We start from the raw sequence: 56,323 nt of genomic DNA on the forward strand, positions 1-56,323 counted from the left end.
CCGTCGATCGCCGCGGCGTGCTCGCGCGCCCGCTCCCGGACCGCGTCGGCATCGACGTGCGGGAAGTCGCCCCGATCGTAGCGCACGCGCCCGTCGACCATCGTGAAGGCGACGTCGTCGCCGTGCGCGGCGTAGACGAGGTGCGAGCACACGTCGTGGATCGGCGTCGCGCGCGTTAGATCCGTGTCGATGCCGACGACGTCCGCCTTCCATCCCTCCCGGAGTTTTCCCACCTTCTCGAAGCCCGCGGCACGCGCGCCGTTGCGCGTCGCCATCTCGAACACCGTCGTTGCGGGGAGCGCGGTCGGATCGAGGTCGTCGACCTTCCCGAGCAGACTCGCCTGTCGCATCTCCGTGAAGGCGTCGAGCGTATTGTTACAGGGCGGCCCGTCGTTGCCGAGCGCGACGTTGATCCCCCGATCCACGTAGTCGCGGATCGGCGCGATCCCGGAGGCGAGCTTCATGTTCGAGGACGGACAGTGCGTGACGTGCGTCCCCGTCTCCGCGAGGAGTTCGCGCTCCGACTCGTCCGTCCAGACGCAGTGCGCGAGCACGACGTCCTCGCCCGTCAGTCCGACCTCGTCGAGCCAGTGGAGGTTGCGCATCCCGGTGTCCTCCTCGACCGTCTCGATCTCGCCGCGGTTCTCGCTCGCGTGCGTGTGGATGCGGACGCCGTCGTGGCGATCAGCGAGGTGGCGTGCGCCGCGAAGACATTCTTCCGTGCAGGAGACGGCGAAACGTGGCGTCACCGCGTAACGGATCCGGTCGTCGTACGCGCCGTGATAGCGCTCGATGAGGCGCTCGGACTCGGCGAGTGCGGCCGTCGCGTCCTCCTCCAAGGCCGCGGGCGAGCGCTGATCCATCAACACCTTCCCGAGGCGCGCGCGGATCCCCGTCTCGCCCGCGGCCGCGATGGCCCGCTCGGCGTGGTTGACCGAAAGGTGATCGATCACGGTCGTCGTCCCGCTCTCCAGACACTCGAGATAGCCCAACTGGGCGGCGACCGCCATACCGTCCGCGTCGAGAGCCGCCTCCATCGGGAGGACGGACTCGAAGAGCCAGTCGAGCAGTTCGGTGTCGTCCGCGATCCCGCGACCCAAACTCTGGACGGAATGGACGTGCCCGCCGACGAGGCCGGGCGCGACGATACCGAACTCGCGGTGCTCGTGGTCAGGGTAGGCCTCCGCGAGGTCGGCCCGTTCCCCGACCGCGGTGATCCGGTCTCCCTCGACTACGACGCCGCCGTCGTCGACGACCGTCTCGGCGTCCGCCACGACGGTTCCTGTGAGTAGCATCCGCACAGTCGTCCGACCGCCAGCACCACCTGTCTTTCCCTCCCACCCGCTCGCGCGACCGCCGACACCGGCGACGCCGGCGGCGAGCCGAACCGTTATCGGACGCGGTCCCCGAACGACGGCATGGAGCTCTCCATCGTCGACCTCTCGCCCGTCCCCGACGGGGGCACGGCGACGGACGCGTACGCCAACACCGTCGAGACGGCCCGGCAGGCCGAGCGTCTCGGCTACGAGCGCGTCTGGACGGCCGAACATCACGGCATGGCCGACCGGCTCGCCGGCACGACACCCGAAGTCCTGCTGGGTCGCCTCGCGGGCGCGACCGAGGAGATCCGCCTCGGTACCGGCGCGATGTTGCTCAACCACTACAGCCCGCTCAAGGCCGCGGAGACCTTCGGCGCGCTCGACGCGCTCGCCCCCGGGCGGATCGACGCCGGGCTCGGGCGCGCGAGCAACTCCCCCGCGGTCGATCGCGCGCTCGGGACGAAGCGCCGCGTGCAGAACCCCGACGAGGATCACCGCGAGAAGATCGAAGCCGTCGTGAGCCACCTCTACGACGGCTATCCCTCCGGCCACCCGTACGCGGACATCGAGCTCCCGCGTTCCGACGCCGCCGCGCCCGTCCCGTGGGTGCTCGGTTCCGATCCGTCGAGCGCCGCCATCGCGGGCGAGATCGGCCTGCGCTACTGCTTCGCGGCGTTCATCCGTCCCGCGAACGCCGTTCGCCTCCTTCGAGACGTACCGCGAGCACTTCGATGCCGGCGCGCTCCCGGGCGGCCCCGACGAGCCCGAGGGGATGGTCGCCGTGAACGCCGTCGCCGGTGAGACGGACGAGGCGGCCGCACGGCGCCGCGCGGTCGCGGAAGCCTCCTTCCAGCGCCTCGCCCGCGGCGAGGCCGGGACGACGCCCGACGTCGAGGAGGCCATCGACGAGCTCGGCGGCGTTCCCGAGCCGACGCCCGAGACCCTCGACCCCGACGAGTGGCCCCGCGCGATCTCCGGGAGCCCCGACACGCTCGCGGGCCTCCTCGACCAGCTCGCGGATCGCGTCGGCGTCGAGGAAGTGATGATCCAGCACGTCGTTCCCGACCACGAGACGGCGCTCGACTCCCACGCGCGCATCGCGGCCGGCGTCGGTCTCGACGGTCGAGCGTAGGCGGCGCTGGGGAGCAGATCCTGCGAAAAGGCGGCGAGAGACCGAAGCTCAACCGTCCGCGACCCGAGTGGTTCGATAGAACCCGGCGTGAGGCGAGAACCGCGTTCTCGCTGAGTCACGCAAGGCCCGCACGGGCCGAGAGTGACGGTCGCGGTTCAGCACGCGAGCGAAGCGAGCGTGGACCGACGAACCCCCCGTAGGGGGTGAGGACGGTTTCCGTGGAGGTTTTACCAGCGCGGCCGGAGGCCGCGCACGGTAAGAGGTCCATTAGTAGTGGCGTTCCTTCGGCTCGTAGGTCTGGTTCTCGCCCTCGAGGAGCGCGGGGCGGTACCAGAGTTCCGGCGTGCCGTCGTTCCACGAGATCATCGTGTGCTTGAGCCACTCGTCGTCGCGGCGTTCCTGGTGTTCCTTGCGCCAGTGCGCACCGCGGAACTCCTCGCGGGCGAGCGCGCCCATGGCGATCGTCTCCGCGGCGTCGATGACGTTCCGCGTCTCGATGGTGTGCTGGAGGTCGGTGTTGAACGTCCGGGACGTGTCGGCGACGTAGACGTCCTGGTACTCCTCGCGGGCCTCACGGATGGTTTCGAGGGCGTCCTCGATGGCGCTCTCCTCCCGGAAGACGTTGACGTTGGCGGTCATGCTCTTCTGGATCTTCGAGCGGACCTCCGCGTGGTTGACGCCCTCCTCCTTCTCCAGGAGACGCTCGATGCGCTCGGTCTCGGCTTCGCGAGCGGTCTCGACGATCTCCTCGGGGGAGTCGCCGGAGACGGCGGCAGACGAGGCGGCGAGCGCGCCGGGTTCGACGGGGAAGTCGACGTCGCTCTCTTCGATCCCCTCGGCGTCGGCCGTCTTGCCGACCGGAATCTCGGGTTCGCCGAGGTCCTCGCCGGCGGCGTGTTTGCCGGCGCGCGCGCCGAACACGAGGAGCTCGGGCAGGGCGTTGCCGCCGAGGCGGTTGGAGCCGTGGACGGAGACGCAGGCGACCTCGCCGACGGCGTACAGGCCGTCGATGCAGGTCTGCCCGTGTTCGTTCGTCTCGACGCCACCCATCTCGTAGTGGTGACCGGGCTTGACGGGCATCGGGTTCTCGAGGCCGTCGACGCCCTCGAAGTCCTCGGCGAGGTGGAGGATGTTCTCCAGGCGGTCCATGATGCGCTCCTCGCCGAGGTGGCGCATGTCGAGGTGGACGTACTCGTCGTCGACGCCGCGACCCTCGTTGATCTCGGTGAGCTCGCCGCGGGAGACGACGTCGCGCGAGGCGAGCTCGCCGTCGTTGGTCGCGTAGCCGTACTCGAACATGAGGCGTTCGCCCTCGGAGTTGTAGAGGATACCGCCCTCCCCGCGCGTCCCCTCGGAGATGAGGACGCCGGTGGAGGGGAGCGTCGTCGGGTGGAACTGGACGAACTCCATGTCCTCGATGGGGACGCCGGCGCGATACGCCATGGCGATGCCGTCCGCCGTGTTAGCGACGGCGTTCGTCGTGTGGTCGAAGACCTGGCCGTCGCCACCGGTGGCGAGGATGGTGCCTTCGCGCCCGCGGAAGCCCGCGATCTCGCCCGTCTGGATGTCCCAGGCGACGCAGCCGTAACACTCCCGGTCGTTGGGGTCGTCCTCGTCGCTGACGGCGACGCGGGTGACGTACCACTCGTCGTAGACCGTGATGCCGCGCTTGACGACCTGCTCGTAGAGCGTGTGCAGGAGGTGGTGACCGGTCTCGGCGCCCGCGTACGTGGTACGCGGGAAGGAGAGCCCTCCGAAGGGGCGCTGGCTCATCCGGCCGTCCTCCTCGCGGGAGAAGGGCATCCCCCAGTTCTCCAGTTGGACGACGTTGTCGGGTGCGTCCTGCGCGAGCGTCTCCGCCGCGGGGGCGTCCGTGATGTAGTCGCCGCCCTTGACGGTGTCGTAGGCGTGCAGTTCCCAGTCGTCGCCCTCGCGGAGCGCCGCGTTGATGCCGCCCTCGGCGGCGCCCGTGTGCGAGCGGACCGGGTGGAGTTTCGTGACGATGGCCACGTCCGCGCCGGCTTCGTGTGCGCCGATGGCCGCGCGGAGTCCCGCGCCGCCGCCACCGACGACGATGACGTCGTGTTCGTACATAGCTATCTCACCAGAATTTGAGGTTCGACTTCACGGCTTCGCGTTTGAGCTCCTGAATGTGCTCGGTGAGCGGGATGTCCTTCGGACAGACCGTCGTACAGGAGAACTGGGTCTGACAGCGCCAGACGCCGTGCTCCTGTTCGATGATCTGCAGGCGCTCCTCTTGGCGCTCGTCGTCCTCGCGCTCGTCGAAGTAGAAGCGGTAGGCCTTGTTGATCGCCGCGGGGCCGAGGTACTGGTTGTCCCCGGCGGCGACGTTACAGGAGGACATGCAGGCGCCACACCAGATACAGCGCGTGCTCATCTTGATCTTCTCGCGGTTCTCCCGGGACTGGAGCTGCTCGCCGTCGGGCTCCTCGGTGGGACTGAAGTAGGGCTCGACGGCGTCCATCTGGTCGTAGAAGTGGTCCATGTCCACGACGAGGTCCTTGACGACCTCTCGGTGCGGGAGCGGTTCGACGCGGACGGTGTCCGAATCGTTGAGGTCCGCGACCTGGGTCTGACAGCCGAGGCGCTGCGATCCGTTGATGAACAGCGCGTCGCTCCCGCAGACGGCCTGCCGGCAGGAGTGCCGGAAGGTGAGACTGGAGTCGTAGGTGTCGCGGGCGTAGATCAGCGCGTCGAGGACGGTGATCCCGGGTTCGCGCGGGACGTGGAACGTGTCGAAGCGCGGCTCCTGCTTGTCGGCCACCTCGGGGTCGTAGCGGAAGACCTTGAGGGTGATCGCGTCGTCGCCGACGTCCGGCTTCGAGGACGCCTCGTCGCGCTCCGCGGCGCGTTCTTCCTTGCGAGCCATCCGTTCGGCCTGCGGGTCCGTCTCGTCGGTGTCCGGTGTCTGAGTACTCATTGTTATGCACTGGCCCCCATGAGAGTGAGAGCGATGCGGATTCCCTGCACGAAGACGAGGATGCCCGCGACGATGAGCACCCACTTCGCGACGCGCTTGGGCGTGCCGGTGACGCCCTGGTTGACGAGCGCGTTGTAGACGCCGTTGGTGCCGTGGAACGTCGCGGCCGCGAGGAACAGCACCATCGTGACGAAGTACGCGGGGACGCTGTAGCGCGCGGCGCTGCCGCCGAAGGTGATCTCCGGGGCGTGGTGGTAGAAGTGGAGGAGGAGGAAGTGGAACGCGAGCGTGACGACGAGGAACGCCGCGCTGATCCGCTGGAGGAACCAACGGGTGCTCCCGCTGCTGAAGGAGGAGTAGCGTTCCGCCATCGTTAGAGACCCTCCAGGAAGACGGGGACGCTCGCGACGACGATGATCCCGGTGAGGATCAGCGACGCGTAGAAGCTCTTTTCTTGCGTGTCGAGGTCCAACCCCACCCCGAGGTCGACGAAGAGGAGGCGGATCCCGTTGAGGATGTGGAAGACGGCGACCGCGAGGAGGCCGACCTCCAGCACCCGGACGACGGCTAGCTGTTCGAGGCCTTGGAGCGTGTTCGTGTAGGCCGCGCCGCCGCTCAGCGCGGAACTGAGCACGGCGATGTGGGTGAAGAGGTACCCGATGAGAACCCACCCGGTGAACTTGTGGAACACCCAGGCCCACATGCCGGCCGAGAACTCCCGCCACCGGCCGAAGTCCTCGACGAGGCCCCGATTGTGCGACTGACTCATACCATGAAAAGCTCCTGACCGGGCGCACATAGAAGTTTCTAACCCAGCACGATGGTACGGTGTGCCGAACGGGCTGTTTTCACGCCGCTTCCCGCCGTCTCAGGGGCGTTCGGGGAGCGTGCCCTCCCGGGCACGTTCGTACGCCCGGATTGTCGGTTCGTCGAGTTCGACGAGGTGACAGAGCGGATTGCCGGGGTAGACGACGGGGTTCTCCAGCACGCCGACGAGCAGGCCGTCGAAGGGCGCAGTGACGCGCACCGTCTCGGTCTTGAACGGGTTGGTGATGGTGCAGACGACGTCGCCCTCGCGGACGAGCTCGCCGCGGTCGTGGAGCATCTCGACGAGCCCGCCGGCGTCCGCGCGCAGCCACGTCTTCTGGTCGCGCGAGACGACCGTGCGCCACCCCGGCCAGCGGACCGGCTCGGCGGGGTGGCAGTCGTACTCGGCGAGGACGGACGCGACGCCGTCGAGCGCGCGGTCGATGAACCCCCGCTCGAAGCGGTGTGCCTGCCCCATCTCGACCGTGATCGTCGGCGTCCCGCCGTCGCAGGCCGCGCCGCGGAGCGATCCCGTGGGGCCCGCGCCGTCGATGATGACGTTCGAGCCGAAGGCGCGCGCGAGGCGGGCGATGTCGGGGTCGTCCATGTCCGCCCGGACGTGGAGCATGTTGGTCCGTCCGCGCGTCGACGTGTGGAAGTCGAGGCCGTAGTCGCAGGGTTCGATGAACTCCTCATAGAGACGGACGGCCATCCGGTCGGCGCTCGTCCCGGTTTCGCTCCCCGGGAACGAGCGATTGAGATCCCGGTCGTAGACGGGGAGGTAGCGCTGTTGGGCGATGAACCCCGGGACGTTGAGGACGGGGAGGCAGACGAGCGTGCCGTGGAGGTTCGCGTCCGGCCAGTCCTGCGCGACGGTCCGGACGACCTCGATCCCGTTGAGTTCGTCGCCGTGGATGGCGGCGGAGAGGAAGACGGTCGGGCCCGGCTCCGCGCCGTTGCGGATCGTCACCGGAAGCCGGACGGGGTCGCCGAGGTACGTCTCGCTGATGGCGTACCGGAGGTTCCGCGTCTCCCCGGGCTCGACCCGCCCCTCCGCGTACGTGAACGCGCCGTCGCCGTCTGCCATACTCGCCCTCGGGTCGGCGCGGGCATAAAGTGGTGGGCCACGCCGACGCGCGGCCGGTCGCCACCGGGGCGAGCGCCGACCGTCGTGTCTCGTCGCCACGCACTGCCGTCCGCACCGGCACCGTTTTGCCGGGCGCGAGGCGAACTACGGGACAATGACCGACGATCCCGTGACCGTCGGGGTGCTGAGCCTCCACACGAGCAGGGAGACGAAAGCGATCCTCAACGCCGTCGAGGCCCTCGGCCACCGCGGCGTCTGGCTCCGCGAGGAGAACCTCGGCGTCTCCATCGAGGACGGCGAGGCGACCCTCGAACCCGACGTCGACGTCGTGGCGAACCGCCTCCTCCTCTCGAACACCGAACAGCCCTGCGAGCTCCTCGGCATCGCCACCACCCTCGCGCGCCTCCGCCCGACGCTGAACGAGCCCCGGCACGTCCTGACGGCGTTCCACAAGTTCGCCACCGCCGCGGCGCTCTCGAACGCCGGCGTCCCCGTCCCCGACGCCTACCTCGCGCTCAACGCCGATCGGATGAACGACGCCCGCGACCGCTTCGGCGACGAGGCCGTCTACAAGACCGCGATCGGCACCCACGGCGGCGGCACGTGGAAGATCGGGCGCGACGAGGAGGTCAACCCCGTCGTCGGCGAGCGCTACGCCTTCCTCCAGGACCTCATCGAACGCGACTCGGACGCGCACGCCGACCTGCGGATCTACGTCGTGAACGGCGAGGTCGTCGCCGCAATGCGGCGCTACGCCCCGGAGAACGACTGGCGGACGAACGTCGCGCTCGGCGGGGCCGTCGAGGGCATCGACGACCTCCCCGAGGAGGTCCGCGACATCGCCGCCGAGTCCGCGGAGGTCGTCGGCCTCGATTACGCGGGCGTCGACGTCGTCGAGGGCGACGACGGCTGGTTCGTCCTCGAAGTCAACCCCACCGCGGGCTTCAAGGGGCTCTTCGAGGCGACGGGCGTCAGTCCCGCCCCGGACATCGCGCGCCTCGCCATCGAGGAGGCCGGCGGCGCGGTGGACGACGAGACCGTCGCGGCCCTGCGCTCGAACCTCGATACGTCGACGCCGCGCGGGATGCCCCGGCGGGCCGTCGAGGCGTCGGAGCCGGGTCGCGTCGTCGGATACACGGAGGAGGTCCTGGTATCGGGGACGAGCGGCACCGAGCGCATCGTCTCGAAATCCGACACGGGGGCGTCGCGGACCTCCATCGACACGAAGCTCGCGGCGAAGATCGGCGCGGGTCCGATCAAGTCGATGACGAGGGTGAAGTCGGGGAGCGTGAAGTCCGGGAAGTCACGCCCCGTCGTCGACATCGTCGTCGGCGTCGGCGGCGACCGACACACCGTCGCGGCCTCGCTCGAGGACCGCTCGCACATGGACTACCCGCTCCTCCTCGGCCGCGACATCCTCAAGCACTATCAGGTGGACGTCACGCGGCGCTTCGAGGACGAGGCGGCCATCGATCAGGACGAGGAAGAAGAGGAGTCGTCGGAGTGAGGCCGAGGCGGGCGCGGCGCGCCGCCTCACTCGGGGAGGTAGAAGTCCGACTTCGGGGGTCGGCGGTGGCCGCCGTCCCGGCGGGCGACGATACCGGGGCCGCGGTGGCGGACGATGACGACGTCGTAGGCGTCGTCGGCGGCGACGCCGCTCCCGACGCTGCTCAGCGACGTCACGATGAGTCCGGCGTTCTCGCTGCCGACGAAGACGAGCGCGGCGTCCTCGGCGTGTGCGATCCCGCGGATCCGGTTCGCGATCGTCCCCGACGGCGCGTACCGGTCGACGACGACGTGGCGGAAGTCCGCGCTCGGGCACGTGTCGGTGAGTCGCGTGTGGAGCCGGGAGACGACGCGATCGAGGTCGAACTCCTCGTTCGGCTCTAGCCAGCCGCGCTCGCGGGCGTACTCCGCGTTTCCCGTCGGGATCACGCTCACGGCGAGCACGTCCTCGTCGAACGCGTCGCCGGCCTCCGCCGCGCGGGCGAGCGCCGCCTCCGCGAGCGGCAACCCGTCGAGGGGCACGAGAAAGGTCATGGCTCCACGTTCGCTCTCGGCGGTGAAAGCGACCGCGGTTCGTTCTCGACCCGCGAGAACGAGCGACGCGACTCGTCGGTCGCTACTGCGCCGTCCAGACGTAGCGCGTCGCGTAGCTCCGATACGGTTTCCACCGCTCGGCGTACTCGCGCATCTCGGCGCGCGTCTCGTGGCCGTAGAGGTTTCGCATGCCCTTGCGGACGCCGAGGTCGCCGACGGGGAAGACGTCCTCGCGGCCGAGGCCGAACAGCAGGAACATGTTCGCGGTCCAGTCGCCGACGCCGTAGACGTCGCCGAGTTCGGCCCGCACGTCGTCGTTCGAGTGGTCGGCGAAGTCCGCGCGGGCGATACCGTCGGGGTAGCGCTCGGCGAGCTCGTGGAGGGCGCGGGCTTTCGTGTCGCTGAGGCCGACGTCGCGGAGCGTCGCGTCGGCGGCCGCGCGGAGGCTGTCGGGGTCGGTGCCGACGCGCTCACGCAGGCGTTCGCGGACGGCGGCGGCGGATTCGAGCGAGACGGACTGGTTCGTCACGGCGACCACGAGGCGCTCGAAGGGGTCGTCGGCGCGCTCGGGTCCGAGGGCGCCGTGCTCCTCGTAGAGCGGGCGAAGCGCGTCGTCGGCGCGAACGACGGCGTACGGATCGTCGTCGAGATCGGCCATGGCGGCCGTTGGGGACGCACGCGGCTATGCGTGTCGGTCGGCGAGGCACAACGTTCAGGGTGGCGGCCGCGGTGGGTCGGACATGGACAGAGAGGAAGTCGAGACCGTCGCGGTGCTGGGTGCCGGCACCATGGGTCACGGCATCGCGGAGGTCGCGGCGCTCGCCGGCTTCGAGGTCGCGCTGCGGGACATCCGGGAGGAGTTCGTACGGGCCGGCTACGAGCGGATCGAGGCGAGCCTCGCTCGGCTCGCGGAGCGCGACGAACTCACGTCGGCGGAGGCCGATGCGGCGCTGGAGCGGATCGAGCCGGTCGTCGAACTGGAGGCGGCGGTGACGGACGCGGACGTCGTCGTCGAGACCGTCCCGGAGAAACGCGACGTGAAGCGAAACGTCTACCGCGAGGTCGATCAGTACCTCGACGAGGACGCGATTCTGACGACGAACACGTCCGCGCTCTCGATCACGGAGCTCTCCGAGGTGGTCGATCGACCCGAGTCGTTCTGCGGGATGCACTTCTTCAACCCACCCGTCCGGATGCAGCTCGTCGAGGTGACGCCGGGCGCGCACACCCACGACGAGACGGTCGAGACGGTGATGGGACTCGCCCGGGCGATGGGGAAGACGCCGATGCGGGTGGCCCGCGACGAGCCCGGGTTCGTCGTCAATCGGATCGTCGCCCCGCTGTTGAACGAGGCGGCGTGGCTCGTCCACGAGGGCGTGGCGAGCGCCGAGGAGGTGGACGCGACGGCGCGCTACGGGATCGGTCTGCCGAGCGGCGTCCTCCGGCTCGCGGACGACATCGGCCTCGACGTCCTGACCGACGTCCTCGGCTACCTCCACGAGCAGCTCGGCGCGGCCTACGAGCCCTGCCCGCTCCTCCTCGAACGCGCCGAGGCCGGCGACCTCGGCGAGAAGACCGGGGCCGGCTTCTACGAGTACGACGAGGACGGCCGCCCGGTGACGGATATCCCGTCGGACGCCGTCCGCGCAGACGTCGAGGACCGACTGCTCGCCGTGATGGCGAACGAGACGGCGAAGCTCGTCGAGGCCGACGTGGCCTCGCCCACGGAGATCGACGAAGCGCTGATGCTCGGCGCCGGGTTCCCGGAGGGACCGGGGAAGCTCGCCGACCGGGCGGGACTCACGTCGCTCTACGAGACGCTGGCCGGGGCGCGATCGGACGCGCCGCGCTACGAGCCGGCGGACGAGCTCGTCGAGCGCGCGGGTGCGGGCGAGACCTTCCACCACGAGATCTCGGACGCCGAGGGGGAGTCGTTCGGTGACCTCAGTCTCGAGATCACGGATCGGGTCGGACGCGTCACGCTCGATCGCCCCCACCGGGGGAACACGATCACGCGCGACCTCCTCGACGAGCTCGTCGAGGCCGTCGAGACCCTCGAAACCGACCCCGAGGTGCGCGCGATCCTGCTCACCGGCGCCGGCGAGGGGACGTTCAGCGTGGGTGCGGACATCCAGCGCATCGCGGGCGACGCGGACGCCATCGACGGCGTCGAGCTCGCCCGTCAGGGCCAGCGGGCGTTCGCCGCCCTTGAAGAGTCCGGCATGCCGGTGGTCGCCGGCATCGACGGCGACTGCTTCGGCGGCGGGATGGAACTCGCGGCGGCGGCGGACCTCCGCGTCGCCGGTCGCGGCGCGTCGTTCGGGCAGACCGAGCACGACTTCGGCCTCCTCCCGGGATGGGGCGGGACGCAGCGTCTCCCCGACCTGATCGGCGAGAGCCGGGCGACGGAGGTCATCCTCACCGCCGATCGCTACGACGCGGAGACGATGGCGCGCTACGGGTTCGTGAACGAACTCGTCGAGGCCGACGCGGTCGAGGCCGAGGCGCGCGAGTTGGCGCGCGACCTCGCGGCCGGTCCGCCGATCGCACAGCGGTACACGAAACGCGCGATCCGCGCGGGCCGGGAGAGCCGCACCGCCGGCCTCGAAGTCGAGGCCCACGCCTTCGGACAGCTGTTGAACACCGAGGACCTCGTCGAGGGCGTCGCCGCGTACCTCGGCGATCACGAGCCGACGTTCGACGGGACGTAGCGACGCCCGTCAGTCCGCGCCGGCGCCCCGTGGTGCGGAGACGGCCGCGCGGAGCGTGTCGCCGCTGACGAGGAGGCCGCCGACGGCGCTGACGACGACGAGCGCGCCGAGGAAGAACGGGAGCGCCGTCCCGTAGTTGCCCCCGAGGTAGCCGGAGATGATCGGTGCGAACGCCGCGCCCGACCAGCGAAGGCAGTTGTACGACGCGGAGGAGATCGAACGCGAGAAGGGCGAGACCTCGATGGCGAGCGTCGTGAGCACCGCGTTGGAGATGCCACAGAAGAGCCCGGAGACGACGACGAGCGCGAGGCGGGCGGTCGGGCCGGCGACGCCCATCGCCGCGAGGACGAGCGCGAACCCGGCGAGCGTTCCGGCGATGGTCGTCACCGCGCCGTAGCGCGGGACGAGGCGGCTCGAGACGGCGACGGAGCCGACGGCGAGCATCGCCCCCCACCCGAAGAAGACGAGTCCGAGGCCGACGGCTCCGATGTCGAGCGTCAGCGGGGTGTACGCGAGGACGACGAAGAACCCGAACGTGTAGAGGAGCCCCACGAGCGCGTTCCCGAACACGGCGGGGTGGCGAAGCGCACCGAGGACGTCACGGACGCTCTGATCGCGCTCCTCGGTCTCGGGTGACTCGACCATGAAGACCGTGATGAGCAGGCCGACGGCGGCCAGCGCGGCCGCGGCGAAGAACGGGTAACGCCACGAGAGCGACCCGAGGAACCCGCCGATGAGCGGTCCCGACGCGATCCCCATCCCGAGTGCCCCCTCGAAGAGCGTGATCGAGGACGCGGTGTCGCCCCGCGAGAGGCCGACGATGATCGCGAGGACGGTCGTCGTGAAGAGGGCGTTCCCGAGCCCCCAGCCGCCGCGGAGGAGCGCCAGCGCGTCGATCGACGGCGCGAGCCCGCAGAGCCCGGCGAAGACGACGACGAGCGAGACGCCGACCGTCATCGTCCGTTTGTCGCCCAGTCGAGTGGCGATCGGGCCGGAGAAGAGCATGGCGATCGCCATGACGAGGATGTAGCTCGTGAACAGCAGTTCGACCATCGTGTGCGAGGCGCCCATCGTCTCCGCGATCGTCGGTAACACGGGGTCGACGACGCCGATCCCGAGGAACACGACGTACGTCGCGAACGCCGCCGCCAACACGCCCGGGCGGAAGCGCTGTAGTGTCGAGAGGGGGGACATTACGTCCCACCGACGACCGCGGCGGATAAAGGAACCCCGGAACCGACCGGCGTTGCCGAGAACGGGGTGGTGGCGAGCGCCACGGGAGGGACTGGCGCAGTCGGTACGGGCGCGCGCCGGTGGACGCGGACGCGGGACGACTGGGGTGAGCGACGTGGACGAGGCGACCCGGGCGAAGATCAGCGAGGCGCTCGTGGGCCGTCCGAAGAGCGCGGAGACGCGACGGCGGATGAGTGGGGGGCGGGCCGGCGAGAAGAATCACCGATGGGAGGGCGGGTTCTCGGAGGGGTACGGAACGGGTTGGGGCATCGTGCGCCGGGATGCGTACGAACGTGACGAGGTCTGCCAGATCTGCGGCGAGGACGGGACGAGCGAGCGACTCGAAGTCCACCACATCGTTCCGGTTCGGCTCTTCGCGCACTCGAAGGACCACGAGAAGACGGACGCGCATCTCTTGGCGAACGTCGTACTCCTCTGCGTACCGTGCCACGTGGAGACGGAGCGTGGGGACCTACCGTGGTATGCGCCACCGGATGAACTGCCGGAGTCAATTGGTGAGATTTAAGTTGTCCGCGGAACTCGATACGAGTGAGTCGGGACGTGTCCCGACGGCACGCTCGGTTGGTGTAGTCCGGCCAATCATGTTGGCCTTTCGATAAAACCAGGCCAAATTCGGACGAAATAAAGTCTGGTTTTAGAAGACAGCCGACGACCAGGGTTCAAATCCCTGACCGAGCACTCCACTTCCTCACGCCGTCGCTCGACGAGCGACGGCGTTCGATCGATCGCCGACCCGTGACCGACAGGGCTACCCGGCGTCGCGCGTACCACCGCGCATGGCGTTCGAGGACCTCCCGGCGGACTGGGCGGTGTGGCACGACGACGGCGGACGGGCCGTGCTCGTTTTCCGCCCGGACGTCTTCGAGGGCGAGGCGTACGACCCCGGACGACTGCCGACGCTTTACGTCTCGACGCGCGCACCCGACGTGCCGATGCGTCGCGGGGGCGAGACGAGCGACGGCTGGTACGTCGCGTGTACGCTCGAACCCGAGGTGCACGTCCGCGAGCTGGAGTCGCGTCACGAGACGCGCGCGGCCGCGGTCGAGGCGGCGATCGCGGCCGCCCGACGGTTCGCGCGGGGCGAAGTGCGTTTCGACGGCGTGTACGCCACACAGCCGCCCGAGGCGTATCTCGACCGGCTCGCCGAGCTGACCGGAGCGGCGTGAGGGCGGAGACGCGACGAGGGGCGGACGCGACGGGAGGCTTAACCGGCCCCGGAGTCTCGATACATCCATGATCACGCTCCTCGGGACGGCGCTCGCGTCCGAGGGCACCGAGTTCGTCTATCGTGGCGAATCGGACGCCTGCGAGGGTTGCCCGTACCGCAAGCAGTGTCTCACGCTCTCCGACGGCGTCCGCTACGAGGTGACTGACGTCCGGGACGGCGGGCAGACGCTCGACTGTGCGGTCCACGACGGCGGCGTGCGCGCCGTCGAGGTCGAACCGACGTCGATCACGGCGCAGGTGCCCTCGAAGGGCGCGTACGCCGGATCGAAGGGGAAGCTCGCGGGGCCGTGCCCGCACGTCGACTGTCCCGGTCACGAGTACTGCGTGCCGAAGGGCGCCGAGATGGACGCGGAGTACAAGATCGACGAGATCCTCGGCGACCCGCCCCAGGACTACTGCGCGCTCGATCGGGAGCTGACGCTCGTCGAGTTCGCCCCCTCGGAGGACGACTGACCGATGTTCGGGGCGGGCTCGCCCTCGTATCCGAACTGTTTCTCGTAGCCGTACGGGGAGAGGAGGACGGGCCAGAACGTCTCGTCGGCGACGAGCGACTCGCCGTCCGCGGCCGCGAACGTCTCGCCCTCCTCGACCTGCTGGAAGTTCTCGACGAACACCTCGTACTCCTCCGCGGGCGGTTTCGGGATCCGCTCGCCCATCCGGAACGTCGGGATCTCGTGCGGCACGGTGTCGCCGGGGAGGACGCCCGAGACCGTGAGGAACTCTCGCGCGAGCGTGTAGGCGTTCTCGGCGGCCGTCTCCGTCCCTTGGAGGCCGGCCTCGACCTCGACGATGTCGGCGTTCGCGGCGAACAGCCGCCCGCCGCCGAACTCCTCGACGTCGACGAGGGCGGCGACGGAGAGGCGCGGGACGATCCGCTGGACGTGCTCTTGGCGGCCGTCGGAGACGGCGAACGGGTCCGCGTGACTCTGCGTCGAGTGGATCGAGAGCGCGGTCATCCCCTCGATCTCGTCGGCGAGCGCCTCGGCGAGTTGGCGCTCGTGGGCGTCCGGCGGGACGTCCTCGCCGAACGAGCGGTTCAGGTCGGCGTCGACGTAGCGGACGCCGCGCTCGAGGGCGCGCTCGTTGGCGACGACGAGCTTCACGGGTCGTTCGACGTCCGGGTCGTCGGCTTCGAGGCGCTCGATGGCGCGAACCCCGCAGGGCTCGTCGCCGTGGATCCCGCCGACGACGGCCACTTCGGGCGTGCCCTCGCCCAGTTGTTCGACTCGCATTGGGGGCGATAGGGGGCGCGTGCCCAAGTCGCCTTCGGCGGTCACCCCACCGATACGGCTTAGGACGCGCGAGCCGATAGCGCCACGTGAACGCGCCGTGGACGACCACACACGCGACGACGCCGTCGCGCCGCCGATCGGCGACTCGCCCGCCGGCTGGTCCCGCGAGCGCCGCCCGTCGAACGGCTGGGCGCACGGAACGCTACGCCGCGCGGTCGTCCACGGCGTTCGGCTGTACAACGCGGGCGACTACCACGCCGCCCACGACTGCTTCGAGGCCGAGTGGTACAACTACGGACGCGGCACCACGGAGAGCGCCTTCTGCCACGGGCTCGTACAGGTCGCCGCCGGCGCGTACAAACACGTCGACTTCGAGGACGATACGGGAATACGCTCGCTGTTCGGCACCGCGCGCCAGTACCTCGCGGGCGTGCCCCTCGACTACTACGGCGTGGACGTCCGCGACGTCCGCGAGACGCTCGACGCCGCGCGTGAGAATCCCGCGGTGATCGACGACTGGCGCATCGCGCTCGACGGCGAGCATCCCGTCGCGGACGAGCACGACCGCGCGTACGCCGAGCGCGTCGAGTGAGCAGAACACGTCGAGGTACCCCTCGATCACGTCGCGTTCGTCCTCGATCGACGACCGAGCCGCGTCCAAATCGGGGCGTTAATACCGTCCCGAACCCACCGATCGAGTGCGCGCGAGGGTAGCCAAGCTCGGCCAACGGCGACGGACTCAAGATCCGTTCCTGTAGAGGTTCGAGGGTTCGAATCCCTTCCCTCGCACGTCACGGTGCATCGTGCACCTATCGTGCGGAAGTCCGCAGGACGGACTTCCCTCGCACAACTTCCTCCCGCGACCACACTCGCACAGTGACGACTCGGCCAACGGCGACGGACCCGAGATCCGTTCCTGTAGAGGCTCGAGGGTTCGCGTCTCGCGCGAGACGCGAGCCAGTGAGTGGCGCGAGCGTGAGCGAGCGAAACGACCGTGGTTCGAATCCCTTCCCTCGCACGTCACGGTGCATCGTGCACCTATCGTGCGGAAGTCCGCAGGACGGACTTCCCTCGCACAACTTCCTCCTACACTCGTACCGGATAGTGGCGACTCGGCCAACGGCGACCACCGACCCGAACTCCTTTGCCGGCCGCGCGGGTGTCTCCGGTATGGACGATCAGACGGCCGTCGCGGAGGCGGCGGCGACGGCGGGCGCGGAGGTGGCCATCGGCGGTTTCCGGACGCAGATGGACGTCGAGACGAAGGGCGAAAAGACGGACGTGGTGACGGCGTTCGATCGGGACGCCCAGCGCGCGGTCATCGACGTGATCCGGGAGTCGGACGCGGCGGTGGCGATCGTCGGCGAGGAGGAGGACGAACTGAAGGCGATCCCGGAGTCGGGGCCGTGCTGGGTGATCGACCCGATCGACGGCACGAGCAACTTCGTCCGCGGAGTGCCGATCTGGGCGACGAGCGTCGCGGCGGTCGTGGACGGCGAGGCGGTCGCGGCGGCGAACGTCCTGCCGGCGCTCGACGACGTCTACGTGAGCGACGGGACCGAGACGACGCTGAACGGCGAGGCGGTGGCGGTGAGCGAGGCGACGGACCCGGAGGCGTTCACGGTCGCGCCGACGCTCCGCTGGTCGCGCTCGGCCGCGGATCGCCTCGGGGCGGTCTGCGCGGAGATCGTCTCGGAGTTCGGCGACCTCCGGCGCTTCGGGAGCGCACAGGTGACGCTGTCGATGGTCGCGGCGGGGCAGATCGAGGCCGCGGTGTCGGCCGTCGAGAGCCACCCCTGGGACACCGTCGCGGGCGTGGCGATGGTTCGTGCGGCCGGCGGGACGGTGACGGACGTCCACGGCGAGCGCTGGACGCCGGACGCGACGGGGCTCATCGCGTCGAACGCCACGGCGCACGACGCGCTCGTCGAGACGGCCCGAGCGGCGCTCGACTAGGGCGATCGTCGGCGCACCGGGCGCGTCGACAGCGACCGCAATCGGTAAGGGACACCTCGTCCGTGTACTCGCCATGAGGTTTCCCGAGACGGACGCGGAGCGGGCGTGGACGGCGGTCCTCGGCGTCGGCCTCGTCGCGCTCGTCGGGGGATCGGTGGTCTTCCCGGATCGCGTCTACGGCGGGTTCGTCTGGCACTACTTCTGGGGGCCGGTGTACGCTGACGCGCACAGCGCCGCGTGCACCGTCTGGGACGGCGGTGCGCGAACGCTGCTCTACGAGAACGCGCGGTGCGCGACGGCGTCGGGGATCGTCGCCGAACCCGGCTACACGCTCGTCTCCGAGGTCGGCTACGCGCTCACGCTCGTCTTCATGCTCACGGGCGTCGTCTTCCTCATCCGGCGTCTCGGCGTCGGCGAGGAGTACAGCTTCCTCTACGCCCTCTTCCCGTTCACCCTCTTCGGCGGCGCGCTTCGCGTCGTCGAGGACGCGAACGACACGGGCGCGTCGGCGCTACACTACCCGCTGAACGCGTTCCTGATCAGCCCCGTGATCTACTTCACCGTCTTCGCGCTGACGCTCGTCGCGCTCCTGCTCGCGGTGTGGCTCGCCCGCGCCGAGTACGCCGCGAGCTACGAGCGCCCGTTGTTCGCGTTCGGTGCGGGGTTCCTCGCGCTGACGCTCGCGTACCTCTGCGCGCTCGTCGTCGTCGACCCGGCCGTCTCCTTCCACCCGGTGTTCACGGTCCTGACGTACGCCATCGCGCTCGGCGTCACCGCCGCGGACTACTGGCTGCTCACGCGCTACGCGCCGGGCGCGCTCTCCGGGACGGGGGTCGCGGGCGCGGTCGTGATCTTCGGTCACGTGATCGACGGCGCGTCGAACGTCCTCGCGCTCGACTTCGGGCAGGAGCTCGGCTTGCCGTACGACCTCACGCCGAAGCACCCGGTCAATCAGTTCATCGTCGAGTTCACGCGCGGGACGCTTCCCGCCTCCGTGACGGAGACGATCGGCGCGGCGTGGCCGTTCCTCCTCGTGAAGATCGTCGCCGCGACGTTCGTCGTCTCGCTCTTCGATCGGCGGATGTACGAGGAGAACCCGCGCTACACGGTGTTGTTGCTCGTCGCCGTGCTCGCGGTCGGCCTCGGGCCCGGTACGCGGGACATGCTGCGAGCGACGTTCGGGGTGTAGGCGGAGTCGAGCGAAGCGAGTGCGCGCTTTCTCGAACGGCCCGGCCGTCGTCAGGGGAACGGGTGGTGTCGACGGTCGAGACGGGCCTCGAAGCCGAGCTCGGCGGGGACGTCGCGGGCGCGCGCCCCGAAGGCGGCCTCGTCGAAGAAGAGCGGCTGGGCGTCGGGAGCCAGCACGCGAACGGCGCGGAAGCCGACGTCGGCGACGTCGCGCGTCGTGAGATCCGTCGCGTAGGCGTCGAGCCCGGCGGCCGACGCGCGCTCGACGACGGCGTCGAGTTCGGCGGCCCCGTCGGGTACGGTGTCGGGGCCGACGTCGGCGAGCGGGACGGTCGCGTCGGCGTCGAGGAAGTCGCGCGCCGCACGGGGGAAGGCGGCGTAGTCACCGATCGCGCCCTGTTCGTCGGCGGCGCGCTCGCGGCCCATGTCGCGGAGTTCGATCCAGTTCTGGACCGCCTCGCAGAGCGCGCTCCGAGCGGCGCCGGCGGCGTCGAGGCTCGCGGCGCTTCCGAGCGCGAAGCGCGGCCACGCGTCCTCGCCGTGGACGGCGACGGCGATCACGGGCACGTCGACGTCCTGCGTGCAGAGGAGCGCGGTCACGTCGAGTCCCTCCGCGCCGGCGCGGCGCGCGAGCGTCGCGTACGCCTCGTCGTCGACGGCGAGTTCGAGCGGCTCGAACGTCGAGTACCACGCGAGCATCGTCGCGTCGCGCTCGATCGTCTCGTAGAGCCCGGAGCAGAGCGCTTCGACGGGGTCGTTCCCGAGGCCGAGGCCGGTCGTGAGCGCGGGGCGATGGGTCTCCGCGGGCGGCGGGAAGTGGACGTACTCGGCCGGGAGGAGCGCCTCGCTCCCGTCGACGAGGGAGACGCCGGGGACGAATCGGAGCGGGTCGTCGCGCGGGACGGCCGGCGCGTCGTCGGGCCGGACGAAGGCGTCGGGGGCGAGCGCGTCCGGGTGGGTCGGTTTGGCGACGTCGAAGTCGCTCTCGCGGTACGCGGCGGCGCAGTAGCGTTCGAGCCCTTCGCCGACGGCCTTCACGAACGCGGCGTCCCAGTCGAGGCCGACGCCGGCGGCGAGCCCGCGGCTCGCCGCGCCGCCGAGCGCGGCGGTGTCGCACGTCGTCGCCAGGTAGTACGGCGCGGGGTACGTCTCGCGCTCGCCGACCTCGGTGACGAGACCGACCCGATCGTCGACGGCGCGCTCGGCCTTCGACACGGCCGCGTCCAGCGGCGTCGCTCCGTGCTCGCGCCCGGGGTCGCCGTAGCGTTCGCCCGTCCCGCAGTCGCAAAAGGGCGCGGGCGCGAACGACCGCTCGGCGTGGGGGACCTCGACCACGGTCCCGGCGTGGACCGCGCCGTCGAGCAGGTCGAGCGCGCGCTTCCCGGCGAGCGCGCCGGCGTAACGGACGCTCGATCGGGCGACGCTCGGCTCCGCGGTCGTCTCCGGATCGCCCGCGGCCACCCGGCGCCGCAGACAGGTGAAACAGCCCGATTCGGGAGTGAACGCGGCGACGGCGGCGTCCACGTCCGGGACCGAGTGGCCGCCGACGCCGCCGATCTCGACGGCGAGCCACGGCGTTTCGCTCCGCCGCGCACGGGCGTTCGCGGCGGCGAAGCCGTCGCTCCCGGCGAGACCGACGACGACGGCGACGTCCGCGTCCGCGATCGCGTCCAACCCCGTTCCGGCGGCGTCGAGGTCGGCGTCGTCGAGCGCCGCGGTCGCGGCGTCGGCCGCCGCGCCGCTTCCGGCGACGGCGTAAGTGCGCGTCATGGTCCTTCGATGGGCGCGAGCGGAGGAAAAAACGGGCGGTTCGCGCGACGCCGCTGGCCGGGGCGGTCTGCCGGTGGCCGGCGGGTCAGCTGGCGCGGATCAGGCGAGAAGGGTCTGTGCGACGTCGGCGAGTTCGGTCGGCGTCGCGTCCTGGAGGCGGTCGTCGGCGAGCTTGAGGCGCAGTCGCGGGCGTCCCACGTCGATCGGGACCTTCTCGGTGTCGATGAGCCCGGCGTCTTCCAGGTCGGTCTTCGTCCGACTGAACGTCGCTTTCGAGGCGACGCCGACGTCCTCGCCCCACTTCGAGATGTCGTAGAGGAGGACGCGGTTCTTCGCGGCGACGAGGAGGCTGACCGTCACCTCGTCGAGGCCGCGGCCGTCACCGCGCGCGGTCTCCATCGCGTCGAGGACGCCGGTGAAGTCCGTCTCGACGCCGGGGTCGATCTCGTCCGCGAGCGTCTCCCGGACGCGGGAGATGGCGGGCGTTCGCAGGACGAACTCGTCGGCGGCGTCCCACTCGGCCTCGCGGGCGGTGCGGGCGGCCTCGACGAACGCCTCGTCCTCGGTGGCGAGGCCGGCCATCCGATCGCCGGCCTCGACGAGCGCGACGACGCGGTCGTCGGTGACGAGGATCGAGGAGCGCGAGAGGTCGTCGCTCGTGCGCAACGAGAGGGCGCCGCGCTCAACGAGATCGGCGGTGCGGCTCGCGACGAGGAAGTCGTCCATCACCTCCTTCAGCAGTCGGTCGTCGGCCAGCAGACACGTCTCCGGGAGCGGTCCCTCGACGGCCGTCGCGGCGTCGACGAAGCGCTCGATGGTCGCCCGCGAGGGGTTGACCATCAAGAGTCGATCGGGACCGGCGTCGAAGAGGGCCCCCACGATCTCCTCGACGGTCGTCCCGAGTGGGTTCGCTGTCATACCTACGTCGGACTACGGCGCACCCGCATATATGATTTTATCACGAAACGGCTGAATGAATCCCGTTCGTCGCCCGTACCGATCGAACGGTGTTCGACCGTCGAGGCCGTCCCCAGCCCCGTCGGTGTCCCGCTCTCGCGGTCGCACAGCGCCTCAGAGGTCCTCGCGGACCTCGTCGGACCACCGGAGCTCGCCGTCGTAGATCGTCGGGGCGTCGAGTCCGTCGAGGAAGGACCGGGCGTCCGCACGCGAGAGGGTCACGCTCGCCTCGTTCCCGCGGAGACGCCGCTCGACGCCGGCCGGGGTCGGGAGTCGGTACGTGGTGCCGTGCGCCCGGGGCGCTCCCACGTCGTACGTGATCGTGACGCGCTCGCCGTCGGCGTCGGCGGCCTCGACGTCGAGCGCCGCTGGCGGATCGCGCTCGCCGCCGGCGACGACGTGCGTCCCGTCGCCGACGACGGCGTACTCCTTGCCCATGGCGATGCGGCGGCGCGCGAGGCGGAGCGCGCGCTCGATGCCGAACCCCGCGACGAGCAGGCGCGCGAACGCCGTCCCGACGCGCGCCGCCTGTTCGTCGAGCACCTTCCGGAACGTCACCGCGCCGGCGACGCTCCCGCGTTCGACGAGCGCGAGCCCCTCGTGGTAGGAGCCACAGGCGTTCAGGAAGAACGTCCGGGCGTTCGACGCGTCGAGCTCCGCGGTCGCGAGCGCCCCGTCCGCGCAGCGGAGCCCCTCGGTCTCGCAGTGACCGATGTAGTGGACGAAATCGTGGTCGCGCTCGAAGACGGCGGCGAGCTCCGCGCGCGTCAGCTCCTCCCGGAGCGTCACGTCCATCGGGACGTCGGCGGCGCGCTCGCGGTAGATCTCGGCGACGCGGGCGTGCTCGCTCGCCATAGCCGCGTCGTTCAACACGACCGCGACGGAGAGCCGATCGCCGTCGGCCGACGCCGAGCGGTCGTTCGCGTACGCCGCCGGCGTCGTCTTGAACGCGTCGACGGGCGTTCCCTCGGCCAGCCAGCCGTGCGCGCGCCCGTCGCGGAGTCGGGGCTCGACGACGTCGACGGTCGCCGTTCCCGCCGTCTCCGATCGGTAGAACGCGTCGAGGGAGCGCCGCAGCAGCTCGCCGCCGTCGATCTCCGTGCTCTCCGGCGGGTGGACGTGGGCGAGGCGATCGAGGATGGCGGGGAGCGCGCGGGCGTTCTCGACGGTCGGATCGACGTACATCGAGAGGGGCCACTCCGGGAGGTCGTCGCGGATCTCGTCGTACGCGACGTCGAGGTACGCCCGGAGGCGCGCGTCGATCGGGCGTTCGGCGGTCTCGGCCGCGCCGATCCCGAGCCGATCGAGGAGTGCGGTCTCGGACGTCCGGCGACCCGCGGCCGCGAGGCGGACGAGGCAGTCGAGCCAGAACGTCCGTTCGAGGAGCGACGCGGCGTCCCTCGCCGGGTCGGTGAGCTCGCGCCGGACGTCGACGCCCGGCGCGCGGACGTGGGGCACGGCGTCGGCCTCGAGGCGGACGGACGCGGAGAGGTAGTACGAGAGCGGCGCGACGGCGAACAGCGTCCCGAGGTCGGGCGGGGCGACGAGTTCGACGCCGGTGTCCGGGGCGTCGGCGGCGACGCGCGTCGCGTCCCGCGTCGCGTCGAAGTCGAGCGCGGGCGGGCGAGCGCGCATCGCGGGCGCGGAGCGCGCGGCCGTCGTCGTGGCGTGCGCGGCCCCGAAGGACTCGATCGCGGCCGCGACCCCCGCCGGCGTCGGCGGGACGGTGATCGTCGGCTCGGGACGCGTCTCGACGCGGAATCCGAGGGTGAGGTCGCGCGCGTCCGGGAACGCGAGCGCGAGGCCGGGGTCGCGACCGCGGTGAGCGACGGTGGCGGGCCCGTCGAACCGCAGGAACGTGGTGACGGTCGCGTCGGCCGTGAGGAGATACGACCCGTCGCCCAGCGTCGACTCGCCGGCGTCGAGCCCGACCCGATCCCCGGTGGCGGTCTCGACGAGCGTGACCGGCGTCGCGGGGAGGGCGAGGCTGCTCGCGGTTCCGGCCGTCGTGGCGTCGACGCAATGGGGGAGCTCGCGGGCGTCCCCGCCGGGACGCCAGTCCGGCGCGCGGACGGCGATGCCCCGGTTCGCGTCGTCGGCCACACGGAAGCCGTCACCCGTCGACTCGTACGCTAGCACGTTGTCGTGGGTACCGACAGCGTCCGGATAGATCTATCGAGAGTGGTTGGGAATGTAACACCTATGTCGCGTCGTCCGCCTCCGGCGAAGTCGGGTAGTTTAAGCCTGCCGCGCGGGCTGTTCTCGAATATGAGTTACGACCGAGTCCGGGCGGTCGACGAGGAGGTCGGCGATGCGCTCGCGGGTGAGCGTCAGCGGCAGCGCGATACGCTGGCGATGATCGCGAGCGAGAATCACGTCAGCGAAGCCGTCCTCGCCGCACAGGGGAGCGAGCTCACGAACAAGTACGCCGAAGGGTACCCCGGCGAGCGCTACTACGGCGGGTGCGAGTACGCCGACGACATCGAGCGGCTCGCCATCGAGCGCGCGAAGGAGCTCTGGGGGGCCGAACACGTCAACGTCCAGCCCCACTCGGGGTCGTCGTCGAACATGGCCGTCTACCTCGCCGTCCTCGAACCCGGGGACAAGATCCTCTCCCTCGATCTGACGCACGGCGGGCACCTCTCGCACGGGCACGACGCCAACTTCGCGGGGCAGCTCTACGACGTCACCCACTACGAGGTCGGCGCCGAGACCGGGCGCCTCGACTACGACTCGCTCGCGCGAAAGGCCGAGGAGACCGAACCCGACATCATCGTCTCCGGCTTCTCCGCCTACCCCCGACAGGTCGACTGGGAGGCGATCCAGGAGGCCGCGGACGCCGTCGGCGCCTACCACATGGCCGACATCGCGCACATCACGGGGCTCGTCGCCGCCGGCGAACACCCGAGTCCGGTCGGCGTCGCGGACTTCGTCACCGGCAGTACGCACAAGACGATCCGCGCGGGTCGCGGCGGCCTCATCATGTGCGACGAGGAGCACGCGGACGCCATCGACACCGCGGTCTTCCCCGGGTTGCAGGGCGGCCCCCTCATGCACAACGTCGCCGGGAAGGCCGTCGGCTTCGCGGAGGCCCTCGAACCCGAGTACAAGGAGTACGCGGCGCAGGTCGTGAAGAACGCCGAAGTGCTCGGCGAGACGCTCATGGAGAACGGCTTCTCGCTCGTCTCCGGCGGTACTGACACCCACCTCGTCCTCGCGGACCTCCGCGACTCCCACCCGGACACGACGGGGAGCGAGGCCGAGGCGGCTCTCGCCGAGGTCGGGATCGTCCTGAACGGGAACACGGTCCCCGGCGAGACGCGCTCCGCGTTCAACCCCTCGGGCATCCGCGCCGGCACGCCCGCGCTCACCACGCGCGGCTTCGAGGAGGCGGAGATGCGCCGGGTCGGTGACCTCATCACGCGCGTCGTCGACAACATCGGCGACGAGGAGGTCTACGCGGACGTCGCCGCCGAGGTCCAGGAGCTCTGCGACGCGCACCCGATCTACGAGTAGGACGCGACCCGGTCCCGGGTCCCGCCCGGAGCCGGGGCGCCGTCGACGCGCTCAGTCGTCGCCGAGCGCGACCTCGCGTCGGACCTCGTCGGCGAGACGCGCCGCGTGTTCGAGGCGGAGGTCCCGTGCGTCGGCGCGGGAGACGGGCCCGCGATCGTCCATCTCGTGCGTCGTCGGTTCGTAGGCCTCGACGTCGAATCCCATTCGTTCGAGGTACGACGTGACCGCGGTGGAGTCGAGGCCGTCCTCGATGGCGGCGTCGACGTAGCCGAGCACGACGTCGAACTCGGGGAGGACGATCTCCTCGCCCCCGACACGCCCGGCGTCGCCCTCGATGCTGACCTCGACGTCGCGGACGCGCTCGGTGACCGCCGCGAGCCGATCGGCGAGTCGGACGACGTCGTCGAGGCGCGTGGCGTCCGGCGAGCGCCACTCGACGGTCCCGAACTCCGAGCGTAACTGCACGGGCGTCCAGACGACGCTCTCCGGATCGAAACAGCGTTCGACGACGCGCCGGTCGACCCCGGCGTCGGCGGCGGCGTGGACGAAGTCCTCGTACCGGCGTTCGAGGCGGCGGCGCCACTCGGCGCGGTCCTCGACGTACGGCCAGAGCCACCCCTGATGGGGGACGTCAGCGTACGCGAGACGCCGGTAGAGCTTCGAGCGCGCGCCGGCGGCGAGTCGCTGGCCGCGGAAATACGGTGCGGAGTTACAGAGCGCGAGCGCCGGATCGAGGGCGACGAACGTGTTCAACTGTTCGATCGTGCGTTCCGGGAGCTGCTCGACGTGGACGTGCGTCCCCGCGCAGTGCCGGACGTACTCGAAATCGTCGCCGACGACGAGGTTCTGAACGCGCGTTCGCTCGCCCGCGTGTTCGGCGATCTCCTCCTGATGGATCGGCGTCGCGAGCGGAACGAGGCGTTTTCCACGCTCCTCGCCGCGGCGGACGACGCGGCCGACGCGGTCGTAGAGCTCCTCGCGGAGGTCGGCGGTCGTCGCGTGCGGCGTCGTCTTGACTTCGAGCAGCGGTTCGACGAACTCGCGCTCGACGCCCGGCGCGGCGTCGACGAGGTCGTCGGGCTCGACGAGCCGACCGTCGTCGTCGACGACCCAGTACTCGACTTCGATGCTCCGTCGGATCGGTTCGTTGGCTGTTGACACGGTCGTTCGGGTGGCGTCACGGGTGGCCGTTCGAGCGATTCTGGGTGTGGTGTGTCACCGTACCACAATTTCGGTTTATCGCTCGGGTACAAGAATCTTTTCCGAACTTAGACGATCGAACGTCCACTCGATCGGGCGATAGATATCCGATCGTCACTCGGACAGGTGGTCGATGGCCTCGCGTGCCGCTTCTTCGTCGGCCTCGTCACCGTCGCGGGCGTATCTGCCGGTCGCGCGTGCGGCGGTGACGAGGCGGTCGGCCGTGGCGGGCGGGACGTCGCCGTCGAGGGCGTGGATCCGCCGGACGTGGTCGTCGAGCGACGCGAGGAGGTCGTTCGCCGCCGGGCGCTCGGGGCCGGCGTCGAGGAACCGCCGGATGTCGGCGCGGTAGTCGTCGACGGCGTCCGCGTAGCCGTTCCCCCGCGCGGCCCGCATCGAGTCGGGGACGTCGCTCGCGTCCGGGCGCCCGCCCGTCGGCGCGCCGCGGAGGAGCGAGACGAAGTAGTACGCCTCCGCCTCCGAGTGGTCGAACGCGCGCGCGAACGCCGCGGCGACGTAGCGCAGTTCCCACGCCGCCAGGACGGTGTCGTCGAGGTCGCCGAGGTCGCCGGCCCGGATGAAGCCCCGCTCGTGGGTGTAGTCGCGGACGATATCGCGCGCCTCGCGCGCGGCCGCCCGATAGTCGTCGCGTCCCGCGGCGGCGATCGCGTCGTCGAGGACGAGCGTCGTCACTCCGTCCGTGTGCTCGCGGCGCTCGTCTTCGGTCGCGACGCTGCGGAGGTTCCCGCACGACGGACAGCGGACGGTTCCGGTCTCGTAGTACGACCACTGCGTCCCGCAGGCCGTACACTCGCGCTCCCCTCGGATCTCCATACGCGCACGTGGGCCGGCGCGCCGAAAAGGGTGTCCCGTCGCGCCGGCGAACGGTTCGCCGCGCCGGGTTCGCGCGAACGCTTTTGACCGCCGGGGGCGTAGCTAGTGAACGTATATGAAGAAATTGATCAACGACCCGACTGATTACGTCGACGAGATGCTGGACGGGATGGTCGCGGCGTATCCGGAACTCCGCCGACTCCCGGAGACCGAAGTCGTCGTCCGCACGGACGGTCCCCCGACGGACGAAGTCGCGGTGGTCAGCGGCGGCGGGAGCGGCCACGAACCGACGCACGCCGGCTACGTCGGCGACGGGATGCTCGCGGGCGCGGCCGCGGGTGCCGTGTTCACCTCCCCGACCGCCGACCAGCTCGCCGAGATGGTGCGGGAAACCGACGGCGGCCGCGGCGTCCTCTGCGTGGTGAAGAACTACGAGGGCGACGTGATGAACTTCGACACCGGCGCGGAGATGGCCGAACTCGACGGCGTTGAGGTCCAGCAGGTCGTCGTGGACGACGACGTCGCCGTCGAGGACTCCCTCTACACGAGCGGACGACGCGGCGTCTGTGGGACCGTCCTCGTCCACAAGTGCGCGGGCGCGAAGGCCGCCGAGGGCGCCGACCTCGACGAGGTCGCGCGCGTCGCCGAGAAAGTCGTCGACAACGTCGGGACGATGGGCGTCGCGCTCACCTCCTGCGTCACGCCCGAGAAGGGCGAGCCGACGTTCGAACTCGCCGAGGACGAGATCGAACTCGGAATCGGCATCCACGGCGAACCCGGCGTCGAGCGCACCGGGACGATGACGGCCGACGAGGTCGCCGACACCCTCCTCGACGCCGTCCTCGACGACCTCGGCGTCGGCTCCGGCGAGGAGGTCGTCACGATCGTCAACGGGATGGGCGGCACGCCCCTCTCCGAGCTCTACATCCTCCAGCGCCGCGTTACCGAGCGGCTCGACGCCGAGGGGATCGACGTCCACGACGCGTGGGTCGGCGACTACATGACCAGCCTCGACATGATGGGCTGTTCGGTGACGGTCTGTCGCGTCGACGACGAGCTGACGGACCTGCTCGACGCGCCCACCGAGACGCCGGCGCTCACCGTCCGCGAATGAGTGGGGAGGACACGGAGGCGCTGCTCGACGCGCTCGATCGGATCGACGCGCGCCTCCACGACGAACAGGCCTATCTCACCGACCTCGACTCGCGGGTCGGGGACGCCGACCACGGCAACAACCTCGCGCGCGGGATCAGCGCCGTGACGGAGAAGCGCGACGACCTCGCGGAGATGGAACTCGACGAGGCCGTCAAGACCGTCGGCACGACGCTCGTCTCCGAGGTGGGCGGCGCGGCCGGCCCCCTCTACGGCGGCTCGATCATGTCCGCCTCCCAGACCCTCGACGGCGGACTCGACGCGGAGAGCGCGCTCGCCTTCGCGGAGGCGTACCGCGAGAAGCTCACCGAGCGCGGGGGCGCGCGACCCGGCGACAAGACGATGGTAGATGCGGTGACGCCCGCCGTCCACACCTTCCAGCGCGCGATCGAGGAGGACGACCTCCCGCCGATCGACGCGCTGGCGAAGGCCGTCGACGCGGCGCGCCGCGGCGTCGCGTACACGGTCCCGCTGCGCGCCTCGAAGGGACGAGCCTCCTACCTCGGGCTACGCGCCGTCGGCCACCGCGACCCCGGCGCGACGAGCACGCTCTTCATCCTCGAAGAACTGCTGGCGACCGCGACGGACCGCGCCGGGGAGGCGTCGGTGACGGACGCGTACGCGGACGACGCGGTCGCCCGAGACGGGGCGAGCGAGACGCCCGCGGACGCGAACGCCGACGGGGCGGAGGACGCGTAGATGGTCGGGCTGCTCGTCGTCTCACACAGCGCGAAGGCGGCGTCGGGGATCGTCGAGATCGCCGCGGAGATGGCGTCGGACGTCCCCCTCGTCGCGGCCGGTGGCGACCCCGACGGCGGGATCGGGACGGACGCGGACGCGATCGCCGCGGGGCTCGACGGTGCGGACGACGGCGAGGGCGTCGTCGTCCTCGTCGATCTCGGGAGCGCGACGATGAACGCCGAACTCGCCATCGAGCTGTCGGACGCGGACGCGGTGCTCGCGGACGCGCCCGTGCTGGAAGGAACCGTCAACGCGGCGGTCCACGCCGCCGGCTCGAAGGCGACGCTCGACTCGACGCTCGCCGCCGCCGAGGAGGCCCGCGGAATGTCGAAGCTGTAAGCGGCCGACGCGGTCGCTCTCCGGATCTCGTTTTTCGAAAGGAAAGCGACGCGGAGCGTCGCTTACGGGTAAACGCAACGGAAGTGGTAGCGGCCGGCCGGGAACAGCCCGGCCGGCCGCTGCCGCCCTGAATTGGTCCCCGCTGACGCTTCGGCCCTCCAAAGCGAAGCGCCATCGGTATCCAGTATTCCCGTGCTAATAAGTGTGTCGTCGTCCGAAGTTGACGTGCGCCGGCGAACGTGCGATCCGAAATAGGTCAATATATGAGGACGTGACTTCGGGCCGTCTAAGTACAGCAGAGTTATACAATAGGCGTACTAAACCCGTTTAGGGAGAACCAATATGAATGACCTGACAGGATTTCAGCGAGACCTCTTGTACGTCATCGCCGGGGGGGAGGAGCCACACGGGCTGGCGCTGAAGGAGGAACTGGAGGAGTATTACGAGAGCGAGGTCCACCACGGCCGACTCTACCCGAACCTCGACACGCTCGTCGAGAAGGGCCTCGTGGATAAGGGGCAACTCGATCAGCGGACGAACTACTACTCGCTCACCCGCCGCGGCCGACGCGAACTCGAAGCGCGCCGCGAGTGGGAGAACCGGTACGTCGACTTCTAAATTCGAGGGTCGTCGGCGTCCTACCAGAGGACGACCGGCCAGACGAACCGGAAGAGCGCGTAGATGAGGACGGTCAGCACCGCCGTCATCACGAGGTTGAGCACGACGCCCGCGCGCATCATGTGTTTCTGCTTCAGATAGCCGCTGCCGAAGACGATGGCGTTCGGCGGCGTCGCAACCGGGAGCGCGAACGCGAACGAGGCGGCGACCGCGCCGGAGACGGCGAGGAAGATGGCGGCCGCGTAATCCGCGAGGCCGAGCGTCGCCGCGAGCACGCCACCGAGGCTGATCAGGACGGGGACGATGATCGTCGCCGTCGCGGTGTTCGACGTCATCTCCGTCAGGAAGATCACGAGCAGCGTGACGATGAAGACGATGGCGACGATCGGCGCGCCCGTGAGGGCGTTGAACACCGACTCCGCGATCCACTTCGTCGCGCCCGTTTCGGCGAAGCCGGCGGCGAGCGAGAGGCCGCCGCCGAACAGCAGGATGGTCCCCCAGTCGATGTCCTCGAGCTCCTCCCACTCCATCGTGTCGAAGAGGACGAGCGCGGGGACCGCGTAGAGGCCGACCATCACGTAGTAGAGCAGGCCCTGGTGGCCGCTCGTCGTGCCGAACAGCGTCTCGCCGGAGCCGCCGAAGACCGTCGTGTACGTCACGGGGTTCATGTACGGCTGGAGGAAGTCCCCGAGACCGCCGAGCACCCAGAGGAACGCCGTCACGCCGAAGATGCCGGCGACGATCCGACCCTCGCGGGGGAGGTCACCTTCCTCACGGAGGTACGTCCGGGCCTCCTCGCGCGCGCCGCTCACGTCGTCGACGTCCGGCGGGAAGAGGACGTACGTGAGGACGAACCAGACGATCGGGAGCGTGATGACGACGATCGGGATGCCGATCAGGAGCCAGTCGAAGAAGGTGATCTCGTAGTTGAGGAGCTGCTGGAGCTGGCCGGCGACGATGGCGTTCGGCGGCGTCCCGATGAGGGTTCCGACGCCACCGACGGACGCGGCGTACGCGGTGCCGAGCAGCATCGAGACCTGAATGTTCGTGAACTCGCCGTCGTCCGTCTGCTCCATGAGTTCCTCGCGGCCGATGACCTGCGTGAGGACGCCGACGGCGATGGGCGCCATCATCGCGGACGTCGCGGTGTTGGAGACCCACATGGAGAAGAACGCCGTGGCGATCATCACGGCGGCGACGAGCTTCCGCGGCGAGGAGCCCATCGTCGCCATGAGCCAGAGGGCGACCCGACGGTCGATGTCGTACTTCTGGAGGCCGTTCGCCAGCATGAAGCCGGCGATGAACAGGAAGATGAGGTGGTCGGCGAACGGTGCGAGCGCGGCGTCGATGTCACCGTAGACACCGAACGCAGTGAGTAACACGGGAATCGAGAGCGCGGTGACGGCGAGCGGGAGCGCGCCGGTCACCCAGCAGATCCCGGCGAACACCATCGTGGCGATGGCGTACTGCCCGGCGATCGAGAGCCCCGCGGGCGTCGGTGCGAGCGCGACGAGGACGGTGGCGACCACCGCGATCCCGAAGACGGTGAATCGGCCGCGTGCGGTCGAGACGTCTGGGCGTATCATTGATACACGGCCACATTACGTACACCCCGTTTAATGATTATCGATGTCGGACGCCGCGATCAGAAGTGCGTCGCGATGGCCTCGATCTGGGCCGCCTCGAGCTCCACCGCGTAGAGGGCGAGGAGCGCGCGTCGCCGATCGCGGCTGAGCGAGCGGGCGCCCGACTCCAGCATCGAGACGTGTGCCTGTCGGATCCCGTCGAGCTCGCGCTCGACCGCGCGCTGGTCGTAGCCCGCCGCGACCCGGAGCAGTCGCCACGCCCGCGGGGAGATCGCGCCGGCGTCGACGTCGCACATTATCGGATGGCCGCCACCGACCCTCATAAGTCATCCGTCACGACCAAATCGGCGCCGCCCCTACGCGCGAGGCGTGCGCTCCCGCCTCGCTACCGCGATCGTCGGCCTCGTCGCCTCGCTCGCGCTCAGCGCCGCGATCTACTACGCCACCGGCTGGTTCGTCTTCTTCGTCGCGATCCCCTTCCTTCCGTTGCTCTTCCGCGGTCTCCGGGATCGGGACGCCGCCGAGACAGGGGACGGCCCGGCGATGCGCGCCTGCCCCGAGTGCGACTTTCGGACGACCGATCCGGACGTGCGCTACTGTCCGCGTGATGGGACAGCGCTCGACTAGTCGTCGTCGCTCGTTCCCCCTTGAGCCACGTCGTCGAGGGACGTTTGGACCGTCCCCGCGGTCGTCGTCGACGGGCCGACCGGCTCCGACTTGATCGGCGCGCCCGCGAGGAGTTCGGGGAGGACGAGGCGAACGAAGTGGACGATGAGGACGAGGAGCATCGGCCCGAGGAAGATGCCGTACCACCCGAAGAGGAGCGGCCCGAAGATGTACGCGAGCATCACCATCCCGAGATGGAGGTTCCGCCCGGAGACGTACGGGCGCAACACGAGGTCGGGGACGACGTCGACGATCACGAACGAGACGGCGACGTATAACGCGGGGAACCAGAACGTCTCCGGGCCAGCGGTCGCCGCACGGACGGCGAGGAGCACCGTGACGGGGACGTAGATGAGTTTGATCCCGACGACGGGAACGAGGCTCGCGATGCCCGTGAGGACGCCGAGGAGCGCGGGATACGGGACGCCGACGCCCGCCGGCGCGACGTAGTCGAGGAGACTGTACGAGATGGCACCGATGATCGCCGTGATGACCGCGTTGAGGATGTTACCGAAGAAGATGTTCGAGAAGTCCGTGTCGACGCGCTTGGCGTACGCGTGGACGACGCCCTCCGCGTCGTCGAAGCGCCGATGGAACCACGAGGCCAGACGCCCGTCGTCGCGCAGGAGGTAGAACGCGATGGTGAACATCACGAAGGTGTGGAGCGCGACGCTCCCGAAGAAGCCGAGATAGCCCTGTGCGGCCTTGATCGCTCCCTCGAGCGCCGCAAGGGTGTCCGAGGAGGAGAGGATGGACTGTGGGTCCCGGACGACGCTCGCCACGTCGACGTACGGCGCCACCACGGACTCCAACTGCTGGAAGCTGTCCGGATGTGCGGCGATGTAGCTGTTGAGCTCTTGGAGGCCGATCGCGGACGCGTAGGCGAGCAACAGGAGCGCGGGGAAGGCGAACACGAGTAAGCTCACCATGGCGGCGAGCGTCGGTGGGCGGATCCGCGTGCGGAGGCGCCGGTAGACCGGGCGGACCGCGTAGTAGACGAAGACTCCGAAGACGAACGTCCCGATGAACGAGTAAACGACGAACGCGAGGACGCCCGCGAGAACCGCGGCCATCGCCCACCAGCCGAGTCGCGCGCGACCGACGTCCCACGTCGTGCTCATGGTCCGACTGAGTGGCCCGGCGCCAAAAAACCCCACTCGCCGGCCCCGACGACGGCGCGGGATTTTTGCTGTGGCGGGGGGTACTGGAGCCGTGGCAGACCTCCCGAGCGTCGTCACCGCCGCCCCGATCGACAGCCGGATCGTCAGGCTCGGCGTCGCCGTCGGGCTCGGGCTTTTCCTCGGCCTCGAACGCGAGTGGTCCCAGAAGGCCGCCGGCATCCGGACGTTCGCGCTCATCAGCGTCCTCGGCACCGTCTTCACGACGTACGACCGTGCGATGTGCGGCGAGAGCACCTGCGTCCCGTTCCTCTCGGTCGCGGGCGCGGGATTCGTCGTCGTCCTCGCCGCCGTCCTCATGATTGATGGCTTCCGCGAGAAACGTCGCGATCACCGCCGTGCCGTGGACGGCGCCGTGGGCGGCGCCGACACTGACGTCGACGTCGATCGGGGCTCACATCACGCCGACGACACGGGCCTCCACCTCACCACGGCGGTGAGCCTCCTCGTCGCCTACGGCGTCGGCCTGCTCGCCGGCCTCGGACAACTCCTGCCGGCGACCGTCGTCGCCGTCACCTCCTCGCTCCTCCTCGTCTTCAAGCGCGAGCTCCACGAACTCGCGTGGGGACTCTCCGCGACCGAACTCCGCTCGACGGCCGAGTTCGCCATCCTCGCGTTCGTCGTCTACCCGCTCCTCCCAGCGGGCACGTACGCGCTCGGTGGAGGCGAGTATGGCGTCGTCATCGAACCGCGCGTCGTCTGGTCGATGGTCGTCTTCGTCGCCGGTATCGGCATCGCGAACTACGCTCTCGTTCGGACGTACGGCGGACGCGGGATCGCCGTCACGGGCTTCTTCGGCGGCCTCGCCTCCTCAACCGCCGTCATCGGGTCGATGCTCGATCACGTCGCCGAGCGCCGCGAAGCCGTCGATTACGCCGTCGCGGGCGTCCTCCTCGCGAACGCCGCGATGGCACTGCGCAACCTCGTCATCGTTGCCGCGTTCACCGTCAGTTACGCTCTCGATCCGCTGTTCACCATCGGCGTCCCGCTCGGCGTCGTCGTCCTCGGGAGCGTTGCGCTCGCCTGGCGGGCCGCCGACTGGCGGACGAGCGTGGACGTCGACCTCTCTACTCCCTTCTCGATGCGCAACGCCCTCGCCTTCGGCGCCATCTTCCTCCTCATCGTCGTCGGTAGCGGGCTCACCCGCGCCACCCTCGGCACGCTCGGGTTCTACGCAACCGCCGTCGTCTCCGGCCTCGTCTCCTCCGCGGGCGCGACCACTTCTGCCGTCGTCCTCTACCGCACGGGCGAACTCACCGCCCACGAGACGGGCGTCGCCGTCACCCTCGCTACCGCCTCCAGCGTCCTCGTGAAGGTCGGTCTCGCCGCGACCAGCGCGGAGCGCGCCTTCGGTCGCCGCGTCGCAGTCGTCAGCCTCGGCGTGCTCGGCACCGCCGGCCTCGCCGCCGTCGTCGTCGCACTCGTCTGAGCCGCCGCCGTTTTCCCCCGGCGCGTTCCCGAAGTCGTATGGACCGGGACACCGCCGAACCGCGCGTTGATACGTTCCCCGGCGACGCGGCCCGCGAATGGGTCGACCGCCACCACGAGCACGCCGCGCCGCGCACCTACGCCTACGACTTCGTCTGGGACATCACGGAGGAGGCCATCGGCCCCTTCTGCACCGACATCGACGGGAACGTTCTCCTCGATTTCACCGCGCACGTCGCGTCCGCCCCGTTCGGCTACAACAACCCGAAGATTCTCGACCGACTCGACGCCTTCGACCTCGTCGATCCGACGAAGATCGCCGGGCAGGACTTCTACGTCAGCGGCGGCGGGAGCGTCGACGACCCCGACGTCCCCGGGCCGACGCAGTTGATGGAGCGGCTCACCGACCTCACCGAACACTACGGCCTCGATACGGTCTTCCTCTCGAACTCGGGCGCGGAGGCCGTCGAGAACGCCATCAAGATCTGCTACGCGAAGCGCGGTCATCGCGCCGTCACCTTCGATGGGGGCTTCCACGGACGCACCCTCGGCGCGCTCTCGCTCAACCGCTCGAAGGCCGTCCACCGGACGGGCTACCCCGAGGTCCCGGGAGTCGTCAGCCTCCCCTACTGCACCTGCGAGGGCGAGTGCACCTGCGGGTGGGAGACCGACGGCCCGGGAGGGAACCGCCTCGCGGACATGCTCCACGCCGAGCGCGGCGTGATCGATCCCGACGAACTCGCGTACGTGATCCTCGAACCCCAGCAGGGCGAGGGCGGGTATCGCGTCCCGAGCGATGACTTCGCGCGCGACGTCGCGGCCGCGAGGGCCGAACACGGCTTCTACGTGATCAGCGACGAGATCCAGAGCGGCCTCGGGCGCACCGGCGAGCTGTGGGGGATCGACCACCTCGATCTCGACCCCGACGTCATCACGTCCGCGAAGGGACTCCGCGTGGGCGCGACGATCGCCGACGCGGACGTCTTCCCCGAGGAGACGGCGCGCCTCTCCTCGACGTGGGGTGCGGGGGACGTCCTCGCGGCCGCGCAGGGCGTTGCCACCATCGACGCCATCGAGGCCCACGACCTCCTGACGAACGTCCGCGAGCGCGGTCGGCAGTTCACCGAGCTACTCGCGGACCTCGACAGCGAGCACGTGACGGACGTCCGCGGCCGCGGCCTCATGCTCGCCGTCGAACTCGACACGAAGGAGCGCCGCGGCGCGCTGTTGCGCGCCTGTCTGGATCGCGGGCTCCTCACCATCGGCTGTGGCTACAAGACCCTGCGGCTCCTCCCGCCGCTCGACGCCACCGAGCGGGAGATCGAACTCGGGTTCTCGATCATCGACGCGGCGCTCGACGACCCGCGGGTCACGGGGGCCTGAACGCCCGTCCCGGGTCACTCCAGCGTCGGGTCGAAGGCGGCCCACTCGCGGGACTGATCCGGGAGACCGCGCGCGCGTAGCTCCGCACCGCCCTCGGCCTCCCGGACGTCGATCCGGCCCGTGCAGAACTGGGAGAGCGTGCTGATCGTCCGGTCGTCGTGCATCGACGGATCGACCAGGAAGACGCCGAGGCCGTCGACGCTGTCGATGCGGCCGACGAGCGTGTGGACGAAGCGCGAGACCGGCTGGAGCTCGCCGAAGGAGAGGAGCGTCGAGAGCGAGCAGATGCCCGTCCGCACGCCCTCGACGCCCGCCCGCTGGAACGACCGGTGGACGTCGGAGAACCGCATCCCGATGCCCGTGAGGTCGGACGGCCCGGAGACGGGCATGACGCGCGCCGGGAGGTCCGGGTCCTCGCCGCCGACGCAGTCGATGATCGCGGTGCGATCCGCCTCCATCTCGATACCGGCGCGCTCGCAGTCGCCGGCGAGGCGGCCCGCGCGGCGGTTCGTGGTGACGACGATGGTCCCCTCGTCGGTCGCGCCGGCGAGCATCCGGAGCGCGAGCGTCCGCGCCCCGCTGTGGGGCGATCCCGCGAGCAGGACGCTCGATCCGGGATCGACGTCCGCGAGCGGCAGTCCCTCGAAGTCGTACGCGCCGTCACGCATCGTCCTCACCCCCGTCGCCGTCGAGCCTGCGCCTGAGCTCCAACTGCTCCATCGCCTCGTCGGCGAGGAGCGCGAGCAGTTCGCGCTCGCGCGCGTCGAACGACCGCGGCTCGTCGTCGTAGACGCAGAACGTTCCGATCGTTTGGCCGTCGGGCGTGACGAGCGACGCGCTCGCGTAGAACGCGATCCCCGCCGCGCGCACCCCCTCGTTCGTCTCGAAGCGCGCGTCCCCCCCGACGTCCTCGATGACGGTGACGTCGTCGTCGAGCATGGCGTACGTACAGACCGTATCCTCGCGGTCGATCGTCCCCATCGAGACGCCGTGACAGGAGAGGAAGCGCTGTTCGTGCGCGTCGATGAGGCCGATGGCGGCGGCGTCGAGATCGAAGAGCGCGGTCGCGATCTCGGTCAGTCGATCGAGCGAGGCGTCGAGCGCCGCCGGGTCGCCGGCGTACCGATCGAGCGCGTCGAGTCGGGCGTCCTCGTCGTCGGGGAGCGGGTACGCGGTCTGCGAGCGGAAGGCGAGCGTCTGTTCGAGGACGTCGCACAGCGCCTCGCGGGCGTCCGCCTCGTCCTTCGTGAGGTAGTCCGCGACGACGTCACCGAACGCCGCGGTGTCGATCGACTCGACCGGAGTCGACGTGAAGAGGACGCACGCGGCGTCGGGCGCGTGCTCTCGCACCGCGCGGACGACGTCGAGGCCCGTCCCCCCCGGCAGTTCGTACTCGGTGACGAGCGCGTCGAGCGTCGGCCCGTCGGGGTCGTCGAGGACGTCGCGCGCGTCGGCGATCGTTCCGGCCGTCACGACCTCGTACCCGGCGTCCGCGAGCGCGTCACGCGTCGCGGCCAGCGCGGTCGAGTCCGGATCGACGCAGAGTATCATCGGTCGCTCTTCGCCGCCAGGGCTGTTGAAGGGCGGGGCTAGTACTGATAGCGCCGACCCTCGTCGTCGTCCTGCGGGAACTCCTGTCGGCTGCCGGCCATCTCGTCGTAGCTCATCCCCGCGAGGTACTCGTCGTAGGTGGTGTCGTACGCGCTGCGGAGGGCGAAGTCGAGCTTGCCGCTCTGCACGTAGGAGTCGAAGAGCGCGTGGATCGCGCGCCGGACGAGCTCGTCCGCGTCCTCGGGGTCGAGGGCGGCGACGAGCATGGCGAGCTCGGTCCGGGACTCCCGGTCGAGGGCGAAATCGGCGTCTTTCAGCTCGCGGTTCGTCGACTGCACGTCGTCGACGAGGTCGTCGAGAGTCATACGCCGACCATCGCGCGGCGTCGGGAAGGCGATTGGGATTCGGACTCGGTCAGCGCTCGGTGCCGCCCTCGAAGGCCGAGCCGAACACCCGTCCGGTGAGGTCGGCCGGGGTGAGGCGGTAGTAGTCGAAGGCGAGCTCTGACGGCGGCGTCTCGGTGCTGACGTTCAGCGTCGGGACGGTGCCGTTCTCCGCGAGCGCCTCCGAGGCGCGAGGCGCGTCGCCGTCCGAGACGACGTCGAGGGGACCGCGGGCGACGACGCTCGCGGCCGGCGTCTCCGTGTACGCCGTGAACGTCGCCACGCCCGTCGACTCGACGAGCGCCATCTTCCGACTCCCCTCATCGTACACCAACTGGAAGTAGAGCGCATCGCCGTCGTAGCCGAACGATTCGGGGATGGCGTAGCTCTCGGCGCCGTCGGTGAGCGCGAGGACGCCGGACCCCCGCTCACGGAGGAACGCGTCGACTTCCTCGTCCGTCATCTCGTCGGCTGTCATACCCGATCCGTGGCTCGTCTCGGCTATATGGGTTGTGAACCCGATCCAGTCGTCCGATTTCGACGGTGGGCCGGTCCCGCCGTGCGCCGGGCGTCGCCGCGTCCCGTGTCGTCAGCCTGAAGCGCGCGCCGCCCGACGGGCGGGTATGAGCGATGCGGACGCGACGGCGGACGGGGGCGGCGGTGGCGACGACCCGCGGGTCCACCTCCCGGCGGACGTCGAGGCCGTCCGCGACGCCCTCGTCTCGTGGTACGAGGACGACCACCGCTCGTTCCCGTGGCGCGAGACGACCGACGCCTACGAAATACTCGTCTCCGAGGTGATGAGTCAACAGACCCAACTCGACCGCGTCGAGACGGCGTGGCACGAGTTCCTCGATCGGTGGCCGACCGTCCGCGATCTCGCGGCCGCGGAGCGCAGCGACGTCGTCGGGTTCTGGACCGGCCACTCGCTCGGCTACAACAACCGCGCGCGCTACCTCCACGAGGCCGCCGAGCAGGTCGTGACGGAGTACGACGGGGCGTTCCCCGAGGAGCCCGACGAACTGGAGGAGCTGATGGGCGTCGGGCCGTACACCGCGAACGCGGTCGCGTCGTTCGCGTTCGACAACGGAAACGCCGTCGTGGACACGAACGTCAAGCGCGTGCTCTATCGGGCCTTCGACGTCCCGGACGACGACGAGGCGTTCGCCGCCGTCGCGGGCGCGCTGATGCCCGCGGGCGAGTCGCGGGTCTGGAACAACGCGATGATGGAACTCGGCGGCGTGGCCTGCGAGAAGGCACCCTCGTGCGACGAGGTCGGCTGTCCGTGGCGGCGGTGGTGTCACGCCTACGAGACCGGGGACTTCACCGCGCCGGACGTGCCCACCCAGCCCGAGTTCGAGGGGTCGCGCCGACAGATGCGCGGCCGGGTGGTCAAGGCGCTCTCGAACCACGACGAACTCGCCCTCGACGACCTCGGCCCGAAGGTGCGCGTCGATTACACGCCGGAGGGAGAGCACGGCCGCGAGTGGCTGCGCGGCCTCGTCGCCGACCTCGCCGACGACGGCCTCGCGGCGCTCGACGAGCGCGACGGCGAGCCGGTGGCGCGACTCCGCTGACCACTGCCGATCCGGGGCCGCCGTGGACGTTCGCGGGCGCGTCCGACGCGCGCGGTTTCGACAGTCGTTTAGGGGCGGGGGACTTTTCACCGCTAAATGGGTTCGTGTATCATTTGCGGCGCCTCCACGGACGGATACATCTGCGAGACGCACGAGGAGGACGTCGTCTTCGAGTTCCGCGGTTCCACGCCCGAACAGCTCACGCCGGGTCGCTTCTACGAGGGTCACGTCGACGGCTTCGCCGAGTTCGGCGTCTTCGTCGACATCGGCGACAACGTCACCGGTCTGCTCCACAAGAGCGAGATCCCCCAGCGCCTCGATGCGCTCGACTGGGAGTCCGGCGACACCGTCTACGTCGAGGTCGAGGACGTCCACGGCAACGGGAACGTCGACCTCGCGTGGTCGATTCGCCAGTCCGAACGCGAGTTCCGCGGGCTGCTCGTCGACGATCCGGACGCACCGACGAACGCCGAACTCCCCGAGGACGAGGGCGACGCGCCGCCCGCGGCGTCCGAGCCGGACGCCGAGGAAGAGGAGGAGGCCGCTGAGAGTGCGAGTCGCGGCGAGCGCGAGTCGTCGACGGACGAGCACGAGCGCGACGCCGCGGAGGCGGACGAGTCGGCGAACGCGGGCGGAAACGAGGCCGAAGCGGCGGAGACGAACGCCGAATCGGACACCGAGCCGTCGGCGGACGAGGGGACAGACGCGGGTGAGGAATCGAACACGACCGAGGGGACGAACGCGGGCGAAGAGGCGGAGCCCGAGGACGTCGTTCGCGTCCCGATCGACGCCCTCGACGCCGAAGTCGGCGAGGTCGTGGCCGTCGAAGCCGAGGTCACGGGCGTCCGTCAGACGTCCGGTCCGACGGTCTTCGAGCTGACCGACGAGACCGGCACCGTCGACGCCGCGGCGTTCGTCGAGGCCGGCGTCCGCGCCTATCCGGAGGTCGAGGCGGGCGACGTCGTCCGTCTCGTCGGCGAGGTCGAGCGCCACCACGGCGAGCTCCAACTGGAGACCGAGGACCTCGACGTGCTCACGGGCTCGGAGGCGAGCGCGGTCCACGAGCGCCGCGAGGCCGAGGTCACGGAGCGCGCGACGCCCGACGACGAGACGCTGCTCGTGCAGGACACGGCGGTCGACGTCGTGCACGACGATCTCGTCGACGCCGCGACGGAGATCCGCCGGGCGATCATCCAGTCCCGCCCCGTCATCGTCCGTCACACCGCGGACGTCGAGGGGTACGTCGGCGGGGCCGCCATCGAGCGCGCCGTCCTCCCGCTCGTCCGCGCCGAGCACACCGCGAGCGACGCCGAATACCACTACGTCGACCGCCGGCCGCTCGACGACGGCTTCTACACGCTCGACGACGCGACGAAGGACGTCACGTCGATGCTGCAGGCCGCGGATCGCCACGACGAGAAACACCCGCTGTTCGTCCTCGTCGGCACGGGGAGCACGCGCGAGTCCACGGACGGGCTCGGTCTCCTCGCGCAGTACGACGCGCCGACGGTCGCCCTCGACGGCGGCTACGCGGACGGCGAGGCCGCGGACGCCGCTGGCGTTCTCGTCTCCCCGACGCAGCACGGCGAGGACCCGGTCTCGACGGGCGTGCTCGCCACGCACCTCGCCGGCATCGTGAACGGCGAGGTCCGCGACGACCTCGCGCACCTCCCCGCGGTCCCGTTCTGGTCGGACACGCCGGACGTCTACGCCGAACTGGCCGCCGAAGCGGGCTACGACCACGACACCGTCGAGAACGTCCGTGACGCCCTCGCGCTGGAGGCCTTCTACCAGGCCTACGAGGACAAACGCGAGATCGTCATCGACCTCCTCTGGGACGAGGCCCACACCGGTCTCGTCGGCCACGTCGGCGAGCAGTTCCGCGAGAAGCTCGCGACGGAGTTCGAGACGGCCGAACCCCACCTCGACGCGCGCGACGTCGCCGGCGACGTGACGATCGAGGTCCTCGACGTCGATCGGTACACGCACCGCTACGACTTCCCGCCCGTCGCGCTGCTGCTCGACGCCCTCTACCGGGAGCGCGCCGACGGCGCGTACATCCTCGTGGGTGCGGACAGCGACGAGCTCCGCGTGCGCTCGACCGGCGACGTCGACGTGCGCGCGGTCGGCGAGACGCTCGCGGCGGACCTGCCCGAGGCCGGCGTCGTGCCGCGGGGCGCCCAGGACGGCCGTATCGAGTTCCTCAGCGGCGAGCGCGACGCCGTCGTCGACGCCGCCGTCGAGGCGCTCGCCGAGCAGTCGGACTGACGCCGCACCGCCGCGGTCTCTCAACGATACGTTTTTGCGTCGTGGTCGGCTGATTCACGTCCAATGAGTAGCGAGGCCGAGAGCGGCGAGGACGAGGCGTTCGCCGCGGCCTGCGAGGACCTCGTCGCGCGCATCCTCTCGGGCGACGTCGGACAGGGCGACGTGGAGAGCGCGAAGCTCGACGTCTGCTCCGAGCACTCGGTCGCGCGGGTCCCGAAACACACGGACCTGCTCGATCACGCCCCCGAGGGGCGCCGCGAGGAACTGGAGGAAGTCCTCCAGCGCAAGCCCGTGCGCACGGCGTCCGGCGTCGCGCCGGTCGCGGTGATGACGAGCCCGCACCTCTGTCCCCACGGGAAGTGTCTCTACTGTCCGGGCGGCCCCGCGAGCGAGTTCGGAAGCGCGCAGTCCTACACGGGCCACGAGCCCGCGGCGGCGCGCGGCGAGCAGAACGACTACGACCCCTACGGGCAGGTGACGCTGCGGCTCAATCAGCTCCGCGAGATCGGCCACCCCGTCGATAAGGTGGAGCTGATCGTCATGGGCGGGACGATGACGGCCCGCAGCCACGACTACCAGGAGTGGTTCGTGAAGCGCTGTCTCGAGGCGCTGAACGATCACGACCTCGACGCCGAACCCGCGCCCGCCGAGGGGGTCTCGTTCGCCCAGGACCCCGACGAGTACGCGTTCAGCTATCTGGAGGACGTCAAGACGGCGAACGAGTTCGGGGACATCCGCAACATCGGGACGACCTTCGAGACGAAGCCGGACTGGTGCGACCCCGAGCAGGTGGACCGGATGCTCGACCTCGGCGGGACGAAAGTCGAGGTCGGCGTCCAGACGACCTACGAACGCATCAACCGGGAGATGCACCGCGGCCACGGGAATCAGGCCTCCATCGACGCGAACCGCAACCTCCGGAACGCGGCGTTCAAGGTCGGCTTCCACATGATGCCCGGCCAGCCCGGGATGACCGAGCGGATGGTGGAAGAGGACTTCCGGCAGCTCTTCGAGAGCCCCGAGTGGCGCCCGGACTACCTGAAGATCTACCCGACGCTCGTCGTGCGCGGCACGAGGGTGTACGACCAGTGGCGCCGCGACGACTTCGAGCCCCTCCAGAACGAGCAGGCCGCCGAGCTCGTCGCGCGCGTGATGAAGGACCTCCCGCGCTACGTGCGCCTCCAGCGCGTCCAGCGCGACATCCCCGCGGACTTCATCGACGCGGGCGTCTGGAAGTCGAACCTCCGACAGCTCGCGTGGCAGAAGATGGACGAGCACGGCTGGGAGTGCTCGTGCATCCGCTGTCGCGAGGTCGGGATGAACGACGCGGAGCCCGAGACCGTCGAGATGGGGACGATCGAGTACGAGGCCGCCGGCGGGACGGAGCAGTTCATCAGCTTCGAGGACTTCGAGCAGGACTTGCTGGTGGGCTTCGCGCGCCTGCGTTTCCCGGGCGAGACGGCGCGCCGCGAGCTGGAGGACGCCGCGCTCCTGCGCGAACTCCACGTCTACGGTGACGCGGTGAGCGTCGGCGAGGCGAGCGGCGAGGGCGACCAGCAACACCGCGGCTACGGCCGCCGCCTGATGCGCGAGGCCGAGGAACGCGCCCGCGACGCCGGCTACGAGACGCTCGCGGTCATCTCCGGGATCGGCGCGCGCCAGTACTACAAGCGCAAGCTCGGCTACCACCAGGACGGGCCGTACGTGGTGAAGGAGCTCTAAACTGCACCAGCGGTCCCGGCCGCGAGCGTCGCGAGCGATTGGCGAACACGACGGCACCGTCCGCCGCGGACCGCCCGCCGTCGCGTTTCGCACGGCGGTCCGCGACCGCTCTCAGGTCACGGGAGGCGCGTTGTCCGGCGGTGGGGCATAAACCCGCGTCCGGCCCGCTTCGTCCGCTCCGTTCGATTCGTCCTACGTCGCTGGCTCGCCCGGTCCGTTCGGGTAGTCTGATCCCCCCGCGTCGTCGCTTCCAGCGGGTCGACTCAGAGCACGCCGCCCGGCGTGACGTCCTCGGGGACGCCGTGCGGGGCGGTGAGCGGCGTCACGGAGACTTCGTTGTCGACGCAGACGCGCCGATCGGTCCCCTCGGGGTCGGGGACGTCGCGTTCGAGGAACTCGGCCCAGAAGCGGTCCTCGACATCGATGCCGGCGCCGGTGACGGTCGCTTCGAGCTCGTACTCCTCGGAGGGACGGGTGACGCGTCGGACGGGCGCCGTGGCCTGATCGCTGGCGGGCGCGTTGACGCTGAGGTAGTCGGCGCTCGGGAGGACGTCGCCGGCGGCGAACGCCGGGACGAGGTCGGCGGCGACCTCCGCGGCGAGGTCGAACGTCTCCGTGGTGGGCTCCCAGTCGGGATCGGTGAGGTCCCAGTCGTACATCGAGAGCGCGACGGCCGGCACGTCGAGGAAGCCCGCCTCCATCGCGGCGCCGACGGTCCCGGAGCGCCCGAGGACGTGGGCGCCGAGGTTCGGCCCGTCGTTACAGCCGGAGACGACGACGTCGGGTTCGAGCCCGATCGCGGCGAGGCCGACCGCCACGCAGTCGGCGGGCGTCCCCTCGACGGCGTAGCCGCGCGCGTGGTCGTGGTACTCGACGGGGCCGGCGGTGCGCGTCTGCCCGGTCCCCGACTGCTGGCCGGCAGGTGCGACGACCGTGACGTCGTGGTCGGCGTCGAGGCGATCACGGAGGCGTTCGAGGCCCGGCGCGTCGATGCCGTCGTCGTTCGTGAGGAGGACGGAGAGGGTGCTCACGGCGACCCGTACCGGACGCCCGCGCTAAGCCGTTCCGGTGGTTTGCCTACGTGTCTCACGGGAGATCGGCGCGTCAGGGCTCGTTCGCGTCGGCCTGCGGGCGGAGGATGGCGTTGACGGCCTCGACGGCTGGAACGTCGACGTTCCGCTCGCGGGCGCGCCGGACGGCGCTCCCGTGGAGGGCGTCGAGTTCCATGCGCTTGCCGTGGGTGAGGTCGTAGTGGAGACTGGAGTAGTTCTCGTCGTTGTCCATCGACGTCATCGCATCGAGCCACTTCGTCACGGGGTCCCACTCGAAGCGGACGCCCTCCGCGTGGGCGACGGCGACGACCTCCTCCATGACGCGCCGATAGAGCGCCCACGTCTCGTCCGTGTCGTTGATGACGCCGAACGGCTGGCGCGTGGCGGCGGTGAGGCCCGCCTGCGCGCAGATGAGCGCGAACTTGTCCCAGAGCGTCGCGTGGACGCTGTCGGTGTAATCGGCGCGCATTCCCGCCGCCGCCTCGCAGGCGTCGAGGAAGTCGTCCGCGAGTGCGGGCCGATCGGGGGCCGGCCCGTCGACGTCGTGGTACTGCCCGAAGATGACGCGACCGGGGCCGCCGGTGTGTTCGACGACGCCGGGGCTCGCGATCGTGCTGAAGATGTACGTGACGCCGCCCCAGACGCGCTCGGTGCCGACGACGTCCGCGAGGACGTCCTCGTTGTCGACGCCGTTCTGCAGGGAGAGGACCGCGGAGTCCGGGCGGAGCATCGCGTCGAGCGACGCCGCGGCGTCCGCGGTGTCGTAGGACTTCACGCAGAAGAGCACGAGGTCGACCTCGCCGACGGCCGCGGGGTCGTCCGTCGCGGGACAGTCGACCTCGAAGTCGCCGGCGACGCTCTCGACCGCGAGCCCCTCCGTGCGGAGGGCGTCGAGGTGCTCGCCGCGCGCGATGAAGGTGACGTCGTGCCCCTGCTGGGCGAGGCGGCCGCCGTAGTACGCGCCGACGCCGCCCGCGCCGTAGACTGCGATCTCCATGACGGAGCCGTCGGGGCCGGACGGCATAGAAGTACGGGAGTCGGCGTCGATCGTCGCGTGACGACACGACCCTCGACGCCGCGCTCGCTCTCGTCGCGGTCCCTGCGGGCCCGCGTAGACCGCAGTACAAAAGGGGACCACCGCGCTAGTGGGCGTATCATGGACGAGAAGCGGGAACTGACGAGCATCGACCTCGTCGCCCTCACGGCCGAGCTGAACGGCTACGCGGGCGCGGTGGTCGACAAGGCCTATCTCTACGGCGACGACCTCGTCCGCCTCAAGATGCGGGACTTCGACGAGGGACGCGTCGAACTCCTCGTCGAGGTCGGGGAGACCAAGCGCGCGAACGTCGCGCGCCCCGAGCACGTACCGAACGCGCCCGGGCGACCACCGAACTTCGCCAAGATGCTTCGGAACCGGCTCTCGGGTGCGAACCTCCACGAGGTGCGCCAGCACGGCTTCGATCGCATCCTCGAGTTCGAGTTCCGCCGCGAGGACCAGGACACCACCATCGTCGCCGAACTGTTCGGCGACGGCAACATCGCGGTGCTCGATCAGAACGGCGAGGTCGTCGACAGCCTCGAAACCGTCCGCCTGAAGTCCCGCACGGTCGCGCCCGGGAGCCAGTACGGCTTCCCGAAGTCGCGGGTGAACCCCCTCGAACTCGACTACGAGGGGTTCGCAGAGCGGATGCGCCAATCGGACACCGACCTCGTGCGGACGGTTGCGACGCAGCTCAACTTCGGTGGGCTCTACGGCGAGGAGCTCTGTACGCGCGCCGGCGTCGAGAAGACGAAGGACATCGAGGACGCGGGCGAGGCGGAGTTCGAGGCGATCTACGACGCCATGGAGCGCCTGCTCGACGACGTGAAAGCCGGGCGCACCGACCCCCGCGTCTACTACGAGCGGGGAACGGCGGACGGCGGTGAGGGTGACGACGAGGCGGCCGAGAAGGGGCGTCGCGTCGACGTGACGCCGCTGCCCTTGGAGGAGCGCGCCGACCTCCCCGCGGAGGCGTTCGACTCGTTCAACGCCGCGCTCGACGACTACTTCACGAACCTCGAAACGGAGGCCGACGAGGGATCCGAGGAGACGACGAGCAAGCCCGCCTTCGAGGAGGAGATCGCCAAGCGAAAACGCATCATCGAGCAGCAGGAGGGCGCGATCTCGAACTTCGAGGAGCAGGCCGAGGAGGAACGCGAGAAGGCCGAACTGCTCTACGAGCGCTACGATCTCGTCGACGACGTGCTCTCGACGGTCCGCGAGGCGCTCGCCGCGGGCTACGGCTGGGACGACGTCGAAGAGCGATTCGAAGAGGGCAAAGAACAGGGGATCGAGGCGGCCGAGCACGTCGCCGGCGTCGACCCCGAGAACGGCCTCGTCCGCCTCCGCCTCGGCGGCCACGCGATCGGCCTCGATCCCGACGCGGGCGTCGAGAAGAACGCAGACGCGCTCTACCGCGAGGCCAAGCGCGTCGAGGAGAAAAAGGAGGGCGCACTCGCGGCCATCGAGAACACCCGCGAGGAACTCGAAGACTGGCAGGCGCGCCGCGAGGCGTGGAGCGAGGAGGAACGCGAAGAGGAGGAGCCCGAAGAGGAGGAACCCGAGGACATCGACTGGCTCTCGCGGGCGTCGATCCCGGTGCGCAAGCAGGAGCAGTGGTACGATCGCTTCCGGTGGTTCCGCACGTCCGACGGCTTCCTCGTCATCGGCGGCCGGAACGCCGATCAGAACGAGGAGATCGTGGAGAAGTACATGGACGGCTACGACCGCTTCTTCCACGCGCAGGCCCACGGCGGTCCCGTGACGGTGCTCAAGACCTCCGCGCCGAGCGAGCCCTCCCAAGACATCGAGGTGCCCGAGTCCTCGTTGGAGGAGGCCGCGCAGTTCGCCGTCACGTACTCCTCGGTGTGGAAGGACGGCCGGGGCGCCGGCGACGCCTACATGGTGATGCCGGAGCAGGTCTCGAAGACCGCGGAGTCCGGCGAGTACCTCTCGAAGGGCGGCTTCACGATCCGCGGTGACCGGACGTACTTCGAGAACACGCCCGTCGGCTGTGCGGTGGGTATCACCTGCGAGCCCTCGACGCGCGTCGTCGGCGGCCCACCGTCGGCCATCGAGGGACGGGCGGAGACGACCGTCGCGCTCGAACCCGGGAAGTTCGCGCAGGGCGACGCGGCCAAGCGCGTGTACAGGACGTTCCGCGAGCGCTTCGCGGACGAGTCCTTCGTCCGCAAGGTGGCCTCGCCCGACGAGATCCAGAAGTTCATGCCGCCGGGCGGGAGCCGCATCGCGGAGGAATAGGCGACCCCGATGGGGTCGCCAGTTACCAAGCGGGGAACGGAGTGCCCCCGCGAGGAGTCGGTCGCAACCGAGCGCGAGCGAGGGCGCGACCGAACACCCGAGCGGGGAGTGACGCGACCCGCGAGAGGGAGGACGAACGCACCGGAACGGACCCCACGCTTTTCACGTCGCCGGGCGTCGTCCCGGGTATGCTCGAAGACGCCCTGAAGTACCCGCTACGCGGTGAGGAGTCGACGACCACGCTCCTCATCGGTGGTGGTCTCGCGATCGCAGCGCTCATCATCACCGGCCTCGGTGTCCTCCTCTCCTTCCTGTTCATCGGCTTCCTGGCGTTACCGTTCGCGCTCGTTCCGGGCGTGCTCGTTCAGGGCTACCTCGTCGACGTGATGCGTCACCGCCTCCGCGGCGATCCGAACCCGCCGACGTTCGAGGACTGGGCCGCCCTCTTCGTCGACGGTCTGAAGATGCTGCTCGTCGGCGTCGTGTACGCAATCCCGGTCGTCGTGGGCGTCGTGTTCTTCGCTGTCGTCGCCGCCGTCCTCGCGTACGCGACGCAGGTGTCATCGGACGCGGGATCGTTCCTCGGACTCGCGTTCACCGCCTTCGTCTTCCTCGCCCTCCTCGTCTACGGCGCGCTCGTCGGGTACGTCTATCCGGCGGCCGTCGCGAACTGGATCCGGGAGGACGACGTGATGGCCGCGTTCTCGATAACGGCGCTGAAGGAGGCGACGCTGAACACGACGTATCTCGTGGGCTGGCTGCTCGCGCTCGTCGTCGCCGTCGTCGGGAACGCCGTCGGACAGGTCCTCCTCGTCGTCTTCTTCGTCGGCGTCTTCGTGATCTTCTACGCGCAGGTCGTTTCGTGGTACTGCTACGCCGAGGCGTACGCGGACGCGATGGGCCTCGACCGCGAGTTCGACGGTGACGTCGGCGGCGATGCGACCGGATCCGACGATGGCGACCATCGACGGGACGACGACATCCCCCCCTCCGAGTCGACTGCGCGGACGACCACGGACGGGTCCGAGTCGGGCGATGACGAAGAGAGCGCCGCTCTCTCGGACGCGACGGAGGGCGTCGGCGACGAGACGGAGGCGGATGACGACACCGATACCGAGGACCGACGCGAGTAGCGCGAGACCGCCGCATCGCCGATTCGCACCGTGAGGCGCGAGTAGCGTGAGACCGCCGCATTGCCGATTCGCGCCGTGAGGCGCGAGTAGCGCGGAAGCACCCCGCTTCCACTGACGAACGCGTCGCCACGCGACGCGTGAGTAGCAGGACACAAGGCCCGCGGCCTCGGAGTCTCGCGTATGCAGATCAAAGAGCGCGAGGCGCGTGAGGGCGGGGGCGAGCGGCTCACGCTCGTTCCGGAGAGCCTCGACGACCTCTGGCACCTCGCGTACGTCCTCGAACCCGGGGATCGGGTCTCGGGCGATACGACCCGGCGCATCCAGCGCGCGGACGATCAGATGCGCGATACGGGCGGGGAGCGCGAGCCGATGTGGATCGCCCTGGACGTCGAGGACGTCGAGTTCCACAAGTTCGCCAACCGCCTGCGCGTCTCGGGCGTCATCGCCGACTGTTCGCGCGAGGACCAGCTCGGGCTCCACCACACGCTGAACGTCGAGGCGTTCGACGAGATCACGGTCACGAAGCTGTGGCAGCCCGATCAGATCGAACGCGTCGAGGAGGCCGTCGAGGCCGCCGATCAGCCCGACGTCGCCATCGCCACGATCGAGGAGGGCGAGGCGTACGTCCACACCGTCCAACAGTACGGCGTCGAGGAGTCCGGGTCGTTCACCGGCACGACCGGGAAGGGCGAGTACGCCCGCGGGCGCGAGGAGCTGTTCGCCGAACTCGGCCGGGCGCTCGAACGCATGGACCCGGACGCCGTCATCCTCGCCGGCCCGGGGTTCACGAAGCAGGACGCGCTCGACTACTTCGACGAGCAGCACATGGACTTCGTCGAGCGCGTCACGACCGTCGACACCTCCGCGGCGGGCGGACGCGGCGTCCACGAGGTGCTCAAGCGCGGCGCGGTCGAGGACGTACAGGCCGAGACGCGGATCGCCGAGGAGTCCGAGCTGATCGACGAGCTGATGGCGCGCCTCGGGACGGACGAGCCGGTCGCGTACGGGATCGAGGAGGTGGCGAAGGCCGCGGAGTTCGGCGCGGTGGAGACGCTGCTCGTCCTCGACGAGCGCCTGCGCAAGGAACGCGCCGGCGAGGGCGACTGGGACGTCGACGTGAACGACGTCATCACGAGCGTCGAACGACAGGGCGGCGACGTGACGGTGTTCAGCCACGAGTTCGCGCCCGGCGAGCGCCTCCGCAACCTCGGCGGGATCGCGGCGCTGTTACGCTATCGGCTGAGCTGACGGGATCAGACCGTCGCGTCGAAGTTGCCGTCGCCGAGGCGGACTGAGACGAATCCCAGCAGTCCGCCGTAGACGAGATGCGCGACGAGCGTCACGAGGGGGAAGCCGACGAGCGACCCGCCTTCGCCGGCACCGAGGCCGAAGACGACCGCGTAGCCGATCCAGAGCGGAACGGCGAAGACGACGCCGCGAGCCCCGGGCACGCCGCCCGGGAGGCACTCGCGGAGGCTGAGGTAGACGAGCGGCCACGCGAAGACCCCGATCGCCGCGAACAGCAGGAAGCCGACCGCGGGATCGGGCTGTGCGCCGACGAACGAGCCGAGCGATTCGAAGGGGCGGGCGCGATAGCCGGTCAGCACGTCCCCGGCGAAGAGGACGGACACGAGTCCGGCTGTTCCGGCGATGCCGCCGGCGACGTCGCGCGGCTCGACCCGGACGCGATCGGCGAGGTAGGCGTGGACGTCGAGCAGGTCGTCGATCAGCTCGGTCGTCCCGGGTGGGCCGACGACGGGGAGCGCCGCGGGACCGTCGTCTCCGGCCGCGAGCCACCGCGACTTCAACAGGGGGAGGAGGTCGCTCACGTGATCGAGGTGGTGGTGCGTGAGGCAGACGGCGTCGAGACCCGTCGGTCCGGTCTCGGTTCGCGCGAGGCGTTCGAGGACGCCGCTCCCGCAGTCCACGAGCACGCGCGCCCCACCGTCGCCGACGAGCAACCCGGATTGCGCGCGCTCGCCGTCCGGAAGCGCGCTTCCCGTCCCGAGGACCGACACTCGCATCGCTAGCGGCGCGCCCAGTCGAGCATCCGCGCGTAGAAGTCGTCGGTGCCGAGCGCGGCCGCGTCCCCCACCAGCACGAGCGCCTTCTTCGCCCGCGACAGGGCGACGTTCAGCCGCCGGTAGTCCTCGAAGATCGGCCCGTCCAGGCTCCCGGTGGCGACGAACGAGACGACGATCACCTCCTTCGCGGAGCCCTGGAAGCGGTCCACGGTGTCGACCGCGACCCCCTCGGGGACGCGGCGGCCGATCTCGCCCACCTGCGCGCGGAACGGCGCGATAACGCCGATCTGAGAGGTATCGAGGCCGGCGTCGAGGTGGGCGTCGACGATCTCAGCGACCCGCTCGGCCTCCCGCGGGTCGACGTGTGCGTCCGTCGTACCCGTGACGTCCACGAACCCGACGCCGTCCACGACGTCCGCGTCGTCCGTATCGACGCCGAGGTCGGCGAGCGACTGCGTCGCCACCGCCCCGCTCGCCGGACGGAGTCTGCCCCCGTAGAACTCCGTGGAGGAGAACGCCTGGATGCGCTGGCGCATCCGGTACTGACTCTCCAGCAGAACGCCCGCCTCGGGGCGCTCCTCGATGAGGCGCTCGAAGAGCGACGTGGTGAGCCGACCGCCGGCCTGCACGACCGGGGGGAGCTGGTGGTGGTCGCCGACGAGCACGAACGTCGCGCCGCGGTTGATCGCCGCGAGCGCCCCCGGTTCGGTGAGCTGGCTCGCCTCGTCGACGAGCACGACGTCGAACTCCTGCGAGCGCATCACGCGCGACCCGCACGAGGACGTGGTGGCCGCGACGAGCGACGCCGCACCGAGCGCGTCCGCCTGCTCGTGGGGGCCGCCCGCGTTCTCCAATCGGTACTCGCGCATGTCCTCGCGGACGCCGGTCTCGGTGCCGACGCGGACGACGTCGTCGACGCCCTGCTCCTCGACGGCCTCCAGGGCGTTGTCGACCGCGCGATTCGTGAACGCGGAGAGCAGGACGCGATCGCCGCGCGCGAGGAGTTCGCGGACGAGCGTGGCGATCGTGTACGTCTTGCCCGTCCCGGGCGGCCCGTGGATCAGCGCGAAGTCCTCGGCGTTCAGCGCGCGATTCACCGCCGCGTTCTGCGCCTCGTTGTTCGACACGACGTCGCGCTCCCCGTCGCGGAACGTCGGTGACTCGCGGCCGAGTAGGACGTCCTTGCGCCGCTGGTCGCCCTTCAGCACGAAGTCGTGGAGCGCGGTCAGCATCCGCGAGACGGAGAGCTCCGAGGGGTAGACGTCTACCCGCCGAAGATCGAGCGGTTCGTCCGTCGTGACGACCACCCGCTCCTCGTCGAGGCGTTCGACGCGACCCATCTCCGCGATGCCGTGTACCGGGTCGCCGTCGCTGGCGAGCACGCGGTCGCCCTCGCGGATCTTCGAGGACGCCGCCGCCGGACGGCGCGCGCGCAGCCGCCAGCGGCCGTCAGTGAGCTCCTCGCGGCCGTCGGGTTCGAGGCCGATGACGGCCCGGTCGTCGTCGGCGCGTTCGTCGGGCGTCTGCTCCCAGAGCTTCACGTACTCGCGGTGGATCTCGCGGCGTTCGGCCTCGATCGCCTCGTAGAGCGCCTCGAAGTAGTCGCGCTCGGCCTCGGGGAGCATCGATCCGATCTGCCCGGCCTTCGACTCCTGGTTCAGCCGACCGGAGACGACCATGCAGGCGTCCTGCGAGAAGCAGTACTCGCACTTCGCGTTCGACTCCTTGCCCGTCGGCACCGTCATGTCGTGCTCCATCGCGGCGAGGCGGTTGCGCGAGCGGACGACGAACTCCAGCAGGCCGGGCCCGATCGAGAACTCCTTGGCGGGCGAGAGGTCGCCGCTCTCCTCGCCGCGGTCGACCGCGGCGTTCTTCGTGTAGAGCAAGGTCCCGGTGTCGGCCTCGACGCCGCGCTCTTCGAGCATCAGGGCGTAACAGGCCGCCTGGATCTTGTCGTGGAAGCGCGGGTCGCGGTTCGTGTTCTTCCCCGTCTTCAACTCCACGGGCATCCCCCGGCGGATGGCGTCACAGCGGCCCTTGATTCCGAACGTGTCCGAGATGAGGGTGTACTCGGAGCGCCAGTCGTCCTCCTCCGTGAGGAGGCCCTGATTCAGCCACCCCTCGATGGCCGCGGCGTGCTGGCGCACCTCCTCGCGGACCGACTCGGGGTCCTCGCCGAGGAGGCCGAGTTCGAGGCCCGCGTCGTCCACCGCGTCGTCGATGGCGTCGTCGAGGTCCCGGCCGCGCAGGAGGTCGCCGAACACCTCGTGGACGAGCGTCCCCTTCGCCACGGGATACTTGAGCGGGAGCCCCGAGAGCTTCGAGAGGTAGTACTGTCGGGGACACTGTACCCACTCCCTGATGTCCGTCACGTCGACGAGGTAGTCGGGCTCCACGACGACGTAGGAGCCCTTCGAAGTCGAATACTGCGTCTCGCCGTTCCACTCGCGCTCCTCGGGATCGGTCAGGAGGAGTTCCATTCCGGGTTCGAGGTAGTCCGCGGTCTCCGTCCACTTCCCCCAGAGGGTCAGGGTCCGGGACGGGGCGTCGCCCGGGTCGACCGTCACCTCGACGAGGTCGCGCTCGCCGTACTGCGTGCTGACCGTCCGTCCGTCTCCGACGGCCGTCACGTCGCCCCGGATAGTCACGCCCGGCGGTAGTCGCGGACGGCGAAAAACGCTGTCGCTAGTCGTCGAAGATCTGCCAGCCGAGGTCCTCGCGGTCGGCGTGCGCCGAGACGAGCCGCCCCGTCCCGTCGTGCTCGGCGATGTCGCCCCGTTCGAGCGGCTCGTGGGTGTCCTCGATGGTCTCCGGGGTCACCTTCTCCGTCACCTCGAAGGTCTTGACGGGGTCGATCACGCCCCAGAACGCGCCGATGGCGTGGAGGACGACGGCGAGCGGCGTCGCCACGAGGAAGACCGGCCAGACGAACGGGTGCTTATCGTAGGCGCGACAGCCGAGCGTGGTGTAGCAGAAGAGGACGCAGAGGAGGGCCGTCGAGATGAGCCCGTAGAGCCGGAGGTCGGGTGCGCCCCCCGGGACGAGGTACGTGCCGACGACGAGCAGGGGCACCAGGGGACTGAACGCCCACGCGACGACGCGCGTGAGCGCGAGCGGGACGTAGGCCGTGGGGAGCGTGTCGTCCTGCATCGTCCCCGAGAGCCACCGCCGACGTTGTTTGATCATCGCTTTCAGCGATGGCGGGGCCTGATTGCGGAAGCGCGCGTTCACGACGGTGAAATCGAGGTCGACGTGTTCGGCGGCCCGCCAGACGAAGTTGGTGTCCTCCGTGACGGTCGCCGCGTCCCACGTCACCGCGTCTTCGAGCTCGCGTCGAAAGGCGATGCCGCCGCCCCACGCGTAGAGCGGGTAGCGGAGGCTATCGAAGCCGACCTGCTCGGTCTGATACCCGACGCGGAAGACCTCGCAGACGTAGGTGAGCCACGATCCCGTGTAGATGGGTTTCTCGGTGAACTGCACGACGTCCGCGTCCGGAAGGCCCGTAAACGAGGTGACCAGCGTGTCCTCGTCGAGGTAGAGGACGTACTCGCGCTCACAGGGCACCTCGCGGCGCGCCCACTCGATCGCCCGGCCCTTGTTCGTCGCCACGCAGTCGAAGGATTCGGGGACGACGTGGACCGTCGCGCCCTCGACGTCGATCGGTGCCTCGGCGATCACGCGGACGTCGTCGACCTCGTCCGGGACGCTGTTCACCGTCGCTTGCACGACGTCCGCCGCGTCGATCGTCAGTATCCGCACCTGTACCTCGTCGAGGCCGTGCGCGAAGTCCTCGCCGGGGTCGTGGACGCCCGACCGGAGCGCGACGACCTCGACGATCCACCACACCACGGAGGAGCCGTAGAGGATGAGCGCGGCCCAGAGGAGGACGACGAGGCCGACGAGGATCGCGTTCGCCACCGACGGCATGATCGACGCGAGGGGCGTCCACGACTTGAGTGTTAGTATCCCGACTGGTAACGCCGAGTCGACGGAGCGGAGACTGCGGCCCGCGGCGGACAGGAGACGACGTGCGGACGGCGGATAGGGAACGATACGCGGACGGCGGACAGGACATAATCTGCGGACGGCGGGCGGGGACGGATGACGCGATTCCGCCCGGTCCCGATCCGTCCCGAGCGGTCCCGCCCCGCTACGCGGCGACGCGGGCGACCCAGCGCATCGGCTCGTCGAGTTCCGTGTCGCTCGGGAGGTGCTCCGGCGACTCCCAGACGAGCCCGGCGGTTTCGACGTCGCGGGCGTCCGCGACGGCGTCGAAGAACGCCTTCCCGCGTTCGTACTGCTCGCGCTTGAGGTGGAAGCCGAGGAGGCGCTTGAGGAGGTCCCCGAGCGGTCCCTCGTCGCGACGGCGTTCGTCGAGCTTCCGGCGGAGGTCGTCGAAGGAGTCGTCGAACGCCCGGTCCATCAGGAGCTCGGCGTACCCCTCGACGGCGGTCATCGTCGTCACGAGCTCGCTGAAGGCGTCCGCGTGGAGTTCGGCCCGGGAGAGGCCGTCGACGCCCTCCCGCAACCGCGTTTCGAGGTGGTCGCCAAGCCACGGGGCGGCTCCGAACTCCGCGGCGTGCGTCACCTCGTGGAAGGCGATCCACCGTCGGAAGCGCGGGACGGCGACGTCCATCGAGATCGCCGCGGCGACGATGTTCGGGTGGACGAAGTAGAGCCGGTGGTCGTCGCTCTCCGCGAGCAACAGGGGGTCGTACTGCCCGAGGACGCGGCCGGCGACGAAGGAGAGCGTCCCGGCGGTCGTCGCGGTGTTGAACGTGCGCGCGACGCCGGGGAAGGCGGCCTCGCGTTCGAGCGGCGCGAACGCCCGGCGGAACGTCTCGACGTTCGCGTCGATCCAGTGGTGGCGGTTCTGCACGTCGATCGTCTCGGGGACGTCGAAATCGAGGCCGGAGACGCGGCGGATGCGCGCGCGGGCCGCCCGGACGTCGCTCGCGTACCCCTCGCGGTCGGCGGACGTGAGGTCGAGCGCGCCGGCGTCGGTCGCGCCCTTCGCCGCGTCGGCGACCGCCGCCCAGTCGACGGCGTC

The 56,323-nt window shown here is 70.1% G+C and carries 50 protein-coding genes, 2 tRNA genes and 1 pseudogene (2 of these 53 running past the window's edge); 25 read left to right on the forward strand and 28 right to left on the reverse strand.

Annotated elements, in window-relative coordinates; genetic code table 11:
* A protein-coding gene (locus IEX91_RS07475; protein ID WP_188878086.1) for a 5'-deoxyadenosine deaminase crosses the window boundary here: on the reverse strand, positions 1-1,295 show its 5' portion. The gene continues 19 nt to the left of window position 1, outside the view; the window shows 1,295 of its 1,314 coding nt (coding positions 1-1,295); its start codon is at positions 1,293-1,295; its stop codon lies off the left edge, out of view.
* Positions 1,296-1,418: 123 nt separating this feature from the next.
* On the opposite strand from IEX91_RS07475, the pseudogene IEX91_RS07480 reads away from it, so the two are divergent.
* Positions 1,419-2,451, forward strand: a pseudogene (locus IEX91_RS07480) (MsnO8 family LLM class oxidoreductase).
* Between the two features lie 267 nt (positions 2,452-2,718).
* On the opposite strand, the gene IEX91_RS07485 reads toward IEX91_RS07480, so the two are convergent.
* The 5 genes from IEX91_RS07485 to IEX91_RS07505 form a co-directional block, all read right to left on the reverse strand.
* Positions 2,719-4,545, reverse strand: coding sequence for an FAD-binding protein (locus tag IEX91_RS07485; RefSeq protein ID WP_188878087.1), 1,827 nt, complete (start codon positions 4,543-4,545; stop codon positions 2,719-2,721).
* A 7-nt stretch (positions 4,546-4,552) separates the two neighbouring features.
* The gene (locus IEX91_RS07490) at positions 4,553-5,392 is read right to left on the reverse strand and encodes a succinate dehydrogenase/fumarate reductase iron-sulfur subunit (RefSeq protein WP_188878088.1); all 840 of its coding nucleotides are present in this window, start codon (positions 5,390-5,392) and stop codon (positions 4,553-4,555) included.
* 2 nt (positions 5,393-5,394) lie between these two features.
* Positions 5,395-5,763 (reverse strand): succinate dehydrogenase hydrophobic membrane anchor subunit, encoded by a 369-nt coding sequence (locus IEX91_RS07495; RefSeq protein ID WP_188878089.1) that lies wholly within the window; start codon positions 5,761-5,763, stop codon positions 5,395-5,397.
* Between the two features lie 2 nt (positions 5,764-5,765).
* Complete coding sequence (gene sdhC / locus IEX91_RS07500; protein ID WP_188878090.1) at positions 5,766-6,161, reverse strand: succinate dehydrogenase, cytochrome b556 subunit; 396 nt, start codon at positions 6,159-6,161, stop codon at positions 5,766-5,768.
* A gap of 99 nt (positions 6,162-6,260) precedes the next feature.
* Positions 6,261-7,286, reverse strand: a complete 1,026-nt coding sequence (locus IEX91_RS07505) for a succinylglutamate desuccinylase/aspartoacylase family protein (protein ID WP_188878091.1) — start codon at positions 7,284-7,286, stop codon at positions 6,261-6,263.
* 154 nt (positions 7,287-7,440) lie between these two features.
* On the opposite strand from IEX91_RS07505, the gene IEX91_RS07510 reads away from it, so the two are divergent.
* On the forward strand, positions 7,441-8,793 hold the full coding sequence (locus IEX91_RS07510; protein ID WP_188878092.1) for a RimK family alpha-L-glutamate ligase: 1,353 nt from the start codon (positions 7,441-7,443) through the stop codon (positions 8,791-8,793).
* Positions 8,794-8,819: 26 nt separating this feature from the next.
* Here IEX91_RS07510 and IEX91_RS07515 read toward each other — a convergent pair whose 3' ends face one another.
* Together IEX91_RS07515 and IEX91_RS07520 are read right to left on the reverse strand one after the other, a co-directional pair.
* Entirely contained in the window at positions 8,820-9,326 is a 507-nt protein-coding gene (locus IEX91_RS07515) for a universal stress protein (protein WP_188878093.1), read from the reverse strand.
* A gap of 82 nt (positions 9,327-9,408) precedes the next feature.
* Positions 9,409-9,984 (reverse strand): DNA-3-methyladenine glycosylase family protein, encoded by a 576-nt coding sequence (locus IEX91_RS07520; protein ID WP_188878094.1) that lies wholly within the window; start codon positions 9,982-9,984, stop codon positions 9,409-9,411.
* An 82-nt stretch (positions 9,985-10,066) separates the two neighbouring features.
* Between IEX91_RS07520 and IEX91_RS07525 the strand changes: the two genes are divergently transcribed.
* Positions 10,067-12,037, forward strand: a complete 1,971-nt coding sequence (locus IEX91_RS07525) for a 3-hydroxyacyl-CoA dehydrogenase/enoyl-CoA hydratase family protein (protein ID WP_188878096.1) — start codon at positions 10,067-10,069, stop codon at positions 12,035-12,037.
* Positions 12,038-12,046: 9 nt separating this feature from the next.
* On the opposite strand, the gene IEX91_RS07530 is transcribed toward IEX91_RS07525, so the two are convergent.
* Positions 12,047-13,231 carry an MFS transporter gene (locus IEX91_RS07530; RefSeq protein WP_188878098.1) on the reverse strand — a complete coding sequence of 395 codons (1,185 nt, stop codon included), beginning with the start codon at positions 13,229-13,231 and terminating at the stop codon, positions 12,047-12,049.
* A gap of 145 nt (positions 13,232-13,376) precedes the next feature.
* Between IEX91_RS07530 and IEX91_RS07535 the strand changes: the two genes are divergently transcribed.
* The 4 genes from IEX91_RS07535 to IEX91_RS07550 all read left to right on the forward strand — a co-directional run bounded on the left by IEX91_RS07535 (position 13,377) and on the right by IEX91_RS07550 (position 14,971).
* Positions 13,377-13,796, forward strand: coding sequence for an HNH endonuclease (locus tag IEX91_RS07535; protein WP_188878099.1), 420 nt, complete (start codon positions 13,377-13,379; stop codon positions 13,794-13,796).
* A gap of 50 nt (positions 13,797-13,846) precedes the next feature.
* Positions 13,847-13,969: transfer RNA gene (locus IEX91_RS07540), tRNA-Glu, on the forward strand.
* 98 nt (positions 13,970-14,067) lie between these two features.
* Positions 14,068-14,457, forward strand: a complete 390-nt coding sequence (locus tag IEX91_RS07545; RefSeq protein WP_188878101.1) for a DUF5820 family protein — start codon at positions 14,068-14,070, stop codon at positions 14,455-14,457.
* Between the two features lie 67 nt (positions 14,458-14,524).
* The gene (locus IEX91_RS07550; protein WP_188878102.1) at positions 14,525-14,971 is read left to right on the forward strand and encodes a UPF0179 family protein; all 447 of its coding nucleotides are present in this window, start codon (positions 14,525-14,527) and stop codon (positions 14,969-14,971) included.
* On the opposite strand, the gene IEX91_RS07555 is transcribed toward IEX91_RS07550, so the two are convergent.
* The gene (locus tag IEX91_RS07555; protein WP_188878104.1) at positions 14,911-15,750 is read right to left on the reverse strand and encodes a M14 family metallopeptidase; all 840 of its coding nucleotides are present in this window, start codon (positions 15,748-15,750) and stop codon (positions 14,911-14,913) included. The genes IEX91_RS07550 and IEX91_RS07555 overlap by 61 nt on opposite strands.
* Before the next feature lie 97 nt (positions 15,751-15,847).
* Here IEX91_RS07555 and IEX91_RS07560 point away from each other — a divergent pair, with 97 nt between their 5' ends.
* The 4 genes from IEX91_RS07560 to IEX91_RS07575 all read left to right on the forward strand — a co-directional run bounded on the left by IEX91_RS07560 (position 15,848) and on the right by IEX91_RS07575 (position 18,895).
* Positions 15,848-16,342 carry a DUF309 domain-containing protein gene (locus tag IEX91_RS07560; protein WP_188878105.1) on the forward strand — a complete coding sequence of 165 codons (495 nt, stop codon included), beginning with the start codon at positions 15,848-15,850 and terminating at the stop codon, positions 16,340-16,342.
* 112 nt (positions 16,343-16,454) lie between these two features.
* Positions 16,455-16,539, forward strand: a tRNA-Leu gene (locus IEX91_RS07565).
* Between the two features lie 381 nt (positions 16,540-16,920).
* Complete coding sequence (locus IEX91_RS07570) at positions 16,921-17,706, forward strand: inositol monophosphatase family protein (protein ID WP_188878106.1); 786 nt, start codon at positions 16,921-16,923, stop codon at positions 17,704-17,706.
* Between the two features lie 73 nt (positions 17,707-17,779).
* Positions 17,780-18,895 (forward strand): DUF63 family protein, encoded by a 1,116-nt coding sequence (locus tag IEX91_RS07575; protein WP_188878107.1) that lies wholly within the window; start codon positions 17,780-17,782, stop codon positions 18,893-18,895.
* Positions 18,896-18,945: 50 nt separating this feature from the next.
* On the opposite strand, the gene IEX91_RS07580 is transcribed toward IEX91_RS07575, so the two are convergent.
* From IEX91_RS07580 to IEX91_RS07590, 3 genes are all read right to left on the reverse strand, one after another.
* Positions 18,946-20,664 carry a YcaO-like family protein gene (locus IEX91_RS07580; protein ID WP_188878109.1) on the reverse strand — a complete coding sequence of 573 codons (1,719 nt, stop codon included), beginning with the start codon at positions 20,662-20,664 and terminating at the stop codon, positions 18,946-18,948.
* A gap of 99 nt (positions 20,665-20,763) precedes the next feature.
* On the reverse strand, positions 20,764-21,582 hold the full coding sequence (gene tbsP / locus IEX91_RS07585; protein ID WP_188878110.1) for a transcriptional regulator TbsP: 819 nt from the start codon (positions 21,580-21,582) through the stop codon (positions 20,764-20,766).
* A 153-nt stretch (positions 21,583-21,735) separates the two neighbouring features.
* Complete coding sequence (locus tag IEX91_RS07590; protein WP_188878111.1) at positions 21,736-23,760, reverse strand: hypothetical protein; 2,025 nt, start codon at positions 23,758-23,760, stop codon at positions 21,736-21,738.
* A gap of 129 nt (positions 23,761-23,889) precedes the next feature.
* On the opposite strand from IEX91_RS07590, the gene glyA reads away from it, so the two are divergent.
* Complete coding sequence (glyA, locus tag IEX91_RS07595; RefSeq protein WP_188878112.1) at positions 23,890-25,137, forward strand: serine hydroxymethyltransferase; 1,248 nt, start codon at positions 23,890-23,892, stop codon at positions 25,135-25,137.
* Positions 25,138-25,188: 51 nt separating this feature from the next.
* Here the strand turns inward: glyA and IEX91_RS07600 are convergent, their stop codons facing one another.
* A complete protein-coding gene (locus tag IEX91_RS07600; RefSeq protein ID WP_188878113.1) occupies positions 25,189-26,298 on the reverse strand; it encodes a glutamate-cysteine ligase family protein in 1,110 nt (369 codons plus the stop codon).
* A gap of 153 nt (positions 26,299-26,451) precedes the next feature.
* Positions 26,452-27,171 carry a DUF7117 family protein gene (locus IEX91_RS07605; protein WP_188878115.1) on the reverse strand — a complete coding sequence of 240 codons (720 nt, stop codon included), beginning with the start codon at positions 27,169-27,171 and terminating at the stop codon, positions 26,452-26,454.
* A gap of 115 nt (positions 27,172-27,286) precedes the next feature.
* Here IEX91_RS07605 and dhaK point away from each other — a divergent pair, with 115 nt between their 5' ends.
* From dhaK to IEX91_RS07625, 4 genes are all read left to right on the forward strand, one after another.
* A complete protein-coding gene (gene dhaK, locus IEX91_RS07610) occupies positions 27,287-28,285 on the forward strand; it encodes a dihydroxyacetone kinase subunit DhaK (protein ID WP_188878116.1) in 999 nt (332 codons plus the stop codon).
* The gene (gene dhaL / locus IEX91_RS07615) at positions 28,282-29,022 is read left to right on the forward strand and encodes a dihydroxyacetone kinase subunit DhaL (protein ID WP_188878117.1); all 741 of its coding nucleotides are present in this window, start codon (positions 28,282-28,284) and stop codon (positions 29,020-29,022) included. The genes dhaK and dhaL overlap by 4 nt, the downstream gene beginning before the upstream one ends.
* On the forward strand, positions 29,023-29,403 hold the full coding sequence (gene dhaM / locus IEX91_RS07620; RefSeq protein WP_188878118.1) for a dihydroxyacetone kinase phosphoryl donor subunit DhaM: 381 nt from the start codon (positions 29,023-29,025) through the stop codon (positions 29,401-29,403). It abuts the gene before it with no gap.
* 342 nt (positions 29,404-29,745) lie between these two features.
* Entirely contained in the window at positions 29,746-30,021 is a 276-nt protein-coding gene (locus IEX91_RS07625; protein ID WP_188878119.1) for a PadR family transcriptional regulator, read from the forward strand.
* Between the two features lie 20 nt (positions 30,022-30,041).
* Here IEX91_RS07625 and IEX91_RS07630 read toward each other — a convergent pair whose 3' ends face one another.
* Positions 30,042-31,607 carry an SLC13 family permease gene (locus tag IEX91_RS07630; protein ID WP_188878120.1) on the reverse strand — a complete coding sequence of 522 codons (1,566 nt, stop codon included), beginning with the start codon at positions 31,605-31,607 and terminating at the stop codon, positions 30,042-30,044.
* A gap of 59 nt (positions 31,608-31,666) precedes the next feature.
* Positions 31,667-31,903 (reverse strand): helix-turn-helix domain-containing protein, encoded by a 237-nt coding sequence (locus tag IEX91_RS07635; protein WP_211086786.1) that lies wholly within the window; start codon positions 31,901-31,903, stop codon positions 31,667-31,669.
* A gap of 73 nt (positions 31,904-31,976) precedes the next feature.
* Between IEX91_RS07635 and IEX91_RS07640 the strand changes: the two genes are divergently transcribed.
* Positions 31,977-32,234, forward strand: a complete 258-nt coding sequence (locus IEX91_RS07640) for a hypothetical protein (protein WP_188878122.1) — start codon at positions 31,977-31,979, stop codon at positions 32,232-32,234.
* On the opposite strand, the gene IEX91_RS07645 is transcribed toward IEX91_RS07640, so the two are convergent.
* On the reverse strand, positions 32,231-33,394 hold the full coding sequence (locus IEX91_RS07645) for an AI-2E family transporter (protein ID WP_188878123.1): 1,164 nt from the start codon (positions 33,392-33,394) through the stop codon (positions 32,231-32,233). The genes IEX91_RS07640 and IEX91_RS07645 overlap by 4 nt on opposite strands.
* Positions 33,395-33,485: 91 nt before the next feature.
* Between IEX91_RS07645 and IEX91_RS07650 the strand changes: the two genes are divergently transcribed.
* Positions 33,486-34,880, forward strand: a complete 1,395-nt coding sequence (locus tag IEX91_RS07650; protein WP_229772822.1) for an MgtC/SapB family protein — start codon at positions 33,486-33,488, stop codon at positions 34,878-34,880.
* A 38-nt stretch (positions 34,881-34,918) separates the two neighbouring features.
* Positions 34,919-36,262 carry a class-III pyridoxal-phosphate-dependent aminotransferase gene (locus IEX91_RS07655; protein ID WP_188878125.1) on the forward strand — a complete coding sequence of 448 codons (1,344 nt, stop codon included), beginning with the start codon at positions 34,919-34,921 and terminating at the stop codon, positions 36,260-36,262.
* Between the two features lie 14 nt (positions 36,263-36,276).
* On the opposite strand, the gene IEX91_RS07660 is transcribed toward IEX91_RS07655, so the two are convergent.
* Genes IEX91_RS07660 through IEX91_RS07675 form a run of 4 tightly spaced genes read right to left on the reverse strand, consistent with a single transcriptional unit; the run spans position 36,277 to position 38,674 of the window.
* Complete coding sequence (locus IEX91_RS07660; protein ID WP_188878126.1) at positions 36,277-36,930, reverse strand: DUF7504 family protein; 654 nt, start codon at positions 36,928-36,930, stop codon at positions 36,277-36,279.
* Positions 36,923-37,813 carry a GAF domain-containing protein gene (locus IEX91_RS07665; RefSeq protein WP_188878128.1) on the reverse strand — a complete coding sequence of 297 codons (891 nt, stop codon included), beginning with the start codon at positions 37,811-37,813 and terminating at the stop codon, positions 36,923-36,925. The genes IEX91_RS07660 and IEX91_RS07665 overlap by 8 nt, the downstream gene beginning before the upstream one ends.
* A gap of 38 nt (positions 37,814-37,851) precedes the next feature.
* Complete coding sequence (locus tag IEX91_RS07670) at positions 37,852-38,178, reverse strand: hypothetical protein (protein WP_188878129.1); 327 nt, start codon at positions 38,176-38,178, stop codon at positions 37,852-37,854.
* Positions 38,179-38,227: 49 nt separating this feature from the next.
* Entirely contained in the window at positions 38,228-38,674 is a 447-nt protein-coding gene (locus IEX91_RS07675; RefSeq protein ID WP_188878130.1) for a pyridoxamine 5'-phosphate oxidase family protein, read from the reverse strand.
* Between the two features lie 145 nt (positions 38,675-38,819).
* On the opposite strand from IEX91_RS07675, the gene IEX91_RS07680 reads away from it, so the two are divergent.
* From IEX91_RS07680 to IEX91_RS07690, 3 genes are all read left to right on the forward strand, one after another.
* Positions 38,820-39,773, forward strand: coding sequence for an A/G-specific adenine glycosylase (locus IEX91_RS07680; protein WP_188878132.1), 954 nt, complete (start codon positions 38,820-38,822; stop codon positions 39,771-39,773).
* A 96-nt stretch (positions 39,774-39,869) separates the two neighbouring features.
* Positions 39,870-42,041, forward strand: coding sequence for an OB-fold nucleic acid binding domain-containing protein (locus IEX91_RS07685; protein ID WP_188878133.1), 2,172 nt, complete (start codon positions 39,870-39,872; stop codon positions 42,039-42,041).
* A gap of 63 nt (positions 42,042-42,104) precedes the next feature.
* Complete coding sequence (locus IEX91_RS07690) at positions 42,105-43,763, forward strand: tRNA uridine(34) 5-carboxymethylaminomethyl modification radical SAM/GNAT enzyme Elp3 (protein WP_188878135.1); 1,659 nt, start codon at positions 42,105-42,107, stop codon at positions 43,761-43,763.
* Between the two features lie 263 nt (positions 43,764-44,026).
* Here IEX91_RS07690 and surE read toward each other — a convergent pair whose 3' ends face one another.
* Positions 44,027-44,794 (reverse strand): 5'/3'-nucleotidase SurE, encoded by a 768-nt coding sequence (gene surE, locus IEX91_RS07695; RefSeq protein ID WP_188878136.1) that lies wholly within the window; start codon positions 44,792-44,794, stop codon positions 44,027-44,029.
* 73 nt (positions 44,795-44,867) lie between these two features.
* Positions 44,868-45,812, reverse strand: a complete 945-nt coding sequence (locus IEX91_RS07700) for a ketopantoate reductase family protein (protein ID WP_188878137.1) — start codon at positions 45,810-45,812, stop codon at positions 44,868-44,870.
* 159 nt (positions 45,813-45,971) lie between these two features.
* Here IEX91_RS07700 and rqcH point away from each other — a divergent pair, with 159 nt between their 5' ends.
* The 3 genes from rqcH (at position 45,972) to IEX91_RS07715 (ending at position 50,497) form a co-directional block, all read left to right on the forward strand.
* Positions 45,972-48,116 carry a ribosome rescue protein RqcH gene (gene rqcH, locus IEX91_RS07705; RefSeq protein WP_188878138.1) on the forward strand — a complete coding sequence of 715 codons (2,145 nt, stop codon included), beginning with the start codon at positions 45,972-45,974 and terminating at the stop codon, positions 48,114-48,116.
* A 188-nt stretch (positions 48,117-48,304) separates the two neighbouring features.
* A complete protein-coding gene (locus IEX91_RS07710) occupies positions 48,305-49,249 on the forward strand; it encodes a DUF4013 domain-containing protein (protein ID WP_188878139.1) in 945 nt (314 codons plus the stop codon).
* Between the two features lie 180 nt (positions 49,250-49,429).
* On the forward strand, positions 49,430-50,497 hold the full coding sequence (locus IEX91_RS07715; RefSeq protein WP_188878140.1) for an mRNA surveillance protein pelota: 1,068 nt from the start codon (positions 49,430-49,432) through the stop codon (positions 50,495-50,497).
* 5 nt (positions 50,498-50,502) lie between these two features.
* On the opposite strand, the gene IEX91_RS07720 is transcribed toward IEX91_RS07715, so the two are convergent.
* From IEX91_RS07720 to IEX91_RS07735, 4 genes are all read right to left on the reverse strand, one after another.
* A complete protein-coding gene (locus IEX91_RS07720; protein ID WP_188878141.1) occupies positions 50,503-51,273 on the reverse strand; it encodes a DUF6789 family protein in 771 nt (256 codons plus the stop codon).
* A gap of 2 nt (positions 51,274-51,275) precedes the next feature.
* Positions 51,276-53,921 (reverse strand): AAA domain-containing protein, encoded by a 2,646-nt coding sequence (locus tag IEX91_RS07725; RefSeq protein WP_188878142.1) that lies wholly within the window; start codon positions 53,919-53,921, stop codon positions 51,276-51,278.
* Between the two features lie 37 nt (positions 53,922-53,958).
* Positions 53,959-55,200, reverse strand: a complete 1,242-nt coding sequence (locus IEX91_RS07730) for a glycosyltransferase (RefSeq protein ID WP_188878143.1) — start codon at positions 55,198-55,200, stop codon at positions 53,959-53,961.
* 223 nt (positions 55,201-55,423) lie between these two features.
* Positions 55,424-56,323, reverse strand: partial view of a zinc-dependent metalloprotease gene (locus IEX91_RS07735; protein WP_188878144.1) — the 3' portion only. The gene runs 48 nt beyond the window's last position; the window shows 900 of its 948 coding nt (coding positions 49-948); its start codon lies beyond the right edge, outside the window; it ends in the stop codon at positions 55,424-55,426.

Origin of the sequence: Halarchaeum nitratireducens, from assembly GCF_014647155.1 — an archaeon.
GTDB lineage: Archaea > Halobacteriota > Halobacteria > Halobacteriales > Halobacteriaceae > Halarchaeum > Halarchaeum nitratireducens.

Coding starts and splice junctions, on each gene's coding strand:
- IEX91_RS07485 (WP_188878087.1), bottom strand. CDS start 4,545: ATGTACGAACACGACGTCATCGTCGTCGGTGGCGGCGGCGCGGGACTC.
- IEX91_RS07490 (WP_188878088.1), bottom strand. CDS start 5,392: ATGAGTACTCAGACACCGGACACCGACGAGACGGACCCGCAGGCCGAA.
- IEX91_RS07495 (WP_188878089.1), bottom strand. CDS start 5,763: ATGGCGGAACGCTACTCCTCCTTCAGCAGCGGGAGCACCCGTTGGTTC.
- sdhC (WP_188878090.1), bottom strand. CDS start 6,161: ATGAGTCAGTCGCACAATCGGGGCCTCGTCGAGGACTTCGGCCGGTGG.
- IEX91_RS07505 (WP_188878091.1), bottom strand. CDS start 7,286: ATGGCAGACGGCGACGGCGCGTTCACGTACGCGGAGGGGCGGGTCGAG.
- IEX91_RS07510 (WP_188878092.1), top strand. CDS start 7,441: ATGACCGACGATCCCGTGACCGTCGGGGTGCTGAGCCTCCACACGAGC.
- IEX91_RS07515 (WP_188878093.1), bottom strand. CDS start 9,326: ATGACCTTTCTCGTGCCCCTCGACGGGTTGCCGCTCGCGGAGGCGGCG.
- IEX91_RS07520 (WP_188878094.1), bottom strand. CDS start 9,984: ATGGCCGATCTCGACGACGATCCGTACGCCGTCGTTCGCGCCGACGAC.
- IEX91_RS07525 (WP_188878096.1), top strand. CDS start 10,067: ATGGACAGAGAGGAAGTCGAGACCGTCGCGGTGCTGGGTGCCGGCACC.
- IEX91_RS07530 (WP_188878098.1), bottom strand. CDS start 13,231: ATGTCCCCCCTCTCGACACTACAGCGCTTCCGCCCGGGCGTGTTGGCG.
- IEX91_RS07545 (WP_188878101.1), top strand. CDS start 14,068: ATGGCGTTCGAGGACCTCCCGGCGGACTGGGCGGTGTGGCACGACGAC.
- IEX91_RS07550 (WP_188878102.1), top strand. CDS start 14,525: ATGATCACGCTCCTCGGGACGGCGCTCGCGTCCGAGGGCACCGAGTTC.
- IEX91_RS07555 (WP_188878104.1), bottom strand. CDS start 15,750: ATGCGAGTCGAACAACTGGGCGAGGGCACGCCCGAAGTGGCCGTCGTC.
- IEX91_RS07570 (WP_188878106.1), top strand. CDS start 16,921: ATGGACGATCAGACGGCCGTCGCGGAGGCGGCGGCGACGGCGGGCGCG.
- IEX91_RS07575 (WP_188878107.1), top strand. CDS start 17,780: ATGAGGTTTCCCGAGACGGACGCGGAGCGGGCGTGGACGGCGGTCCTC.
- IEX91_RS07580 (WP_188878109.1), bottom strand. CDS start 20,664: ATGACGCGCACTTACGCCGTCGCCGGAAGCGGCGCGGCGGCCGACGCC.
- tbsP (WP_188878110.1), bottom strand. CDS start 21,582: ATGACAGCGAACCCACTCGGGACGACCGTCGAGGAGATCGTGGGGGCC.
- glyA (WP_188878112.1), top strand. CDS start 23,890: ATGAGTTACGACCGAGTCCGGGCGGTCGACGAGGAGGTCGGCGATGCG.
- IEX91_RS07605 (WP_188878115.1), bottom strand. CDS start 27,171: ATGGAGATCCGAGGGGAGCGCGAGTGTACGGCCTGCGGGACGCAGTGG.
- dhaK (WP_188878116.1), top strand. CDS start 27,287: ATGAAGAAATTGATCAACGACCCGACTGATTACGTCGACGAGATGCTG.
- dhaL (WP_188878117.1), top strand. CDS start 28,282: ATGAGTGGGGAGGACACGGAGGCGCTGCTCGACGCGCTCGATCGGATC.
- dhaM (WP_188878118.1), top strand. CDS start 29,023: ATGGTCGGGCTGCTCGTCGTCTCACACAGCGCGAAGGCGGCGTCGGGG.
- IEX91_RS07625 (WP_188878119.1), top strand. CDS start 29,746: ATGAATGACCTGACAGGATTTCAGCGAGACCTCTTGTACGTCATCGCC.
- IEX91_RS07630 (WP_188878120.1), bottom strand. CDS start 31,607: ATGATACGCCCAGACGTCTCGACCGCACGCGGCCGATTCACCGTCTTC.
- IEX91_RS07635 (WP_211086786.1), bottom strand. CDS start 31,903: ATGTGCGACGTCGACGCCGGCGCGATCTCCCCGCGGGCGTGGCGACTG.
- IEX91_RS07645 (WP_188878123.1), bottom strand. CDS start 33,394: ATGAGCACGACGTGGGACGTCGGTCGCGCGCGACTCGGCTGGTGGGCG.
- IEX91_RS07655 (WP_188878125.1), top strand. CDS start 34,919: ATGGACCGGGACACCGCCGAACCGCGCGTTGATACGTTCCCCGGCGAC.
- IEX91_RS07660 (WP_188878126.1), bottom strand. CDS start 36,930: ATGCGTGACGGCGCGTACGACTTCGAGGGACTGCCGCTCGCGGACGTC.
- IEX91_RS07665 (WP_188878128.1), bottom strand. CDS start 37,813: ATGATACTCTGCGTCGATCCGGACTCGACCGCGCTGGCCGCGACGCGT.
- IEX91_RS07670 (WP_188878129.1), bottom strand. CDS start 38,178: ATGACTCTCGACGACCTCGTCGACGACGTGCAGTCGACGAACCGCGAG.
- IEX91_RS07675 (WP_188878130.1), bottom strand. CDS start 38,674: ATGACAGCCGACGAGATGACGGACGAGGAAGTCGACGCGTTCCTCCGT.
- IEX91_RS07680 (WP_188878132.1), top strand. CDS start 38,820: ATGAGCGATGCGGACGCGACGGCGGACGGGGGCGGCGGTGGCGACGAC.
- IEX91_RS07685 (WP_188878133.1), top strand. CDS start 39,870: ATGGGTTCGTGTATCATTTGCGGCGCCTCCACGGACGGATACATCTGC.
- IEX91_RS07690 (WP_188878135.1), top strand. CDS start 42,105: ATGAGTAGCGAGGCCGAGAGCGGCGAGGACGAGGCGTTCGCCGCGGCC.
- IEX91_RS07700 (WP_188878137.1), bottom strand. CDS start 45,812: ATGGAGATCGCAGTCTACGGCGCGGGCGGCGTCGGCGCGTACTACGGC.
- rqcH (WP_188878138.1), top strand. CDS start 45,972: ATGGACGAGAAGCGGGAACTGACGAGCATCGACCTCGTCGCCCTCACG.
- IEX91_RS07710 (WP_188878139.1), top strand. CDS start 48,305: ATGCTCGAAGACGCCCTGAAGTACCCGCTACGCGGTGAGGAGTCGACG.
- IEX91_RS07715 (WP_188878140.1), top strand. CDS start 49,430: ATGCAGATCAAAGAGCGCGAGGCGCGTGAGGGCGGGGGCGAGCGGCTC.
- IEX91_RS07720 (WP_188878141.1), bottom strand. CDS start 51,273: ATGCGAGTGTCGGTCCTCGGGACGGGAAGCGCGCTTCCGGACGGCGAG.
- IEX91_RS07730 (WP_188878143.1), bottom strand. CDS start 55,200: ATGCCGTCGGTGGCGAACGCGATCCTCGTCGGCCTCGTCGTCCTCCTC.